Below are 55090 nucleotides of genomic sequence, written 5' to 3'. Positions count from 1 at the left end.
TCAAAAACACCGCCTCAAGCAGAGATGATTAATACAGCACGTCTCTTAACTTCTGATACGTCGTACGGAGTACACTCCACACTTCCGCCTTTTCGCTAACGAAGCGCAACGAGAAAACCTTGACTGGACCCGAAACACCGTACGGCAAACCTGCAACCACACGGTCTTTTACCGATTCAACCAATTCGACGACTCGGAAGGAACCGTGAAACAACGAGTCACCAAAATCCGAGACGAACTCCCCGAACTCAAACAATGGTGGACAGATTTGCAAGGCGTGTACTCGAAAGTCTTGCAGACACACGTAGAGCGCATCGCCCGAAACATCGAAAACCTCGGGAAACTCAAAGCGAAAGGCTACAAAATTGGCTCGTTGAACTGAAAGAACCCGAGAGAATTCCGCAGTTTCACGTACAACCAATCAGGCTTCAGACACGATCATAAGAGTGACTCGGATTGACGTGGATTACTGTACCTCTCGAAAATAGGATGGATCCCAACCTGTTTACACCGCGACGTACTTGAAGACACTGAAATCAAAGAGGTGACGCTGAAGAAAGAAGCGAGTGGTGCGTGGTGCGCGTCGTTCTGCATCGAAGTGGAAGACCCCGAAGACCCACCCGTCGAATCACTATCTGTGGACGACTGTGTGGGTATCGACCTCGGGGTTCTCAACTATATCCATAATCCGACCGGCCTCGTCGTCGACCAACTCGACTTGTTCGAAGACCGAGGACGACTCGAACGTGAGCAACGAGCATTGTCTCGTAAAGAGTACGAGTCGAACAACTGGGACAAGCACCGCCAGCGAATAGCAAAAGTCCACGCTCGGATGAATCAAAAGAAGTGGGACTTCAAGAACAAACTCGCATACTACTACACAACCCACTACAAGGCGGTGTTCCTCGAAGACCTGAACGTGAAAGGGATGCTCGAAAGCCCGCAGAGCGCTCGAAACAAGGCCGAAGTCGGGTCGGGTGGCGAGACTTCATTTCTATTATGCAACACCACGGGAAGAAGAACGGGTGTTACGTGGTCACGGTCAAACCAGAGAATACAACATTGGATTGCGCGTTGTGTAGAACGAGTGTGTACAAACCGTTGTGGGTTCGAGAATACTCGTGTCCGACGTGCGGGTGCGGGTTTGAAGCGGACAGAGATTACAACGCGGCTTTGAACGTCTTGTCACGAGGACTACAGAAACGAGGAGTGGTTCACCCCGAAGAAACGCCTGTGAAGACTGCAACCGCTGTGTCGACTGACGGAGGTTCATCCGCCGTGGTCGATGCAAGTTGCGTCGTTGAATCAGGAAGCTCCGCCCTCAAGGAAGCCGCGTCAGCGGCTGAGTAGGGTGGGGTAGTTCACAGTTGTCATCACTTACACTCAGGATTAGGATTTATTCGGATTAACATGGCGAATATCAGTATTTGTTGGCTGTTCTAGTCATCTAAAGATATCATGTATCGGTTCAGTAGTGGAAGGATATGGTACAATGATGACAAACCCGGTCTGGTGATCTGAATATCTCCGTCAGAATCACTCTGTGGCTGATGTATCAAACTGTACTGAATCAAGTTTCGTCCGTGCAATTTCAAGCGCATCTATATCATCATTCACGGCACCCTCGTGTAACTTTCGAGCTACTGTTAGGAATATCTCGCTTGTCTCGACGGGAATGTCTCCTTGTAATGCCTCACTGCGAGTAAGGTATGTTCTAAACCGCTCACGCAACTGGCTGACAGATAGTTCAGAATCTCGTGTTGCTGTGGTTCCTTCCGTAGATACACTCATTATTGATGATTCCTCACTAAGCCATTTACCGAAATCTTGGTGAAATCTGGAGAGAATTTCAGTATATGCAAGTCCGCGCGCAGCTGTCATTGAGGTTGGGACTGAATCTGGAGTTGGTCGATAGCCGTCATCCGTACCGGCAAGTAGTTTGGTCACATACAGCCGTGTCTCATTTGTCGGACGACGACGGCGGTCAAGTACATCAACTGCATGTAGTAGCTCAGCCGCTGAAAGCAGCGTCTCGTCCGGAGCCTGCAACGTTCCACCATTGAGAAATCCGCGCTGACGAATGTAGTCACGAAGGGTTGTGGTGAGGTCATCTGTGATCGTAGTAATATCAGTCTCTGAATCGAGTGCTTGTTGATGATTCGATAGATCTAATTCAACAGCACTGTCTGTATGCGTTTCTCTCTGTCCACGACCTACACTTTTGAGACTCCCACACGCCGGGCAGGCAACCTGTCCTGTGTCAAAGTATGACCACTCTTGACCACATTCACTGCATTGGCGCTGACCCCGAATCTCCATGTTTGAATTTTCGACTTCCAACAAACAAAAGCGCGTCGTGAAAATATGTAGTATTACTTATATACTGATGTCGGATGTATGCATCCATTCTGGCATACCACAATGCGAATTTTGAGCTTTTTACGAGCGGACACGGCGAATGCCACGGGGCTTGACCTCAAGTCGGTTCACAACTCCACTGCAGAGATAATATCAAAACACGGAGTGTAAGATCTTCGACCGTCGAGAATGGTACCATCAGATCCAACATCATTTATTTTATTTTCCGTATTCGTAGAGGCAATTATACCATATATACGAACAGGCGACAGTATTAAATCTCTACCACTAAGTTTTGCACATGACGCTTCGCTTTGGAGGGCCGAAGCGTCAGCGGGGACCAATTTAGAGCGGTGAGCGCCCGCGTAATTTGCGCGGGTCGCTTCCCGCTTTTACCGATGACATAATCTTCCAGATGTCACTGCCGCTGTTTATGTTAATGACTGCAGAAATATATGAGAGAATACCTGTGCTTTTGTATGTAATATAGATCCGATGAGCTACCTTCCGGCCCAATGTCGGTGGTCAGAATATATCTTCTATACGTTTCGCCACCACAGTTTTACTCGAATCCACTACATTATATATACAACAGATATGATTGAGGTATAGATGTGGAATTCGCAAAACACTATCATAAATGTTAGTATACTGATGTTTGATGCAGAAAATATAAGAACGTTGAAGTAAGTGCTATCTGTTATTTGATATAATAAAAACAAGTATAAATGCTAAGCCTCAGCATTTGTCTATACCAAACAGTAGCGCTCCGTTATTCAAGTTCATTCGACATGTTTATTTTATTGCATACTAACATAACAATAGTTCGACGATGTATGACTTGACAGGATTTCAGCGTGATTTATTATATGTGATCGCTGGTTTGGAGAAACCACACGGACTTGCAATAAAAGACGAACTTGAAAGTTATTATGAAAAAGAAATTCATCACGGGCGTCTATATCCAAATCTTGATACACTTGTCGACAAAGGGCTGATTGATAAAGGAGAACTTGATCGACGAACGAACTACTACACGCTTACCCGACGGGGGCAACGAGAAATTGATGCGAGGGCAGATTGGGAGGGGTCATACATCGAAATCTCATTTGACGGATTCGAATAGCTAGCGTATATATTCGTCAACTACTGACTTTGTTTAAATCATTTGATATATAACTGAGGATACAGATTATCCAAACAATATCAACATTAATCCTTGCTTCCATCAGCACCAGAGGTCTCATTTTCTTCCCCGTCAACATTGCTAACTGAGGTATCTTTTTTACCACCATGACCATCGCCGGCAACGGCATCATCTGGGATAAATAATTGTTGTTGACGAACAGCAACACTCGGATCAACGCTGTATGGACGTATTTGCTCACGTGAAATGAGTGTTGGAAGGACATACAGCGCGAAGTTCACTACCAATACGAGAATAATCGGCGCAAGAAAAACGCCATACCATCCAAACAGAAGCGGACCAAATGTGTATGCAACCATCACTGCACCAACGTGGAGTCGTCGTCCTGAGACATATGGTCGAAGCACAAGATCGGGGATTGTATCAACAATAATGAGTGAAACACCGACGAACATCGCGGCAAACCAGAGTGTCTGCGGATCTGTAATATACGATGTCACGGCTAAATACACAGCTACTGGAACATAGACAAGTTTCATTCCAACAACAGGAATAAGACTCGCAACGCCTGCAACAAGACCTAACAGCGCTGCTGCTGGAATCGCGATATCTGTCGGTGCAATGATATTTAAAATTGAGTAGGTTAACACACCAATTGTCCCTGTTATTACTGCATTAAGGATGTTACCAAAGAAGATACTTGTAAAATCATTATCAACCGCGTCAAGATACGTTTCAAGAACTCCACGTTCATCGCCAAAGCGACTTCGAACCCATCGTGAAAGTTGGTGATCATCTCGCAGAAGATAGAATGCAAGCGCAATCATCACAAACAGGTGGACAAGCCCAACGCCAATGACTGAGAGAGCGTTTCCTGCTGACCCAAGCGAACTGAGCACACGCTGGAGTTGATCAGGTGTTAATTGAGTGAGTTCAACCTGGACAAGTCGCTCAAGATCAGTGATCTGTGCCAGTTGTTGGGAGGTAATTGGCGAGTCAGCCATCTGAATAAGGGTCTGATTTGTGAGTCTAACCAGCTCATCCGCTGCAATTGCTGCTGTATACAATACCAATAATAATGCTGGAAGCGCAAGCAGTAATAACGCAACAGCAGCTGCCAGACTTGGTGGACCGATTCGTCGGTTAATTCGTTGATAAAGCGGACGCGTCGCATAGTAGAAAAATAGTCCAAAGACGATTGTTCCAATAAACGAATAGACAACAAATATCAAAGCACCAGCGAGTGCGAGTCCCATAACCCACCACGCGAGTTGTGTCCGGTCTATTGATCGAGACGACATATCAAAAGAGGGATCGCATACGTCAAAAGCCTATGGTGAATTTGGCGAATATTCGACAGGTGATTGCTAATAAGCTAGATATCACTATGCCTGCAGGAACGCTTTTTATTGCAGGCAGTTCTAACAATGCGTCAATGGACGTAGACGATCACGCTGAGGAACTTGCCTCCACCCTCGGTGTTGACAAAGCGGAGGTCAAATCAGATTTAGAAAACCTCGTTGCATACAGCGTTCCTGTTGACGAGGCCAAGCAAAGTATTCGCCGGAAGTATGGAAATGACACCGATAGTGGTGCCATGCCATCAGCAAAAGATATCGAGGCAGTCGAAACAGGTGATGGGAACGTGACTGTCACTGTTCGTGTCATTACGGTTGGTTGTCGGACAATCCAGTATCAAGGTGAGGAGCAGGCAATTCGTGAAGGAGTTCTCGCTGATGAGACAGGTACGATCCCATATACTGCGTGGCAGGACTTCGGGTTTGAATCAGGAGATTCAATTACAATCGGTAACGCTGGTGTCCGTGAGTGGGATGGACAGCCGGAATTAAATATTGGACAATCTTCAACAGTCGCTGTTGAGACTGATTCTGTATCGGTTGTGGAGCATGATCTACCCTGCTCAATTGGTGGTTATACGTCGCTTCTTGAGTTAGCACCTGGTAACCGAGGACGCGTTGTTGAGGTCGAAATTATTGAACTTGAAAAGCGTGTGATCAATGGACGCAATGGAGAGACAACAATTCACTCTGGGGTAATCGCTGATGAATCTGGACGATTACCGTTCACTGATTGGGAGGCGCGGTCAACTCTCTCAGCTGGTGAGACGTTCCGGTTTGATGATGTCTACATACGCGAATTCCGTGGCGCTCCACAAGTTAACCTTTCAAGCTTTACAACTGTCGAAGCGCTGTCAAAAACAGTTGAAGTCAATCAAGATGCCCAGCGAGTAGCAATCGGCGAAGCAGTTGATTCGGGTGGCGTTTTTGATGCTGAAGTTACCGGAACCGTTCTTGAGGTTCGTGAGGGCTCGGGACTGATTGAGCGATGCCCGGAGTGTAATCGTGCACTCCAGAGTGGTCAATGTCGCGAACATGGTAGCGTTGAGGGTGAAGATGATATGCGAGTCAAAGCGATTATCGACGATGGCACAGGTGCCGTCACGGCGATTCTTGATCGCGAACTAACTGAGTCTATCTACGGCGGGAGTATGGACGAAGCAATGACAGTCGCACGCGATGCAATGGATAAGTCAGTCATTGCTGAGGAGATTCGTTCAACTATTGTTGGTCGAGAGTATCGCATCCGCGGGAATATCTCTGTTGATGAGTATGGTGCAAATCTTGAGACGGCTGAATTTGAACGGACGAGTGATGATCCGGCAACACGTGCCAAATCGGTACTTGAAGAGGTGACATCATGAGTACTGCTCAGAATAGCCGTGAGATTGCATATCGACTCCTCGCAACTGAATTTGAGGATGCAACATTATCATACTCATCAGGTGATGATGAACGGGCGCCGAACTATGTAGTGACCCCAACTGGCGGGCGAATTAACCGGTTGTTTGCTGTTGGAGCGTTAACTGCCGTTGAATCTGTCACTGATAACCTTCGGCGCGGGCGAATCGCTGATCCGACAGGTGTGTTTGTCACATACGCAGGTCAGTATCAACCAGCGGCGGCTAATTTTCTCGAGCAGGCAACACCACCAATGTTTGTTGCACTAACCGGGAAAGCTCGAACATATCAGCCAGAAGACTCAGACGAGGTGTTGACATCTGCCAGACCGGAGGGTCTCACAGCAGTTGACACTGACACACGTGATCGATGGGTAGTGGGTGCCGCGGAAGCGACACTTCGCCGCATTGCAATGATGGATGCCGCACAGTCATTATCACTCCGCGGTAATGCACTACAGGATGAACTTGAATCTCGCGGCGTTGATGAAGCACGCGCTGAGGGAACAGCACTTGCAATCGAACATTACGGAACAACTGAATTCTATCTTGAATCACTCCGCAGAGTTGCAATCCAAGTGCTAGAGCTTGTTGCCGGTGATCGCGAGACAGTTGAGACGACTGAGCCTGGTCCAAGCGAGACCGGAGACACAAACTTAGGCGCACTTCCATCAATAGCAATCGATACAACTCCAGCTCCAACCGGTACAACTGCAGGTATTCAGGATACTGAAATTGATGCTAGTGCGTCCGTTGATGACGATAATATAGCTGCAGACACAACGAGTAGTGCAGAGCCATCTCCGTCTCAAGAACTCGATGTTGACACTGATATTGTGCAGCCAGCTGCCGATGGTGAGTCTAAACCCGAGTCAATAGATGAGCCAGATGAGTATGGTACACCAGATCCAATCAGTGCTGAAGATGACGCCGAAAGTGGTGTCGCTACAGCAAATACCGGTCATGAAACTGAGGGTGATGGTTCACTTTCTGATTTCCCTGAGGACTCAGGGCTCGATGATGAGATGGTAGACACAGTTGATGATCTCGCAGATGAGACAGACTCAATTGAAACACAGCTTGACGATGAAATTCAACGAGAAGTTGATGAGTCAGATATCTCAATAAATACAAACGATGTATCTGAATCTGAGTCTGAACCTAACTCTACATCTACTCCTGATATTACATCCGCTGGAGAAGGGGTTGCATCGGGTGATAGTGATGACTCATCAACTATTGGGTCTGCGGATGCTGAAGGAGATATGACAGCAGACCCAACAGAAATGTATGAATTCGATGATGATGAGCGGGCTGAGATTGAAGACGAATTTGGGACTGAATTCTCGACAGGTAATGAAATCGACGCCCCCGGCAGTGCTGATATCGATGTTCCGACAGCACCTGATATGGACCCGAGTGATGAAAAGACGTCTGTCGATGTCAGTGCCGACGCGACTGATACAGACGCGAGTGGCGTTGACTCATTAGACGCATCAACTGAATCCAACATAGATGCCGATACCAATAGGAATACCAATACTGATACTGGTATTGATGACCCAACAGATGACATATCAGCTGAGAATACCGTTACGTCCGGTAGTCTTGGTGACTTTGAGACCGATTTCGATTCCGATTCTGACCCTGCTGCGTCCACTGACAGAAACCTCTCCGAAGCTGAAACGGAGAGTAATGTGAATGACAATGCCACTACAGGAGACACGACCGACTCAAATGAAACACAGGATGTTGATCTGGAGCAAGCAGCAGTGTCGATGATGAGTGAACTTGATGATGGTGATGGTGCGACTCGTGACGCGGTTATTGGTGCGGTTGTCGATAGACATAATGTCAGCCCCAATGCAGTCGAAAGCGCAATTCAGTCTGCACTCATGAGTGGGCGTTGTTATGAGTCCGGTGAAGATGCGCTAAAAGCAATCTGAGTTCTCTGACGCTAGGGTCATCAGTGCCTGCAATACATTATTCCAAATTGGAAGGTAATACCCCTTCCCCAGGGAGTAATAAAAGCGAACGAGTAGGGAGGGGATACGCCCGACACTACAGAGTACAGTACGAGGCTATGTTTGTCGAGGACTTAGATGTGAAATCGATATTGGAACAGTCTCACAACGCTCGGAACAAGCAGGATTCGGCTTGGAGTCAGTGCATCCAGGCACTCGAATAGAAGGCTGACCTGAACGGCTGTTATGTCGAAAGATTTACGCCAGTAGACACGACGAAAGCGCGTTCCGAGTGTGGTTTGACATCCGATAAACCTGTCTGGGTTAGAGAGCATTGTTGTCCATCGTGTGGTTTTGAGTTGGGCAGGACAGGACAGGGATTGGAATGCCTCGACCAATGTGTTGGAGTTGTGAGGATGAGGATGAGGATGAGGACGAGGACAAGAAGGAGAGCGATTAGGGCTGCTGGGGCAGTCCAAAGTAAAACGTCTGAAATAGACTGGTCTCCCTACGGATACGGAGAAGATTCATTATAAATCAGTACCTGCAAGGACCGTCGTTGAAACAGGAAACCCGAGTGAGAATAAGGAAAGCCACATCTTCAAGGAACGAATCGTGAAAGCGGTGAGTGAGTAGGGTGGGGTAGTTCACAGTAATTAATCGACTTTGTGCTTCGTTATCCGTGTAAGTGAAACATATATTCCCCTACAAATAATACATTGAGCAATAACTACTGCCATGAGACAACCCGATCAATTAGGTTTAATACACGCACGGTGGCAGTCTTGTTCCCCACCTCATAGAAGTGAATTTACACGTACACGCTTAGTGACTATCTCGCCGATATGATATTCATTTGATATATGTCCGCAGATACAAACGCCGATGTAAGCACAACTGCTGAGTCACTTGTTGAGCCACTTCCATCGGTTCCGGCCGCATTAGCACACATTGGCACGGAGACGGCGCTTGTGATTGCTGATTATCATGCTGGTATTGAGATTGGACTTCGATATGAGCGTGGGGTCGAACTTGATAGTAACGCCGAAGACAGACGTCATCGCCTTCTGAACCTACTCACAGGACATCCTGTCGATCGACTCATTATTCTTGGTGATGCCGGTCATCGAATTGGTAATCCAGATGATAAAGAAACGCAGGAGCTTACTTCTGTATTTGAGGCTGTATTGAACCATGCCCCAATCACAGTAGTTCGTGGCAACCACGATGCAGGGATTGAATCAGTCGCAACAGCTGTCGAGACAGACAGTGCCCAGACCGGAAATACAATCGATGTAACTGAGGCATCAGGCATTAACTTCGGTGATATTGGATTTGTTCACGGACATAGTTGGCCTGATGAGACAGTGCTCGATTGTGATATCCTCTGTGTTGGTCATGAACACCCTCAACTCAGGGTTGCAGATCATGTTGGTGGGAGTCAGCAAACTCGAGCATGGCTTCGAGGACCCCTTGATTGGACGCCGTTTCAGAACAAACTGGAAATTAAAACTACATTCGAGTCACCTGATGACACACAAACAATCAGCCAAGATCCGCCCGATGTAATTGTCTTTCCCGCTTTCAATGAGCGCTCTGGTGGTACAAAAGTCAACACCAACGAGGGATTCCTTTCACCATTCCTTCCAGCAGCATTTCAGAAAAATCACACTGACGCATACTTGCTCGATGGAACACGTCTTGGTCCATATCAGTCCGTGTGACCAGTGATATTCTTCTAATATAGCACACCTCAGCATCGCTCGCTGTTACAGCAGAATCTAATTATCTATCCTCAGAAGTTCCATCTGTATCAGTAATAAACAATTCTCGAATAGCATCTCTGTCGATAGTTCCGGAAACGGTACGTGAAAGAGTATCGGTGACTCGAATCATTTTCGGGATTTTGAATCCAGTAAGATGGTTGCGTGCATGTGATCGAAGAGCATCTTTATTTATACTTTCTCCGGTCATTGGCGTGACGGCAGCCACAACACGCTCACCCCACTCAGTGTCTGAAATACCGACTACAGCAGCCGAAGCAACGTCAGGGTGTGATTCAAGAACCGTTGCTACCTCGCCAGGGTCGACATTTTCACCTCCAGTGACGATTCGATCATCAAGCCGATTTATCACTGTGAGTCGTCCATCTGTGTCGAGTACGCCAATATCGCCGGTATGGAATCCATACTCTCCCTTGACCATCGACTCTGGACTAGCATATCCTGGTGTTACAGTTGGTCCCTCAACAACAATCTCACCAGGATTGCCCGCGGATTGCGGATTACCAGATTCATCAACAATGGTTACATCAGTCCAGAGCAACGGTGTACCAACCATCTGCGGATTATCAAACGCTGTTTGTGGACGAGCAGTCGCGACCTGTGAAGCGGTCTCTGTCAATCCATACGTTGGATAAACTGGAATTGATTCACCCTGACAGCGATTGATCAGTGTTGTTGAAGCCGGTGCGCCGCCAAGGAGAACAGTCTGGAGCCTTTCTGGAAATGAAGAGGTATTATTTGCATTGAGCATTCGACGAAGCATCGTTGGTACAAGCGACACAGCGGTAATACTGTGCTCATGGAGATCGGTTACTGCCTGTTCTGTATCGAATTCACCACGTAGTACGACTGTCATTCCGTATAATGGACCTCGAAGAATTGGTGCAATACCACCCATGTGATGTAGTGGAAGTGTAACAAGCCATCGTTCATTTGGGTCGATTCCAAGGCGGAATGCTGAGGAAACTGCACTCCATAGAATATTGCCTGCAGTCAACTTGACAGCTTTCGGCGATCCAGTTGTTCCAGAGGTAAAAAGAACCAATTGTGTCCGTTGTGGATTCCAGGCGACTGTATTGACTTCGGCTGACGTCACAGTCTCAACCGAATCAACCGAATCAATTGTTGAATTATCAACTGAAATAACAGATATATCATCATCTACAGCCGCTGTCGCCTCAAAAACTGTCCTTTCGGTACAGTGTTCACAAACGATGGTCTGCACTGTCACACGAGTGAGCCGTGTCTCTATTTCTGTTGCTGTGAGACGATGACCAAGGGGGACTGCTGTTGCACCTATCCGTGCTGCAGCATAAAATGTGAGCGCTGATTCAATCTGAGGAGAAAGGATAATTCCAACTCGATCGCTTTGACTCACACCAAATTTGCTCAGCCGTCCAGCAAGTTGCTCAACGGCCTGATCAAGTGCTGAAAAGGTATACTCATCACCTGTTTCTGCGTCGATAAGTGCACATGCAGTTGGGGAGGTTTCCGCGCGTTGTGAAAGCCACTGCCGCATCATTATTACTCACTCAGTCGTCGATATTGAGCGCGTTGACTACTCATCGTTACTACTGTTATTACATCTATATATAAAAGACAAGAAATCTATCATTCATAAATAATATAACTTACTACAATACATTAATGTTGAACATACTCACGGTTTTGTTATCTCAAACGCTTCAGCCTCAGCCTCAATCTCATCAGTGAGTCAGCTACCCATGGCTGAAGCCGTGGGCTTCCGCGCTGCTACCGCTGTGATAGCAGTATGATTCGTTTCTATCACCATGTCCGATTGCGGTCGCCACGTTTTTGCTATCAGCAACCGTCAGCTTAGATAATCATGTTTGGTGGAGGCGGAATGAATCCCCGGAAGATGAAACAGATGATGAAACAAATGGGTATCGACGTTACTGAACTTGACGTCGAAGAAGTCCGGATACAAATGGCAGAGGAAGATCTCGTATTTGATGATGCACAGGTAACGCGAATGGACGCACAGGGTCAACAGACGTATCAGATTGTTGGCGAACCCGAAACCCAGGAGCATACCGACACACAACAGCAAATAACCGATGACACTGGCGGTGATACCAGTGGTGATGATACCGGAGGTATCCCAGAGGCAGATATTGAGATTGTCGCAGAACGTGCTGGTGTTAATACAGATGATGCGCGTGCTGCTCTTGAATCGACTGATGGCGACCTTGCAGCCGCGATTGCTCAATTGGAGTGACTACCTCCAGTTCGTATCTCCTCGTTAACAACGAACACGACCGCGAATATCTCCGTGCCGCAGGCGAGGAACTCCAGACAGATCTCGGTGTGCTTGAGGTGCCAGTAGATGTTGACCCAGGAGATGTCATTGAGACACATCTTGATGTACCATTCACCGTTCGTCAGCTCCGCGGTCCAGATTTATTTAATCATTTTGAACGCACCGGCGCACCGATGATTCCGCGCGATATTGGACTCTTGATCGGTCAGACCGGTGTTGCGCATGGTGATCGTGTGCTTGATGCTGGGACGGGAACAGGTGTCCTTGCAGCGTATCTTGGTCGACTTGGCGTTGATGTCACTAGTTATGAAATTGACTCAGAGTTTGCTGACGTTGCACGTGAAAATATGTCACTTGCTGGCGTAGCAGATCAGGTGGAGATTCGCACTGGTGATCTCACAGCAGCGCTCGACACTGTTGGCGATGAGGAGCCATTTGATGTATTGACACTTGATACAGCTGATGCCCCGACAATCATTGAAGCGGCACAGACACTTCTGGCGCCTGGGGGGTATATTGCGGTGTATGTACCGTTCGTTGAACATACCCGCGAAGCTGTTGAAGCAGCTCGTAAAGCCGGAGTCACAGCAATTGAAACGTATGAAACTATCCAACGTGAGATGGATTTTGATGAACGTGGGTCACGACCATCGACTGCTGGTGTTGGTCATACGGGCTATATGACTATTGGACGAACTGAATAGATAAATATCGTATACGGCATATTGTACGCGCAATACAGGAGTTGTTGGTAGACTTCTATCAGTACTTACCAATCGGATAATTCGGGTAATTGAAAATCACTCAACAGACCGGATAATGTCAAATAGCTCATTTCGACCTTGCTCGCGATTAAATTGGACGTGACTCGGGACAGATAGTGGGTACGCCCCTCCAGCGATAATGATATCCTGTGATTGTGCCCACGTTACAACATACGCTTCAACAGGAGTCTGAGTGGTATTAGCCGTAGGGGCGACAGTGGCGCGGTATTGCTGTATCGGCACCGTCTCTTCACCGCGATCAAACCGACGCGTGTCACTTTTGCGAATTGAGGAAAACCCCCGTCGTTCAAGAATATCAACAAATCGGGAGCCTGCACGATTACGAACGAGTTTGAGAATTGAATCCGACACTGAGTCTGATCGAGAAAGTTGAACCCGACTCGCAAAGACAAAACGCCATGTTGTCGTTGTCTCTGAGCCAGCGTCCTCACCAGTGTTGATTGCAGCACTCAGCTCCGTATCAGTGAATATACACGTATGTGCCTGAACGGTCACGATAGCATTATCAAACGGCGTTGTTATTTTATCAGTCTGTAACTGCCATCGATCGCTAAGACTGACTGTTGGCGGGGGGACGTCCACCGGCACGGCTGAATAATCGGACTGTAGGCAAATATGAGTTGTCAGTATGAGCTAAACAACTACGATAGATCATATACCGAATACACTGATGAATCAATGGTCATCCTCGCGCCATTTATGATCGCACTCTGTGCAGGTGAAAAATCGTGTCTCAGACTCATCAGCTGCGCGGATTTGTTTCATCTCGTATCTCGCTGTGTCGTTATCACACTCTGGACAGATAACAGTCGTCGTTGGTCCAATCTCAGCATCATCAACATCCGACATGTCGACGGCTCCACTTTCTTCTTGACTTTCCGTGGAGGTCATCGTCGCTGTTTCAGCCTCATCAGCTAGCTCCTCGAATCCGCAGTCACCACAAATCCAGGTGTCGTCCTGTTTTTTCATCATCGATCCGCACTCATCACAGAATTTCATTATAGACCCAGTCAGCATCCTCATGGGTTTAAACTCTTAGCTTCTCCAGCGCACACAAGCTGCGGGACGTGAGACGTCATTGTATATTCAAAGCCACTGCAGTCGCTATTATCAAATATACCTATAGTGACGATGAGATGTTGGCTTCCTCAGTATCTATCTCATGTGCTCTGTCGGTGATTTCGTTATTATTCGAAGTCCGGGTCGCGATCTTCGAGAAACGCTGACATTCCTTCGCGTTGGTCTGGCGTTCCAAACAGTCCACTCCATGTTCGAGCCTCAAACTCAAGCCCTGTCGACTGTGGGGCATTATGTGCAGTATTGATCGCCTCTTTTGCGGCACGCATTGCAGTCGCCGGCTTGGCAGCCAGTTCCGCTGTAAGCTCTGAGACATGGTCTGTAAGATCATCGTGTGCAACGACTTCACCAACGAGACCACGCTCGTATGCATCAGTTGCATCAATTCGTTCACCGAAGTAGATCATCCGACGGGCTACCTCATCACCGACAAGTGCCGGAAGACGCTGTGTGCCACCCCATCCAGGTATGATGCCAAGGTCGATTTCTGTCTGCCCGAAGACCGCCCGTTCGGAGGCGACTCGAAGATCACACGCAAGTGCCAATTCACATCCGCCGCCGAATGCGTATCCATTGATTGCGGCAATAACTGGGGCTGGGAACGATTCAATCATATTCGCAATACGATGTCCCTGTTCGGTGTACTGCTGAGCGGCTTTTGTTCCAAACGATTGCATTCGTTCGATATCAGCACCAGCGACGAACGCCTTCTCACCCGCACCAGTAATTACGAGACATCGCGCATCATCATCAGCAGCCGACCGAAGATGCGTCTCAAGTGAATCAAGTGCAACCTCATTTAGTGCGTTCATCTGCTCTGGGCGATTGATCGTAATAGTCGCGACATCCTCATCCCATTCGAGTGTAACAGGTTCAGCAGCCATATCAAGACTCTCGTCTGGGTCCCTTCTAATAGTTGTTATACTTACAATCAATTACTCGATTTAGAGAGATAACCCAGAGTGTATTGAGGCTTGACCCCGGGATAGCTCACCGTGTGGTTTCTTTGTGTTGACTTCTGGATGTAAATAACATATCTCACTGGATAATGCCCATACGATTACCATCCACGAACGCTCCCTGCCATCGGTGACAAATGCCGATCTCGGCATGCTGTATCGCTCGTTTTTATATAATCGCGCGTATAACCGCTGATATGTCCCTCTCAAAACAAGCTCAGAAGCGACTGGCAGATGTTGTTCAATTACAACCAACAAAGAATAAAGAACTACAGGAATGTTGGGGAATTGACTCCGGGAGTGAAATTCACCAATATCTGGAATCAGAGCTTAGTGAGTATTATTATCGTGATGATAACAGTCTTATCCGCGCGACTGAAGAGGCAGCAGAACTTGTCGATGTTGCCCCTGGCGTCGAGGGGGGCGATGATGATGGTGGCATTCCATCGATTATTCGCATTCCAGAACTCCATGCACGCATATTCACCGTACTTGCCGGACCTGAAGAGCGATCACAGAGCGTTGTGTCCGTTCTCAACGACCTCAGAGAGCAATTCGACATTGACCCATCCGTCGAAGATGTGAGAGAAGCATTACAAAGCCTCCGCCAGAAGGACGTTGTCACGGTTGTATACCGGACTGTCCCAACATTTCAACTAGCAACTACACGTGATGCAATCGATGTCGAACAGACACATCGGTCAAACACAGACGGGTCGAATATCAATTCAGATCGTGAAGAGACAGAGGTGAATACAAACACAGTCTCACATTCACATTCACAGTCAAATTCGAGCGCCAATACAACAGATGGTGAAGACGCTTCCACGATGAAACAGATTGAGACGGAATTTGAGGATATCAACTGAAACACGGCTTGGGGATGGGGATGGTTCTGCTATTTGATCGAGATATAATCACTCACGAAAATACATACGAACTATTCTGGCTGGCTGTTGTCGTCGCTCGTTTCAGTATCTGTCGCCTGAATATCACTCAAAACAATAGATGACTGTTGATTAAATTCCAGCCGTGATATTTCCCGTTCTCGCATGCGTTCACGACGCGTTGTAAGTAGCTTCTTGATTCGAGCCCCAGGACCACCAGTAATTGGCCACTCACGCATTCGCCAACTTGGAGGCTCTGGCTCAAAATCTGAGCAATCGCCAGCACATTCTGTGGCAGTCTGTGATCGTTGTTTTGCAGCGCAGTATGGAATCATGACGTCACCAAATCGCTGAAGTTCGAAGTGTCGACAGTCTGGACGCATTGTCTCGTGATATGAGCGCCATCCTGCCCCATATGCACGCTCAGCAAGCACCAGTTGTCGTCGATATTTCTCGGCGTCAATCGATTTATTCATATCAGACATAGCGGTTGTTGTATCGGTAGGCCGTAAATTAGATGTTGAATCCTGTGTTGTGTTTATATTGATATTAGGTGTCTTTGAGTTTGTTCCTGCTTCTGGATGCTCTGATGATGACGTTGTTTGCTCTTTTTGTTGAATTTTCTTCTGATCTGATAAACTCTGAGTAGTGACTGCGTTCAATCCTGTCGGATGCCATATCACCGACGCCTCAGCCCATTGATTATGATGAGCATCAGGATCAAACTCGAAAGTGAGTATTCCAACCTCAGCCGGGAGATCCTTGAGCAATATAGGCTCAACCTGGCTGTTTGTTGCTGCCGTTGCAACCCAGACTTCATCGGCAAGCGCTGTTTCAACATCCCTTTGTAGTTGATCGCCGAGTGCTCGAGCTGCACTTGCATCAAGATCCGGCTTATTCTCGATTGCGATGATGCGTCGAAGCCACCGTGGATAGGCTGCAACTCGTTTTATTTCGATCCGATTTCCTTGTCGACGGGTGTTTAGGATGCCCCGGTCTGCAGCTCGATGTACTGCTTCTCGAACATATCGCCAGGGGAAATCAGGCTGAGGAATCGCCTCGCGGTACCATGTCCATGTCTCCGGTGCCCATCGGACAACACGCAGGAGATCTGAATCGAGGGTCTCTGAACCAAACTGCTTTCGTGCCTCAAGTCCCACCGGATCACACTCAAGAACAATCGTATCCCACCGTCGGTGCTGGGTTCCGCGCTGTCGTGAAATGACAATCGCGGAGTTATCGCTATCAGTATTACTGTCATGTGGCGGCCATTCCTGCTCAGCCCACCGACAGACGAGTAACTCGAATCCGAACTCAGCGTTGCCAGGATATTCATACATATTTTTATGATTTAAACAAGATTTGGATTAGCTCTTTTAGCTTTCACCGCTAGAGGATAAATTCAGTACTCAACACAGGATGCAGTAGATAGATATCATGTCGTCCTATCTAGTCCAATTGAGTGCACAGACCGATAATCAACTCAAAATCACGGACACCACTGTCACAGTATTGGCGATATCATACATTATACATATGTGAGCGGAAAGTAAGTCACGCGCATTAACATAGAAATTATGAAAAGTTATGGGAGATATGTCGGTCGTTCACGATTAGCATTTTTTGCAGCTAGTTCATCCAGATACGTGTGTGCCCGTTCAAAAATTTCTCGTGGTCCATCCTGTGTGATCGTATTTAGTGCCTGTTGATAATCGCGCCATTGAAGATCACGATGTTCATTTGACAGCTCTGCACTCGCCTCAAATGAATGCGCAATGAAAAGATGGACTGTCTTGTGAATCGTTCTACCGTTTGCTTCGAACATATAATCATATTCTTCACGAAAGCCATCAACAAGACGAAAGTCTTCAATGCCGGCTTCCTCTTCAATCTCTCTGATTGCTGTTTGCTGGAGTTCCTCTTCTCCTTCGACCCCGCCTTTTGGAAATTCCCAATCACCTGGTCGGCTTTTAAGGAGTAAATACTCCCGTTCACCGCGAGTGTCGCGGAAGAGGATAGCTCCAGCGCTTACCGCTTCCACTGTCATTACCTGAATACATTAGACATGACGTTAAGAGAGTATCGGACATCAGAATGTAGAAAATAATTCATCTGTACCCCCATTCGCCTATGTATAAAAATAGATATTGTAGATAGTTCATAGAAATCTGTCTCAGGATCTTCAGAGATGATATTATTAATAGTTAATCGATGCGATTATTAATGTATGCCATAGGCGTATGCCTATAATTATTTTACAGGTCCTATGAGTTAGGATAAGGGCGGATTTGTATTCATCAACTCAATAATATCAGTTCTGTCTGTGATAGAGTTGAACCGTAATATCGCACCCACTATCCACTGGTAAACTGTCGTGCGTCGCCAAGATAGATGGCAAATGCACGCCGGACAGCCTCGCGAGTACCAACCGAGACGGTCATCAAAAAGCCAGTAAACACAATTGTTGTTATCACAGCCGCTATAATCGCAGTCACGCCTGGAGTGCTTCCAAGTTCAGTAAGAAGTTCTATTGTCGCTGTTGTGACGAGTGCTGCGATTATTGTTCCGACAGTTAATTTTACTGCCAGTGGACGGTCAAGTGGAACTCCACCAAGCACAGGTCGTGCATAATAGACAACGTAAACAAAGATCACGAGATTCATGACTGCATAGCCAATGGCTCCGGCTGCAGCGCCCATCTGTGCCCCTAAAAATGCTGTAATTGGGACGCTAATAATAAGTCCATATAGTTTTGTTCGAAAGCTCACACTCGGATAACCAAGCCCCTCCATTGCATGTGATGATAGCGTCCAAAATCCTCGGAATATATTGATACCTCCAACAATCAATGCTGTCGTCGAAAAGGAACTAACAGCCGTCCCACCAAATACAATAGCAGCAATCAAATCGTGTCCAGCAAGTAGATACCCAAGGACGACAAACGTGACCCCTGTACCACCAGTTACAGCCCCATCTAGGTATGCAAATGCAGACTCACCAGCAGAAGCATCCCCGCTCACCTTCGTGAGCAGCGGTGATGCAAGTCGCCAAGAAATCGTCGCCCCAAAGTCTGCGAATCGATCGGCGGTCTCATAAATCCCAACAGCTGCCGGCGTTGCGACTACACCAAGCACATAAACAGGCATATTATAACTGAATCGGTCAAACACCTGATCAGGAATACTCCATTTTGCAAACTCCCATGCACGAGTCACTCACGACGCGTTGGAACTGCTGGGGCTGTCCGAACAGCCATGATAACAATACCTGTAACGAACAGTCGAGTCCCGACAACAACGATAATGAGATCTGCCGGTGTTGTGAACACTCCGTCAAATACAAGTAGAATAACCAACTGGAGTGTCCCCTTCGTTGCCGTAATCCACGTTCCAGCACTTGGATAGCCAATCGCAGCAACAAGGCTTTGTGCAATCATTAACGACGTTGTGGAGATTGCAAGCAGAGTGACCGGTGTTACCAATGATGGAGCAAATACTGTCGATTCAATCAACAATCGCCGAAGTGGTGCAATAATGAATCCGCCGAGCGTTATACCGAGATAGCCGAGTGCAAATATAATCGTGAGACCGAAGTACGCACTAACAGACTCACCCTGCTCGCTTCCAATTTTTTGAAGCGTTTGACTGACTCCCTTTATAGGTCGTAGTATGAGTGCAACCCCAATCGCAATAAAAAAATACGTTCCAGCGACGGATGGCGTCGTCACAGCAGCGTAGACAATCCCACTAAGTGCATATACTGTGGTTGAAAATAACGCTCCACCTGTCGTTCGGATTGATGAATCAAGTAAGTTGATCTCGCTGCCGTCCCGGTGGCTTACCATCTACGCTAATAAATAGCCGATAGAACAAAAACTGACCGTGTTTATTACTAACTCAATTCTGAAGGCAGATCTGCAACTCAGTTAGACCACTACGGGACCCCGACATATCAGTGAAATAACTATACACATCCAAGCATATATATTCACACATCTCTCATCATCAATAAGTTAATTTATGCGTGTGAGTGCACTGACAACTGAACAGTTAGGTTATCTGTTCATCTATAATATGACTGCTATTAGGCATGGATTCACGCAAATTAATAAATTACCCTTCTACTATATATCTGCGTATGCAAATTTTATATCATTAATATGCTCACACACACACAGAAATTGGTCGATATTCGGATCATATCTGCTTTCTGAGGTACTTTTCGTTTATTCAATATTGTCTGCTCGGCTGTATCATAATGATAGACATACACGGTACCGGACGTATCGTTTTTTTATTTTGAACACAACCATCGCAGCTATTTTTAATACTCAACTTCACAGAGAGAAATTCACAGCCAAATGAACCAATATCACACACACACACAAAATGCTCATGTCATCATTTGTGACGCTATCGTTCATTCCGGCGGTGACCACACAAAATCGATTATTTCTCAGTGGGAATCAAAATTAATCCAATTGTCTCCTTCAGCAGGTAAATATGGTACATGATGAAGACATGGCATCCAAAGCTGCCGAGTTTTGGACCCGTCGCCATGATATCACTCCTCCAAATTATGATAGTGATACAAAAAGACGACTCGTGTTGCTTGCTGATGCCAGTAAGACACTTTCCTGTTCAGCGTACAACCAAGTTATTGACACACTTACTGATTTCTCATGTTTTGACCCCGTTCCGTGTGAAATACTTCATTTAACCGTGAAACTCTTTGATGATCCGGTTGAATTAGTGACGACAGATGGTAACCCAACTGAGCGAATTGATGAGATCATTTCACAGGAGCTACAACGGACAGATCCGTTTGAGATTGAGCTAACTCAATTTAATATTTTTCCTGATGTCGTGTACTCTGAGATTGATGATGGTGGGGAATTAGCCGATATCAACCGTAGACTCTGTACATACGCAGAAACAACCACACTGGATCGTGATGGCGAGGAATTTATTCCACATTTAACATTTGGATATCTGAATGATATGACGGAATATAATGAGCTTATTGAGTATCTTGAATCTAATCGAGAACTCAACCTTCCCACACTGAGTATCGATGAATTTAGATTGGTTGTTCGTGAGGTAGGCAAACATCCGCCTGTTTCTGACTGTCTCAAAATATATGAATTATAGTGGATTATGCTAAAGTGACTTAGTGTGCTCAGTCAACGGTATTTTCGCCATGATTCGGCAGTGTATTTCTGAAGGATTGGAGTTTGTTATAATATTGTGATTTCATCTATAAGTTACACTGTATACATGTCTGATATAATATACTATGAACATATGCCCACGCAGTCCTCATGACAGTCGATACATATTTTCATTATGAAGATAAATTAATGACACAGTTAATAACACAAAATGTTAGATTAATTTTCGGTGATCCATGCTTCGTCGGAGTCATTTGAATCTTATCGGAGCTGCAACGGCTATGCCACCAACGCTTCCATCGTCCGAGTCAACGGAAATGTTTGCGCAGACAGAATCTGCAAAATCTGAATTGAATATTGATAGGATACTCTCAATAGAGACAACAGAGCAAGATATTGACTGGATGAAACGAACCTTGGACAATTCGCTTCCACAATACTGGGAACAACCAGATCGTGGGATATATTATATTGGTCCAGATAGAGAATATCGCGTTCCAAAATCATATGAGGTGGTGAAATTGCACGCAAATCTGTTCCACCGACAACTCAATCAAGTGTATGAACACAACCGATATGACTGTGATAATTTCGCATTTGACCTTCGAGATTCATTTACCAGGATGGATCCATTCATAAACTCGGTTGGAGTGATGGTTGACCCTGAAAATAATCATGCGTATAATGTGATTGTAATCAATGATAACCCACAACGAAGATATGGAACTACATACATGTGGGAACCACAATCAGCCACTGAAGTGGATTATCAGACCAATTGAGGGGTCCTTATCCTATAATCAATGCGATACACAAATACAAACAGATATTGATACAGAAACTTCCATTTTATTCATAACCCGATGAGGTCGTCAAGTTCAACCTCAGAAACGTAACCTCCGCAGACAGCGCATTCATCGATATCATTGGGTGCAGATCCACCCTCCATATGTAGGTTTCCACACTCGACACATGCTCCGAACTCTGCGTCTATCATCATTATGCAGTATATCCAAAGAAAAGTATAATATTTACGCTACATCAGAATAACTCAATATTTCTAACCATATCGTATTATAATACGGTAAACACAGCAAGGTTAGTGAATTAGCTCCAATATTTTTGATATCGGACGTGATCACATGTCATCTATGACGATATCCGTGATGATAATCAACAGAACAGAACAGTATGGGGTCGGAGGGATTTGAACCCCCGATCGACTGATATCTCCGGTTCGCGCCTCGGTACCCCAGAGGGTCGTCACTGCGATCAATGATCAGTTGATCGCTCGGTATATCAGTCTGGAGTATCGTCACCGGGCGGTCTGCCTCTGGAGTCAGTCGCCATACCGGGCTTGGCCACGACCCCCCATTCCGCAATCATGCATAAACCGATGCTGCCTAAAGTGGTTACGATTATCGGTAAAGAGAATACGTCAGCGATTATCGGTCCGTATCAGACCATGAGCACTCTTGACACTTATATGCGGTAACGAACTCAGTAACGCTCGGCATATATCCAACAGAAATAACATTTTCATCACATTCTGGACACGAGTGATCGGCGTCCTCGATTGGCTCTGCTTCAAGTGGCCGTTCGCCCTCAACAAGCTCTGCAAGGCGCTCTGGGGTCACCATTCGACCTTCGACGACACGATTGCTCATATGAGAGTAGATGATATCAAACGATGTAAGTCCGTCGTGTCCCCTAAAAATTGATCTATATCGACTCTGTTATCTCTGCAGCTGGCATAACAACACTCGTCGGAGTGTGACCTCTGTGTGTGTGTATTTACCAGAAAATAGAGGAGAAAGCCCCGTCGTTTAGGGCGGAAATGAATCCTTCCATGCTCATATTTTCACCATATTCAGCATGAACTACGCTAGAGTAATTCTGGGGTGGGCTAAATCTATCGTTGGCGAGTCCATACGAGTCAAATCCAGCTTATAGCCATGGCGCATGTGAGTCACTATCGTCTGGAAATCCATATCCAGCCTCTCCGGAGTCCGAATCAGTATCTGATGTGTGAGAGTCACTCTCGGCACCGTCGACTGATGCTGCGACATTACTGTTGCCGCCAACGTTTGGGGTTGTATCAGATGTCGATGCCGGTGGTGAAGTCCCCATCTTAGAAACAGGGTCATCGATTTGATTACTGCCGACTGCATGACCAGCAGCTGCCACGGAGTTCCCCACACCTGGACTATCAGGATCATATGCGAAGACTGCAGTCACACAAAGAACACCAAGGGCGACCGGTGCCTCCGTCGGGAGCAATCCGAGTATATCAAGTGCAAGCATTCCAAGTGCAACAGAACTCCCAAACCGAAAGCGATCAAGATCGACAATACCCCGAAGCCGTGGCGCGAAGAGTGCAACAAGCAGGGCAAACCCAACCCCAACACCTGCGGCAGCGACTGCTTGTGTGACCACCGTAATATTTGGATCAAGAATAATCGATGCGTTGTTGAGATTAACACTGGCAACCAATCCAAGAGCAATGATAATACCTGAGGATGGGAGATATTCACCAATCTTTGCAGAGGCGGTTTTTGCAGCGACAGCAAGAATGACTAATCCAGCAAATCGATGGAACACAGCGAAGTCAAGTACTGATTTTAATGTCTCAGCGAACAGCGCCTCAACCCCGGCAATTGGAAGTAATATTGCGCCTAGGATCAGTACTGAGCGGACTTGTTCTTTGCGAGTTCCATCCATTTCTGCAAGGATGACAGCAACAGTTGCTGATCCACCAAATATCAATAAACCTGCTTCAAGAATGCCAAGTGGGCTATCGAGTGCACCAGCGATAATCAGTGCTGGAAAGATCCCATCGATGAGTGGGAGTGCCATAACGGTCGCCAATAGCCGGGTCGCACTTCCTACCTGCTGTTCAAGACGAAGTGCAACCGGATGTCGTGAGACACTCATTCGAAATTAGTGACCGTCACCATCGGTCAACCGGCGATATCGGCGGTCGACCGGATGTGGACCTTCTGAAACAAGAACAGATCCAACATCGGACGATCGCCCGCGCACTCCATACCCATCGCGAACAGATACTGTAGTTAGTGTTGATAACAGCATCCGATTTGTTCGCTTGAGTGTGTCCCACATCTGTGTAAATGTTGTAGTAAATGCCTCACCAAAGTCGTCACTTGACTGGCTGGCGATACACGATGCAGCAGGACACATGGAGTCCATATGCAATATAAAATGATTGATCAATTTAACCTTTGTGTGGGATGTAACGACACGGTGTCTGAATCGATGTTGGTCCGGCGGTACGAGTGTCAAATATCCCTTGATCAACCGTGAATAGCAGACTATATATTCGTACGATTGACGCCGTATGCCAGCAATACACACGGATATAGGCTCTCGCAATGTTTTTGTCGGTTCCCTGCTGACCGTTTACATGGCGAATAACGTTTCTGGGAGGGGGCGGTTTTCTGAGAAGTTACAGGTTCCTGAGGCACTCACATTTGATGATGTGCTCTTACGACCCATGGAAAGTCGCGTTGAGCCCGATGCTGCAGATGTGTCGACTCGTGTCTCACGAAATGTTGAATTGAACATTCCGATTGTTTCTGCGGCGATGGATACTGTAACAGAGTCTGGAACAGCAATTGGAATGTCTCGTGAGGGAGGATTGGGTGTTCTGCATCGAAATATGGACACAACAGAAATGATTGCTGAGATTGAGCGGGTCAAACGTGCTGATGAGTTAGTTATTCGTCGTGAAAACGTTGTAACTGCAAGTCCAACACAAACTGTCCGTGAAGTTGATGCGATGATGGAACATGAGGGCGTTTCGGGTGCACCGGTCGTTGATGATGATGATACCGTATTAGGAATTATCTCTGGCACAGATATTCGCCCATATCTTGAGGTTGGTGACTCAGACGCTGTTAGTGAGGCGATGACCGATGAGGTTGTGACGGCATCACTCACGGTTGATGCTCGCGATGCACTTGAATTAATGTATGATCATAAAATTGAGCGCGTCCCACTCGTCGATAAGTCAAATTGTCTTGTTGGTCTTATCACGATGCAGGGGATTCTTCAGCGACGTCAACATGAGGATGCTATCCGGGATGATGATGGACGTCTTCGCGTTGGTGCTGCTGTTGGTCCATTTGAGACCGACCGTGCAGTAGCTGCTGATGAGGCTGGAGCTGATATTCTATTTATTGATTGTGCACATGCACACAATCTCAATGTGCTCGACAGTGCCCGTGAAATCAAAACGAGTGTAGGAGCCGATGTTGTTGTTGGCAACATCGGAACGCGGGAGGCAGCTGAGGCTGCAGTTGATTTTGCTGATGGACTCAAAGTTGGAATTGGACCAGGGTCAATCTGTACAACTCGTGTTGTTTCTGGAGCGGGGATGCCACAGATTACAGCCATTTCTGAAGTGGCAGATGTTGCTGCCCCAGAGGGCGTTCCTGTGATTGCTGATGGTGGAATCCGATATTCTGGTGATGCAATCAAAGCGATTGCCGCTGGTGCGGACGCAGTAATGCTTGGGTCATACTTTGCAGGGACCGATGAAGCTCCAGGGCGCGTTATCACGATGAACGGTAAGAAATACAAACAATATCGTGGGATGGGTTCCGTTGGTGCAATGAAGTCAGGCGGTGGCGATCGGTATCTAAAAGAGGCTGATGAGAATGAAGAGTTTGTTCCTGAAGGGGTAGAAGCGGCGACACCGTATAAGGGGACACTCGCATCAGAGTTGTATCAACTCGTTGGTGGCATGCGATCTGGAATGGGGTACGTTGGGGCTGAGACACTCCCTGGATTCAAAGAACGGGCTGAATTTGTCCGAGTTTCAGCTGCTGGTCAGACTGAGGGCCATCCACATGATGTCATGATAACTGATGAAGCGCCGAATTACAGTCCAAAAGGAAATTAGACCAAACGAATCAAAACTGTCGATGACAGTTCTCCCGATGGCGATGATGATAGTGTTAATATCACAGATATTGTATTCATGAATTCCACCATCGTACCAACAGGTGTTAGCGACTGGCAGTTATACCATTTGTATGTCGACGCATCCGGGATTTCACTCACTCACAACCGAAACGGATACGTCAATATCAGTTGAAGGGTCGCTCCCGTCATGGCTTACTGGAACGCTCATTCGAAATGGTCCAGGGGCATTCTCATTCTCTGAGGGGAGTTCAGTTGATCACTGGTTCGATGGTCTCGCAATGCTCACGCGATTTACGTTTGATCCAACGAAGGGCGCAGATGATATAGTCCACTATCAAAATCGGTTCCTTCGAACGGATGCGTATGAGGCTGCTCGTGAAGGGGAATTCACCGGTGGGTTTGCGACCGGTGAAACAACACTGCGATCACGTCTTGCTGGATTTCTCACAGCAACATATGATAATACAAATATCATCGTTGAGCGGGTTGATGATACATTCCTCGCGCTCACTGAGTCTCCACGAAGCGTCTCAGTTAATCCGACAACGCTCGAGACCAGTGGTCAAATTGAGTATGATGGCACAGCGCCAACTGGGCAACTACGATGTGCGCATTTCCGACGTGACCCGGCAACAGGGACACTGTTGACTGTCGATACGTCATTTGGTCGCAGAAGTGAATATCATATCTATACGATCGATAGCACTGATTCACATACTCATATTGGCAGTGTTCCGACTGAGAAACCGGCATATATGCATAGTTTCGGTCTTACGCCGCGATATGTTATTCTGACAGAGTTTCCACTCCGTCTTGACCCACTTCAGTTTCTTCGTCCAGGTCGCCAGGACCCGTTTATTGAACAGTTTGAATGGGAGCCTGACCGTGGGACACGAATTGTTGTTGTGGATCGCATGACGGGTGACATTGTTGCTGACCCCGTTGTTGATCCTGTGTTTGGATTCCATCATGTCAATGCATTCGAACGAGATGGCGGTCGAAAAGTGGTATTCGATCTTGAGACGGTTCCTGATGATACCTCGATTGATTCATTATATCTTGATACACTACGCGAGGGTAAACTGGGAACGCTTGCTGGTCGACTTGAGCGGTTTGTAGTTGACCTTGGGTCACCTGCAGGTGATCGATATGGTAGTACTACTGCAACAGTCAGCCAGCAAATGTTATATGACGATGGAACTGCGCTGCCGACGACGTCACCAGCACAGTGGTGTCAGCCACATCGCTATATCTATGCAATGAGCATGGAACAACCGGTGACAGAGTGGGCTCAAGCGATACTGAAATTTGATACGGAAACAACAAATTCAATCGAATATGGACAGGGTGCTGATTATTTTACTGAGCCAATTTTTGTCCCCAACCCAGTGGGTGAGTCACGCGATGATGGAGTTGTCCTTACAGTTGGGCTTGACACTGATCAAGACCGATCACGATTATTTGTGTTGTCTGGTGACACACTCAACGAGCACGCCCGGGTCACGCTTCCACACGCAATACCGTTTGACTTTCATGGACGGTATTTTCCGAACGTCCATGTTGCGTAATTTTCCTGAGCAGTCTTAGCCATATGGTGTGACATCTACCCACTTCTAAAGAGGTAGGCTTCCTGTCTCACCAGCCACTTTGTTAAGACTGTTAGACTCATTCTTCGAACCAGAACGAGTCGATGAAACTGGGTTGGAAGCCTTAGTTTTACGATCTACCACCGCTTCTCGTGGTTGGAATTCATGAGAGCGGTCAGACAGGTAGGTCGAAGGAAGTGCCACGCTCCCGTTACCGCTATCCCCAGCTAGGCGTGCTAATGGCGGAATTACGCTTATCGATTTCTGACGAATACTCTCTGCTCCATTCAGATCACCGTGAATAATTGTCTCGCACGACGAACATTTCCACAGCCCACGTTGAATCCTGTCCGAATTGTTATTTAACCCTATACCTGGTAATGATACCTACAAGAGTCCGTTGAAACTAGACATATGACTATCAGTTATATGTACTGATTATAAATCATAAAGAACGGCAAGTGAACCGCTTCGGGGTCAAGCCCTATTGGATTCGCTGTGATCGCTGGTAAATGTAAGTCGTTCACAGTGCGATGGTACTATGATACAAGATGACGAAATCGAATCACGTGCAACCGATCGCTCATCGCGGCTGTCCATATCAGTATCCTGAAAATACCCTCATAGCGCTTCAAAACGCTGGAAACAGAGCCGGTGCGGTTGAATTCGATGTCCGTCGCTGTGAAACGGGTGAAGCTGTTGTTATACATGATGAGGGACTTAACCGTGTCACCAGTCGCGAAGGACTCGTTTCAGATACCTCAGTTACCGAATTACAACAAACACATGTGGAGGATTCTAACGCACATGTGCCAACATTACAGGAAGTTTTTGAGACAGTACCCGAAGATGTTACATTACATATTGAACTGAAAGAATCATCTGTAATTGATGATGTTGTGACGTATTCCGACCATTTTGATCATAATATTATTATCTCATCATTTGATCCGACTGCACTCACTGTAGCTGTTTCAAAGGGGCTCACAGACGTTGCATTATTGTGTGCAACCGACCCGGAGAGTGCTATCAAACGTGCTGTCGAAATTGGGTGTACAGCAGTTCATCCCTCAGCATCTCTCTGTATTGAAACCGACATCGTCGCAGCAGCTCATGAACAAGAATTGATTGTCAACGCATGGACCGTCGACGACACTGAGACACTTGTTGCATTATCTAGAATTGATGGCAATAACTGTTCTACGGCAGTCGACGGTATTATTATTGATGATTGCTCATTGATTGAGCAATGTCAAACGCTTGAATGATTCAATCCGAGAGTTTAGACACCTATGCGGGCTCAAATCGATAGGTGAGTATTTCACTCGTTGGATCCCACTCAAAACTACCACCGTGAACACGCTGCATCCGCTCTCGATATGCTGTTAGTGACTCTGATCCTTCTCGTTGAGCGTCTGCATCCGTCAAATCACCAAGCGTTTGCTCATCGACACTTGCAATGATGAACATATCTTCAGCAATTGAAAACCTATCACCCTTTGAAGCATATTGATCTGTTGCCCCCCGGCTAAGTTGTGTGATATCCCCGCTATGAACAGCATTCTTTACCTGCTCATTCGGCAATAACGTATCTGGATCAATCTTCGTCATCAATGATTTATTGCAATGAATATTAAAAAAACATACGACACCCATCATATTTTGAATTAATAGTGGATTATACACCACTGGTATGTACATCAGTAATTCGAATTTTCGAATATGATGTCCACTCGGATCGATATTTACTAGCTGTTTTTAAGATCGACCGCAATCAATAGTGTGTGAAAAACCAGTGTCACTCAGGCAAAAGAGAGTAATCAGCATGTTCATAATAAATAATCAACCAATCTCAGTAGAGTGCTGTTGCTGTGTATGAATGACCTCATTTTATTACTCTGTACTTAATTAGATATAATTACAAGGATAATGCCAGGGCTGTCCACTCAATTTGAATCACCTATCTTCTCACTCCCAGTTACAGTATACGATAAACTTCTCATTGCAATCCCGACTGTTGTATTTCTTACATATATTACGTGTGTGCTTGTACTTACCTTGTCTCAGATAGTCTCAATGGGCGTTGCCTCGCTTGCTGGAGGGATCATTGTCGGAGATGCATTGTTCATCAGTCATCCTGGATTGGATTCATCATGACACAACAGAATATCAGGCCTTTCATCTACAGTTGTGTCAACAGCACTCACCAATAGACGTCGTATTATGCCCGGGTCGATATATCTCGAAATTACTATCTATAATAATACTCATTGAGTTACTCTGTTCCTCACTTTTCCTGATGCAATTCACCGATTAAAAACTAATAGAGAGGTGTCCTGTGAGTTGTAAGAACTCTGTAACAGGTATATTTGGATAATACTGATTTACTTCCATTATATTATCAATCACGCACAGTATCGTTCACTCGGGTATTATCTGAATCATCTGGTCAGTTCGGGGTATCAGAACTGGTAGTGAGTTCACTCGCAGCCACTGAAAGTTCCTTAGGGGTATTGATATTTCTAAACGTCTGATGTGTTGTGTGTGAACTGATTGTTGGCTCAGAAATGGTAAGAATATCGAGATACTCGAACGGAGCAATCAGTTGTCGTGCATCATCATTGAGCGCGCGACGACATGCAGCGTACGTAGGGTTCGTTGTATACACTGCATGCGTTGGCTGGTACCACTCATTCAATCGTGGGACAACAGCATCAGCGTATCCTTCAGTAATACGATCGAAAAGATACTCAATAAAATCAGGATCGATAAACGGCATATCACAGCCAACGGCGATACTATGTGTCGCGTCCGTTATCTCAAGTCCACGAGCTAATCCCGCCATTGGACCACGGTCTGGAGTCTGATCAATTGCAAATCGCAATTCAGTGTTACTCTCGGCTAGTGCTGCAGTAATAGAATCACGCTGTGATTGACGACAATTAATGACAACTTCATCAACGACACCTGCGATTCGATCAACAACTCGTCTAATCAGTGGCGTCCCAGCGAGCGTCACGACTGCTTTATCCTGATCGCCGAAGCGTGTCGATCGACCGCCGGCAAGGACGACACCTCCTCGCATACGGGAATACTATGATTCAGGGCTAAAGAACACGTCGTTGCTGGATATTCAACTATATGATATAAGCGAACTCGCATTCAATACACTTAGATCGAAGTCTGCTTACTCCGTGAAAATAATAATAATACCTTCGATGTTCATGCTATTATACTATATTCAAAACGCTCGGCTTCGACGACAGTGACCGGTAAACATGAATAGTCATTACACTCCCGTATTTAATGATAGTGGAGTCACAAAGCGACGAAACAACGGCTCTGACTCGAATTACTCACAATACGTCAAGAACAACAATCGAGAGATATAGTTGTCCAACACCAGCAGCGACGAGCAGACCTGCAGCTATCTGCTCAATTTGTCCCGTATAATGCCCGAATCGCTTCCAAACGGTCATACCAGATTCTGCAAGAAGTGTCACACCAATAAGTGGAAGCGCAACTCCGGCAGCATATGTCAGAAGGACGATCACTGTGTTTCTCGGCGAGAGTGAAACCGCCTGTGTGACCACGCCAAGGAACAATGGAATAACACACCCAGCAGCAGCAACTGCATACACTGCCCCAAAGATACCGAATCCAAGTAGTGAGTCCGGTCGACGCGTGAGGGGAATTGTTGCCGGTGTCCACTCAATCCATAACAACATTCCCAGCCCGATGAGTGCAGCCCCAACAAACGGCTCGAATAACGGTAATGCAGTGGTGAGACGACGACCAACAACCGTAGTGAGTCCTGCAACAATCCCAAGCATGACAACTGCACCACTCGCGGCTATGATCCCTGAAAGCAGTCCTGATGATGTTTCAGATTGATTAATATAATACCCAATATACCCAGGCAATAGCGGGAATGCACACGGTGCAAAAAACGTTGCAATTCCAGCACCCGCAGCGAATCCAATTGTGCCAGCAACTTTTAGATCGAATCCTAGGAGTGCAATTTCGTTCATTATACTAATCAGTAAATACAGCTATGATCTCCACAGATTCACACAGAATGATATGACCGAGTCAATTGCCACTGAGTGGTGTGAATATATACACAAGAGATAGTGGTGGAACATGTGATCAAAAAGCTCGTAAGGACAGAGCTATGCTCATTTAAATCATATTCAACCATCTTCAGTTTCACTTCCACTTCCACTCAGTACAGCATCTAGCTCATGTTGAAGTGTCTGTACTGATGTCACACCAGCGTCCTTCCATTGGATTTCTCCTGATGCATTGGTGATAACAAGATATGGAAGTCCCCGTGCACCGAGGATACTCATCAGTCTCGCTTCTGAGTCGAGACCAACGCTCCATTCGCCATCATGCTTACTCCACCATGATTTGATATCAGCACGGCTAAGTGTCCCACCGATCCGCTCGTTAGTGACCGAAACGAACGTGACCTGATCATTATATTGTTCATACACTGTTGAGAGTGCATCCATCTGCGTCTGGCATGGTGTACACCATGTTGCAAACAGGTCAATCACTGTTGGCGTCCCCATCGCTGGAACTCGCATTGTTCGCTCACTGGACTCCCCTTTATTGAGTGTCGATAACTGAATCGGAAGGGTTGTCGGGTAGCCTATTGACTCATTTGATTCTCCGGTAGTGTCTGACCGTGTTACAGATGGAGTCGGCAATCCACGCTGTAATACCAACACACTCCCACCAGTGAGCGTAATTCCACCGGCAGCCTTCAAAATTGTACGCCGTTTCATCGATTTCGGAGTGTTTTGAGATCGGTGATGATTCGCGTGACATCTGGTGTCTGTGTTCGATAAGCGCGTTCAATATAACCGTCAGCATTTATCAAATAGGTGAGTGCAGAGTGAGCAAACATATACATATCCATATCTTCTGGTTGTGTTCGCTCAAACGTGACGCCAAATTCTTTATCAACGACTGCCTTTGCCCGTTCAGGTGATCCCGGACGGAGGAACTGCCAGTTAGCGTCATCAACGACAATATTCATCATTTTGCTGTACTCCCGAAGGCGAGTAGCATTATCTCGTTGTGGGTCGAATGTCGTCGGAAGGAACCGTATCTGGTCAGTGTAGTCATTTTCAATTGCATCCGCCTGGATATTGCGTATTGTTTGGATTAATATCGGACAAACAGTTTGACAGTGACTATAAAAAAATGTCACAATCGACGGTGTCTCAATATCTCTGACTGTCACTGTGCGTGACGCAATCGAAGCAGGTAATGTTACATCTGGAACACGCTGTCCCCATGCTGGGTACGGTAATTCTTCGCTTGTGTACTCGCGGTCAGGTTCGGAGAGAGTGACATTCGGGTTACCATCATCAAGGCTCAGTGTCGACCCAAGACATCCAGCCGTCGCGAAAGCCCCGACACCGGCAACGCCGTGAAGATAATTCCGTCTGTCCATGCCAGTAGTATTGTGTCATCGGAGCAATAAACATCGCGATTTGAGCGCTGATAACGAACGAAACGTTGTTATGGTATAGCCTAACTGTGCACCCTAGTATACCAAACATTGCAATATGAGTGACGAGCGCTGGTCTAGGGTGAAAGAGTATTCTCACGTCAGAATATGGAGCGTCTAATACTCCTGGATACGACTGAATCATATGCCGGATTCAACCGCTAACTGTCGTAACGTAAGAGTAATTTGAGGACCGTTGGTGATGATTATTCACTTTTCATGATGTAACTTCCCTGGAAAGTCTTTTTCACCAGCTTCGACCGGAATATCAAGCCAATTTTCTGCAGGAACAAGTGGGCATTCGTACGCTGGATTGTATGCACATGTTGGATTATATGCACGATTTAGATCAAGCGTCCATGCTCCGTTGTCAGTGTGGTCCTCCGCTGGCTCAAGGTCGACATATCGTCCTGCACCATATGTCTCGGATCCGCTTGTTGTATCGCGAAATGGGACCCATAGCCGATCAGTACTATCTGTGGGTTCATATGCCGCAATGGAGATTGCAGTTTTGTCGACTGTAAGGTTAAACTCTCCAACACGGCGATATGTCTGCTCTCCATCAGCAGTTGTCTCAACGGTAATGATTTCTGGGTCATCATCACGCGCAAGCGGGATATTAAACCGATAGTCCGGATTGATTGGATAGTACTCTAAACCAGGGAATGATTCACCTCTGAAATTCGGTGGCATCGGCGATCGGTCGCTACTGCGGAAATACTGCTCTTTGTTCGCTCGAGTTTTTTGTATCTCTTCCTGCCAGTCATCAGGTGTTGTGCTCATAGGATATCTGTCCTCAGTTATTGTTATATATTATATTGAATAACTTTTCTGTGGTCTTCCGAGGTTATTGCACTCAAACCAGAGAGCGTATTCCACATCTGGCAATGACAGTGGATACAACAGATCGCTCGTTGAATGAATTATACTATCTACTTGCCTATATGACAGTTGAGTTTCAGGTTTGGTTTCGGTTCATTATCTCTCCGAGGTGTGCTCGTTAGACTCAATATCAGAAGATGTAGATGCTGACTCCTCGGCGCATGCCTGACCACCATCTGCTATCGGGTCATCAAGACGGGTGATCTCAGTGCCAAGCGTATCAAGGTCAAATCGCGTCGTAGTGAGCCGAGAAATAACTATCGTAACAGCGATTGAAGTAAGAAATGATCCGCCAAACGCTGTGAGATACAACGGGTCAGCACTCGGGAGCACTGGACCGACAAGTGGGATTGCAGTAATAAACCCGCGAAGGTCCGGAAAGTACGCGAGCCCGACAGTAAGTCCAGAGAGACTCCCGATAAGTGCACCAACGCCAGTAAGTCGCTCACTGTAGAGCCCATACACAAGTGGGAACGCAAGCGCTGTCCCAAGAAGATCGGCAAGGAAAAATAATCGAAGCACACTCTGTGCCCGGACACTCACATAGACAGCTGCAAATGCAATACAGAGGGTAAATCCGCGTGCGATCCACTGAAGTTGACGATCAGTGCTTTCTGTGTATATCTGCGCAAGATCAACCGTGATGAGACTTGAAAGTGCATTAAACAGTGTGTCAACAGAACTCATTACAAGTGATAATGCAAGAAGCACCACCACGACAATAACCCACTCTGGGACTGCTGTCTGAAGTAACACGAAAAATGCCACATCAGCGTTGTATGCTGTACTTGCTGGGTCAGTCACGATATCTGTGTGCCCAGTCGCAACGACACCAAGAAATGCAGCAATGAAAACAATAACTCCATTCAAAATCGTTGCGCGGCGGAATGCAGTTGTAACGCTTTCACTATCTGTTCCTGCATAGATCCGCTGCCACCATGTTTGATTAAGCAACTCTGCTCCAAGAATCGCAAACGCAAGTGCAAGCCCAAACTGGAATCCTGCTGCCGCCGTCGGGTTGAGAAGCGTTGGGTCTGTGGCTGTGATATTCCCGATAACTGACGTCGGTCCCCCAAGTGCGAGTACCGTTGCTGCGAATGCAACAGCTAACAATGGAATGACAATAACTGCTTGCACCGTATCAGTGAATATACTTGCTCGAAGCCCACCATAGCCGGTATATAATAACACAAACCCACCAACGAGTGTTGCCGTCTGCCATTGTGGGACATCGGCGACGAACGCAAGCGCCCCCGCAATACCGGTCAACTCCGCAGCAACGAACACAAACATATACAGACCGCTTACGATGACGACAAACCCATACATCGCTGTTCCGTAGCGTGCGCGTGCATACTCAGTGAGTGAGTGTCCTGATGGAATGAGATCTCGGATACGCGGACCCAATCGAGAATAAACATACATTGGCACAGCCTCGCCAACTGCGTACCCAATGACTGCTGCTACACCGAAGCCCGCTCCTGCCTCTGGTGCTGCAAAAAGAATCCACACACCCATTACCGATGCAACAAGTGTCGCTGTTGTCCGATTAGCTCCTGCTTGATTACGCGCGGTGATGAGGTCTTCAATTGATCCAACCCGACCCTGGCTATACCACATACCAGCAATCGTGAATCCAATGAGTGTCATCACCGTCAATCCAAGCACAAGAGTCGTGCTCACCATGGCATCCAGCCTCCAGCTTTGCTAATAATCGTGGGTCGACGCTTTGAGGTTATACTAACATTCCACGGATATATCAGATGCATCTTTTAGACCGTCCACTCTTCGCGCTGCCATGCAGCATCCCAAAAGCGATATTCATACTGTGCTGAGGTCTCAAATATATCGCGATAGCGCTCAATATCTGTCTCGCTTGCTTCAGCAGTCACCTCATCGGTGAGGGTCAGACACCACTCTGTGAGTTGATTAAACTCTTCACCGGTGTACATCTCAATCCACGCCGCGTACCGCTCATCTGCGGGCAACCCATCAGCAGCAAGACGTGTGGCGACGTCATTGAATCCCCACATACAGGGTAGCAATGCCACAATGAGGTCTGAAAATGAACCGAGTGCTGCGGTTCGAAGGAGAAAATCAGTGTATGCCTGCGTGGTCGGCGATAGTGGTGTCGTTTCGAGTTCAGTCTCAGTAATTCCAAACTCTGCTGCATATGATCGATGAAGGCTCATTTCTTCTTCGACCGTTGCAGTGAGTAAATCTGTGAATGTCTTCATTCGATCAAATGTTGGCGCTTTAGCCGCTCCAAGCGCGAAGAGTCTGCTATACTCAATCAAATATTGATAGTCCTGTCGGACCCAATATTTAAATCGATCTGTTTGAAGAGTTCCGTCACCGATGCCGGAAACCATTGGATGTTCAACAATCGCTGTCCAAATTTCGTCCGCTCGGGGACGTATCTCATCTGTGAATGTCATATATTCAGTCTATATCAACGGAGCATTAAAATTATTATGCGATTTTACAACCAAATAATAATCTTCAGTCACATACTCTCGTCTACTGATTATGCTAACGAGGACTGTATATATTCTGGGTGTGGAAGTAGATACAATACAGAGATCCACGGGATTAAGATGTGTTAGCTAGGTTCTCTTCCTCAATGAGCGACCCGAAATAACGGTGAGCGAGTAGGGTGAGGTAGCTCACATTCACGATGTCCATAGGGATCATTCAACGAATCCCACAGGCACGAGTGTGGATAATCAGCTATCATTTTGTGTGGAATCTCAAAAGCAGTGATATTCTATTCATCGATAATCCACAGTCGTATTTATTATTCCAGCTGTTAGTCTCGACAATGACATCGACACCGTCACCAACACTGCATCATATCGGAATTACTGTTGATGTGCTTGAGGAAATGGTTGATTTTTACACTGAAACGCTCAATCTTGATATTCTCACACGATTCAACGTTGGTGATGAGGCGTTTGCAACTGCTGTCGATGTGCCCAATGCACACGCTGAGTTTGTCCATCTCGATACTGGTGATGGTCGACTTGAACTCGTCTCATATACCCCATCAAATACACAGCATACTTCAGTTGGGTTGAACACCTCTGGGACAGTGCATATCGGAGTTACTGTTGAGGATATCGACGCAGTGTACGCGTCGCTTCCAGATGATGTCAAGACGGTGAGTTCTCCCCAGACGACCGATACAGGAACACGGGTTTGTTTTTTGCGTGATCCTGAATCAAATCTTGTCGAATTATTATCGATATAATCAATAGGACTCGTTCGAACTCTCATGACATCCTGCGAATAATTACCTGTTTTTCTGTCGATCCGAGCGTGTTTTTATCCGACGACGCTATTCAAAGCGTCGAGTTGTATTCACTGACAAGCCCCACCCTCAAGGAGCAAACCGCGTCAGCGGTGAGCGAGTAGGGTGGGGTAGTTGACTGATTGAGTAAGGATTAATTACGTGTGATGTCTTTGCTCGTAATATATTTCAGAATTAATAAATATATGAGTAATTATCGTTGCACTAACATAAAAATATAGAGCTGATGGATATACGCTATCTACCGTTTTGTCCATTCTCATGCTGTTTGCAGGCAATTCACATGGATGCATTCGTCGCACTGGGACTCCATATTTCGGCTATATAATTCGTGATAAATACCGGATATAAAGGCATGAATTAGTACTGATAAAGCCTCATACCTAGATATAACATCTGTATATATAGATGAAACAAAACATCCCACAACAGCGACAACGCAGTGCCGAAGACGAACGTGAATTCTACTTGCCTGGAATTGCTGTGTCAGCAGCAATTGATCGACTTGAGTCAACCATTGGATCCCGCCTTGGTGCTCGACAGCCAATCCGACTCCCGGTGAGTAGAGAGCGTCTTACCCAGACGATTGAACAACACCGCGCCGACTGAGCATATCGGTCAACGAATATATGCTGTAATTCTCTGACGTGCTGCGGGATATTCTCCCGGTGAGCTGATTCACATATCAGTTTTATTTTCGAAGTGATTTCACCTGCAGCCGTTGTTGATACCAACTTACCCGATGAAATGATTTTTAATAGTTCTGTGAGCCGACATACTGGTTTCATCAAAGTATCACCAATGACAAGTGCCTATTCGAATTTATATTATTTTCCAAGGAGGGGCTCACCTCACAGTTAGCCGGTAATCAAATGATGAAGTAAAGAACGTGTTTGTTCATATCAGATGCGAATCAACCGATGGGATACGACTCGAGTATAATATTATCAAACCATCTGAGAAGGAGCCACTATAGCTAATTACGACGTTTGACAGCAGGTATCTGTATTACGGCTCAATTACAGCACGGAAGCGTGCTTCATTTTCGATCATCCGGCTGTAAGCTGTTGTGACCTCATCAAGTGAGTATCTCTCGACTTCAGGGGTGATCTCACGAAGAGCACTAAATTCAAGCGTATCCTGTGAATCGCGTGCATCTCCAGATGCCCATCCCTCAACACTACTTCTGGCTCCAACGAGATCCTGCCCACTGGCTTCGATTGGTTCACCTGGAATACCCACAACAACAACAGATCCGTCAGATCCGAGCCCACTAACGACACTGCTAATTGCATCGCTAGCAGGTGCGGTTGCAAGGATGACCGAAGCACCACCAAGTTCATTCAGCCGCTCTGCTGGGTCGACTGATGTTGCATCAATGAAATGATCAGCACCAAGTTCCTTTGCAAGTGGTTCCTTATCTGCACTTCGTGACAAAGCGACCGTTTCAAAGCCTGCTGCATGTGCATATTGAATACCAAGATGACCAAGACCACCAATCCCTTGTACAGCAACTAGGTCACCTGGACGAGCTTCCGTATTTCTGAGGGCATTATATGTTGTCACACCAGCACACAAGAGGGGGGCTGCCTCAACAGCACTCAACTCATCGGGGACTGCGGCCACTGCCTCCGCTGGGACAGTCATGTATTCGGCGTATCCCCCATCATAGGATAATCCAGTTATTTGTGCGTCGACACATTGTTGAAAATCACCGCGCCGGCATGCATCACAATTGAAACAGTGACCACCATGCCACCCAACACCGACACGGTCATTATTTTCCCACATATCGACATCTGTTCCGACAGCATCAATCCGTCCTGCGACTTCGTGACCTGGAACACGTGGGTATTCAACGCCCGGATAAGTTCCCTCCTTAGCAAATACGTCACTATGACAGATTCCACACGCGTCGACAGCAATGCGGACCTCATCTGACCCAGGCTCTGGAACTGGGCGATCAACAAGATTAAATTCTGCTCCCGGTTCAGAAACAACAGCAGCCTGCATATTCTCAGGCATACTGGTTATCTGATAGCGGGATATGATAAGGTGTCGATGTCGCCTATTCGTCAACGATAGCGTCTGAAATGAGAGATGTGACTCGTGAATGTGCATTATTAGGAAGTTCAACGAGTGGCAATCTCACACGTGCCGAATCGATGATTCCACGATATGCGAGTCCTGCTTTTGTCACTGGTGCAAATCCATACCATATTCAACACAGAAGTCGAATAACGGTGCAAGGGCTGATTGCTCAATCTCAAGTGCAGTTTGTGTGTCGCCTCGAAATGCTGTATTTCGGATAGTATCAAATCGTTCTGGAAGCACATTTGCGAGCGCATTAATCCCGCCGGCTGTTCCAGCATGAACACCACTCACATAGTGTCGGTCATATCCCTCAAATGCATGAAATGAAGAATCAGTCTTTGATAACACTTCAAGAATATAATCGAAATCACCACCTGAGTCCTTCAAACCAATAATATCATCATGTTCAGCCAGTGTAGCAACCGTCTGAGGCTCGATTTGCTGTCCGGTGCATGCTGGGATATTATTCGTTGCATCGACTGCTGTATCAATAACTGCACGATATTCCATTGTCGTGAGACTCGCAAATTCACCGGTTGTGCCACATGGAATAATTCCATCAATTCCGGCATCGCTCACAAATTCGATGACCGAACGCAGTCCGGCATGATCAACATTAGTGTCATTATCATCACCACTGGTAAATGGTGTCACAATCGGACATAGTACACTGCGAGTGTAACTTCCAGACATTATTGTCCACACTGTATGGGCAGTGGTATTGTTCTGTCGGCGAGTGTGAGAATTAACTGCGAACAAACGACTACATCATGAGATTCTAAATGGATATGATGAAGACAGTCAGTACCCGCACGGCTGAAGCCGTAGGCTCCCGCGCTGCTACCACTGTGATTTGATATCGGTAACTCCAACTATATCACTCAGGTAGTGTATATAATATTCATCTCTGTATCGAGTCAGACAGTGGCTCACAGTTCACTCTAATTCACGTTTTATTTCACGTAATTGATCGGATACATCATCGCTGTTTGAGGTAGTCGTGGATTCCTGAACATCCTCGGTTTCGAGCATTAATTCCAGTCGCCGCTCAAACTCAGCTTCATCAATTTTCCCATTAGCGTATCGTTGCCGAAGCGTCGTGAGAGGGTCCTCGTCATCCGTCGTTTCATTCACTGAAGACTCAACATCGCCAGCTTCGATAAGTGGGAAGTCCTCACCAAGCAGTCCAATCAGTGGTATCAGGATGAAAAATCCAAGAATGAACGTGATTGATACAATAGTACCCAATCCGAGAACCGCGAATAATGAGGAGAGCCCAAAGGATAGAATGGCAATGAGTCCAGCCAATCGTTTTTTACTGAATGTGGGGAGGGACTGACCCATAGGTTAGTTCATGTGTGCAAAATTAAAAATGCCATTAGTCGTAATCACCTCAAGAAATAATCTGACTATATGATGAAAATTGAGCCTGACATGTTTATAGAGATTCAAGGAGAATCCCTGCGTCTGTCGGCGCAGGACAGGATAGGACAGGCTAGGCTGAATCCATTATCAGCACAGTGAAGAAACTAGATAACGTATGTCCTAACAAGGTCAGGTCGGAACGAAGCGATTCCGACCGACCTTCGGAGGCGGTTTCTCCGCCAGTAATGAGACAGTATCCGAAACGCTCACCGATGGATCACGCAGGCGAGAAGCCTGTGCCTGTGTCTGTGTCCGTGTCAGTGAGGTGAGTTGAGTACACAACGATACGATACCTCTACGTCTGAGTCTCCCAACGTGTCACTAACTCGCTGTTGGCAAACCAAACATAACAGCAGTGAATCAGTGACACTGAGAATAGGAGTAACGGTAGTTTGGCACTGCCAGTCAGCCAGCCACTGAACTTGAACTGATCACGATGGCTGGGTGAGATGCGTTCCCGTAAAGTGACAGCAACCATGGTTGGAAACCTGCCACTCTCAACGCTCGGGATTCCTCCCGCCTTCAGTTCAGGCGGAGGAGGATGTCAAACCGATACCGTAGCGGATCTAATCGTTTCGGTCTTGAAATAAGGATCTTCCAATCGACTGCGATAATAAAAAAGCGATCTTTGATGGACTCACCGGGATTTGAACCCGGGGCCTCTCCCATGCCAAGGGAGTGATCTACCCCTGATCTACGAGCCCACATGCTAAATATAGCTAGCCTAATTACGATATTAAGCCCTTCGACTCATACATTAGTATTTTCCACAGGTATCGGTCGCAATGTTTTTAATATACTCAACCGCTAACTATGTTGGGAACAGCACGGCCGCAAGTCTGACTCGCCGTATTTTGACGGCTTGGGATTGCGGAAGTGTGATACTAGAGTCAATACTCGTCTCTTATTTCACCGCTTTTCTGCGGTCTGTGCGGTTCCAATCATATATTGACTACATTAGACTAATACAACAATGGCACGAATGCATACCCGCCGCCGTGGTTCGTCCGGCTCGGACAAACCGGTGGCAGATGACCCCCCAGAATGGAGTGACGTTGGTGCTGAGGCAATTGAAGAACGTGTTGTCGAACTTGCAGAACAAGGACATGAACCAAGTCAAATTGGTATGAAGCTCCGTGATGAAGGCGTCAAAGGAACTCCAATTCCAGACATCAAACTCGCAACTGATAAGAAAGTAACGACGATTCTTGAAGAACATAACGCAAAGCCGGAGCTCCCCGAAGATCTTCGGAATCTCATGGAACGCGCAATCCGACTCAGACGGCATGTCAACGAGAACGGACAGGATATGCAGAATAAGCGCGCACTCCAAAACACTGAATCTAAAATCCGTCGTCTCGCCTCGTACTACCGTGGTAGCGAACTTGATGAGGACTTCACATATAGCTTTGAGGTTGCTGTCGAGTTACTTGACGCAGAAGAGGAATAAACCGAACACAAAAGCCGCGATACAGAACATATAGACCGATCATACGACGGTGTCGTGATGATTGCTTAGACAATCTCCATATATGTTCATAGTAAAATAACAGAGGTATACAGTAATCATACGCGTACAATCACCGTGCTAGGACCTCACCATACTACCAACCGACTCAGCTCAACTCACTACATACGACGATGACAATATCGACACGCTCTGAGATGCCGACAACAGATGTCTCTGCTGAGAGCGTTGCAGCGACGCTTATGGATACGGCATTTGTTCATGTCATATGTCGGAGCGACGGTGATGCTATTGCAGCAGCAGGGCTACTCGCACGTACGCTTCGTCGAGAGAATATTCCATTTCAAATCCGTGCCGACCAGTTTGGACGGGCTGACCCAACGGCTGATGATCAGGATGAGGATCTCTGTATCGCACTTGGACTGTCGCACTCGGCAGCAGATATCAATATCAATCCATTTGAACAATCGGTGACGCGCAGCGTTTATGCCGTCATCAAATCACTCAATACACCACAACAGGTATCCCAGTCCAGTTTCGATACTGTGAGCGACGCGAGCGGAGATAATAATGATGTGTATATTCCACCAACTGACACTCTGCTCGCACTTGCCGGTATTGTTGCGAGTGGTGCGTCACTCAATATTGAATCAGTAGTTGGCACACAGGAGCAGACTCAGACACAGTCGGAAATAAAGAATGACACCGAGTTTGCTGCATCATTACTTGAAACACTGACAACAACAGACATGATCTCTGTTAATCAACAGCCAGGAGTCGGAATTCCTGTGAATAATATTGTTGATGGGCTTGCTCACTCAACGCTGATTCATGCATCATTCAGTGGCGATGTCGATGCTACTCGGACAATGATGACTGAAATTGATACCGATGCTGACATATGTTTTGAGGCTAGCGATGATAGTGATAATACGGGCGGATCCGCCGAAGCAGCATTGTTGAAACATCTATCAGCCGAGGATCAGCGGGTGATTGCCTCTGCAGTCACCATCGATATTGTCAAAACATCAATAGCGTCGACTGAAACTGCAGTATCGATTGAGCAGGCTCTTCATCCACAGTATCTATCGGAAGCTCCGATGACGACAGTCGAAGGATACGCAGACGTTCTTCGTTCGGCTTCGCGCGAGCGTCCAGGTGCTGCTATTGCACTCGCAATCAATCAGGATGTGAATGATGCAGCAGTCACTGCCTGGCGTGAGCATGCACAAACTGTTCATGCCATACTACAAACCGCGCATACTGGGCGATATGATGGAGTCTATGTTCTCCGGTGTCACAATCAAGATGACACACAAAGCCCGACTACAAATTCAGATCCAAGTTCAAATGCAGATGCAAATGTAAATGATAATGATGGTGACCCGACTGATACTATTGAGTCTGGAACGACAGCAGCAACAGAGTCAGAGTCAGTGTCAGTGTCAGTAGATGATATTCCAACTCCAAGCCCAGGACAATTACTAACAGCTGTGGAACTTGCTGCTAGATATCAAGCGCCTGAACCTCTTGTGCTCGGATTATGCGATGAGTTCGTTGGGGTTGCTGTGCAATCGACAGTGAACTCGCAGTCGGGATCGATTAATACTGATGCAGTTGCACTCGCAGAGACGCTTAGAACAAATGCCGGTGCAGATACAACCGATGCCTCTGTGAGTGATGACGTTGTCAGTCACATGAACGCATCAACATCGTCACCGGAATCTAATGATACTGACAATGATCATAATGGTGAAATAAATCAAATGCAACACGGGTGGATTGGAGATTCGAATCAAGCACTTGTGCGCGTCGATCCAACTATTCCCCCGGCAGAGATCATCGCTATAGTTCGTGAATTCACCCGAGAGGAATTATGAGGACGAACATATGAGAGATAATGATACAGGCGAGAATCAAGGAGAGAAAACTGATACTTATACAGCTAATGCAGATTGCGAACACAAAGACGATAACAACGAAATAAAGTACCGAGCGGATGACCAACAAAATATAACAGACGACGATGGCGCGAGCATGGATGTGACCCAAGGACAAGACCCAACGTTAGATTCAGATCTAGACTCGGAGTCGTTGTCAACGCCATCATCCACGTCTATGTCTATCGATACAGAGTCGCATGCTAATGCAGATCCGATGAAGGTATCACGGACTGCACAACTTGAGACAACGCACACTGATATTGAGGTTGTTGCAGCAGCACTACGACCAGATAATACCGCATCAATGTCAATGACTGTTGATAAGAGTGCAGAAACCCTTCAGACGACAATAACCCGCGAGACGACTGGTGGGGTTCAATCAACAGTTGATGACACGATAGTCAATCTGACGGTGGCAGACGCCATCATCACCGCAGTTGAACAGTGCCGTACAGATCGTACGAAGTCGAAGTCACAGTCACAGTCATAAACACAAACACATGAGTGAACGATCAGTTTCAAAACAGAAGAGTAGCGACCGATGGTATAGCATAATTGCTCCAGAGCAATTTGACCGAAGTGAACTTGGATCAACCTTTGCAGACGATCCTGAGAAAATACACGGGAGAACTGTTGAAGTAACACTTGGTGATATCACCGGCGACCAGGGTGAGAATAATACGAAGCTCAAGTTCAAAATAAATGATGTTACGAGCGATGCAGCATACACTGAATTTATTAAACACGAGCTTGCACGTGATTACTTACGAAGTCTCATTCGACGAGGCGCGTCGAAGATTGATGCTGCAATCACCGTCCGCACAACAGACGATTACCGTGTGCAATTACAGCCGGTTGCATTCACGACAAAGAAAGCTGACCGGAGTCAGGAACAGGCAATTCGACGCGTTATGATTGATCTTGTTGAAGATGCCGCCGATGAACGTACTTTTGCAGATCTAATCGATGGCGCAATTGAAGGTCGACTATCTTCCGCAATATACGGTGAGGCGAAAACAATCTATCCACTTCGCCGCGTTGAAGTGCAGAAGCTAACGCTTGAAGCTCGTCCTGAAGAGGTTGCCGCTGAGGAGGCTGCTGCGGTTGATGTCGGCGAAACAGACGTCGCAGTCGAATAATATTATCGAGCATCAATCACTATTGAGGTGCGATATCTGCTAATAGAAGTAAAATCAGATAGCCAATAGTTGATATATTGCGATATCATATGCCAATAGTGATTTAATCAGCAATTAAACTGAGACGCATGACGGATCCGGACGGAGCGGATATACGATATAAAGAAACTCAGTTCAATCAGTATTCTATAATTTAGAATATCATATCCGGCGGTTCAATCACCCAGTAGACTCGACGATGACAGTCCCAATCATGCCCTGCTGTTCATGTGGGATACAGAGGTATTCATACGTCCCTGGTATATCAAAGGTATATTCCCAGGTTTCACCTCCATCAATTAGCCCACCCAGATCATTCCGAAATGCCTCACGAGCAGCATCCTCAGTCTCATATCCACCAGTTGCAAAAAATGATGCTTCATCAGGGATCCCTGATTCATATGCCGTAACTGTGTGACCACGGGAACTGGTGTTCTGCCACACAACACTTTCACCGACTGTAACTGTAATCTCCTGTGGTGTATATGCGATTGCTGTCATTCCGATATCGTATGCATCACCGCTTTCAGACATAGAGCTACCGAGACACCCAGCCATACCCGTTGTGATAACAGCACTGGCACTAGCACCGAGTGATGCGAGAACCTGCCGACGTGAGGGACCATCTACGTCATTCACTATTTTATTATTCATGCATACTTATGAAAGCGCGAAGGGTATATCACTTATTAGTAAGAATATTTAATGACGATTGTTAAGATCCTAAATAATGACTTCGTCTATCGATTAGCGTTTTATTACCTTTCGGGCAGTGCATGTTAGCAATTGTAATTATCGTCAGTAACTACAATCGAAATATGCGAATGTAAAGAGGTAAATTGGTCCTCTGAATTGCTGAGAGTATGAAACCACGGTTCGTCGGTCGGGTTGGACTTGCCGACGTCGTGACTATCGCCAATGCCGCCGTTGGATTTCTTGCTACAGTAGCCGCAACAGTAAACATCACACTTGCCGCACGGCTCATCTTACTTGCAGCGATTGCCGATGCGCTTGATGGAGTTGTTGCTCGTCGTCGTGGAGGGACAGCTGTCGGTGAGTATCTTGACTCACTCGCAGATGTTGCCTCATTCGGCGTTGCACCAGCGTCAGTAGCTGCGGTAGCAATTCTCGACGTATGGAGTCAATCGGACTGGTGGGGGCTCGCTCTTGCCGGCACAGCTCTATTTGTCGCCGCTGCAGTAACACGACTGGGTTTGTATACAGCCTACGATAGTGCAAGTGCTGAGACTGAGGGCGTCCAAACAACATTAGCAGCAACAGTTCTTGCTGCCGGCGTGCTTGCTGGATTCACGAATCCAGTTATTCTTTCTTTGCTTGTAATAATTCTGACAGCGCTTATGCTCGCGCCAATTACGTACCCTGATCTTCATGCCCAGGATGCCATTGTGATGGGGGCTGTTCAACTAGCAGCTATTGGATTGAGCGGACCGTTTGGACATCGCATTGCCGGCACGCTCGGAGAAGGATTCGCCTTCGGATTGCTGTTTTTATCACTCGCTTATCTCGTATTGGGACCGCGATTTTACTGGCGGCGTGAATGATAGATACAACTGATTGAGGTGGGATCAAAGTCGGTAGTATCAGCTATTGACTCCCAAGGTGAATATTATCGAGTGATACAGGGCGTATAAGTTCTTTCTCCGAGCTCTAAACGATATTTGAATGACTCGTCCTGTGTCTGGTTATACTAGGGTGAGATAATCGCAGATTAAACTTAATTCTCAAGTCAAATATGACTGTAAATTACATCCCCATATCCGCAGCAGGTTCGGGGATTGGAAGCTCATGGACATTCACACTAAGCAATTCTGCGGCGTGATCAAGTGCCATATCAAATCCATAATATCGCTCCAGTTCATCGCCGTTTGCGTCAGGTCGTACCTTCAACATTGCATATCCCTCTATATTCTGTGCAACTGCAGCTGTTTGTCCGCCAGTCTCTGCTTCAAACTCAAGCACACGTTCGGTCTCGGTTTCACGATATCGTGCCACGATGCCATCGGCTTCTGTCTCATTCGCAACCATATCAGGTGTTTAGATACCGAGATAGTCGTATCTACCGGTCGTGTCACGAGCAGTGTAGTCAATTAATATTTATATAGTTGATAAATAATCACTGTATGTACAACTATTATGTTTATATCTATACTAGTAACGACTATTTCTAACATACGCTCTATGTTGCTGACGGATTACTTTCTAGAGTTGAACGAATAAAATTATATTCAGTATTATGATACCTATACGCCACACAGCATCGATAATACATTCAGTTATTTCATTGGTTGAGGTAATACACACTGAGAGATACCAAGTTACCGTTCCCTCCCGCGAACCTTTTTAATCCTTACTTCATATTGGCATACTACCCCGAATGTCTCAGCAGGATGACCACCCGAGAGTCGACCAGGCTGATTTAAATTGGTGCCATAGGTCGGTGCAGGGCGTCTCACGGACTTTCGCGCTTACCGTCGACGTTCTTGAGGAACCGATGTCGTCGTATATTTGTCTTGGCTACCTTGTTTGTCGGATTGCGGATACAATTGAGGATGCCTCACATATCTCATCAGAAACACAAGCAGAGTTACTTGAGATGTATGATGCTGCGCTTGATCCTGAAAGTGAAACAGACGCTGTTGCCTTTGCGTCTGCTGTAAAGCCGCATCTTCCGGCCGGTGAATTGAATGATGACTGGGCCGTTGTTCGTGATGCGCCCCGTGTTCTTCGTACGTTTGAAGCGCTTCCTGACGAGGTTCAAACAGCTATCATTCCACCGGCAAGAGAGCTTGTCCAGGGAATGACCACCTTCGTCGATCGATATTCCAATGATGGCGGACTCCGCATTCAGACGCGTGAGGAACTTGAAGAATACTGCTATTATGCGGCAGGAACAGTTGGAAATCTCATCACAAATCTTCTCACACGAGATGGAATCGCCTCAGAACGACGACAACGGCTATATGAAACAGCAGAGGAGTTTGGATTATTACTGCAGTTGGTGAATGTCTCAAAAGATGTCTATGATGACTATACCGATGAGGATAATATCTATCTTCCAGCTGAGTGGCTTGATGATGAGGATGTCCCACAGGGTGAACTCGTTGATCCCGAACATGAGGCTGGCGCCGCGACTGTCGTTCGGCGGACAGCGTCACTTGCTGGTTCGTTTCTTGATGATGCTCAAACGTATCTTGAAACAATCCCACTTCAAGATGGGAATACGCTTGAAGCATGGGCAATTCCATTTTTATTAGCCGTTGGTACCCTTCGTGAACTCCTGTCACGCCCTGAGGATGCTCTCTCTGAGACAGATGTGAAGGTTTCTCGCGAAGAAGTATTTGCGGTTGTCGAAGAAATGTCAGGAACGACTGATCGTGAGGTGCTCAAACAGCTTCGTACACGGATTGCTGAAGAACCGTATCACCGACGTCCAACAAGTGCTGATTGATATTGATCGTGAGACTGTCTCATGATCAATCTGTGTTTCTGTTATTATAGCAGATGAGTCAGTGGTCTCGCACCGTGTATCAGATCGTATAGATACGGCTTTGAGTGGGTTTTTAATCATTGAATCGCAAGGGAGTCTATATGGGTACCGAAGAAGCACAGGATGATCATGGGCATCATCTCCCTGCAGTTGAGGACTGGCCTCGGGGGTTTGGCGAAGCGAGTTGGTGGCCATTCGTCACTGCAGCTGGGGCGGCGAGTGTATATGTGGCAGCAGCATTATACATTTTAGGGCAGAGTGGCAGTGGACTTGTTGGACCGATGGTAGGTCCTGCAACAATGGTTGTTGCTGTTGGTATCTTTCTTGCTGGTCTATACGGCTGGGTATATCATGCCTTTGTCAGTCATTTCTGGTCACGGGAATCAAGCGGGCAAAGCGCAAATAAACTCCGCTGGGGGATGTTAGCATTTCTTGGATCTGAACTCGCAACATTCGGAGCATTATTTGGATACTACTTTTATATACGCGCTGGTAACTGGAGTTCGATTTTTGTTGGCATTCCGACTCTCACAGGATCACTTGTATTGATTAATACGACGTTATTGATTGCATCATCTGTAACCCTTCATTATGCACATGTTGCAATTCGAAATGATAAGCGAAAGAAATTCATTGGCGGTCTTTTAGGAACGCTTTTGCTTGGAGTCGTGTTCATTGGTGGACAAGTATATGAATACTATGAGTTTATTATCCATGAGGGGTTCACACTCACCTCAGGCATCTTCGCATCAGCATTCTTCGGATTAACAGGGTTGCATGGAATTCACGTGAGTCTTGGAGCGGTGTTGATCGGAGTTGTAACACTCCGTGGGTTGCTTGGACAGTACTCCGCTGATCGGCACGTATCCGTTAGTACTGCGTCTATGTACTGGCACTTTGTTGATGTTGTCTGGATTTTCCTTGTCGTCGTCCTGTATCTTGGCGCTGAGGTCTGAACGTAGATTAGTTATCTAATATCAATTATTTGCGATGGTACATACTAACTGTTAAATCTTAGACTCGCTTGTTGATCATAATCATAGTGCGGGTCTCCAAGGTAATCACAGTCATTCTCTCAACAGGATTTCTCCGTCAATAAAAACACAACATGCACACATTGACCGAAACTTGAGTCACAACATTACATTTAGTGTCCTCTTCAGGTTGATGCCAGTTCGTTAAATCTCCTAATCCCAGCATCAGTGCCAACAACAACGACTGTGTCTGTCTCTTGAATTACAAAATCCGGACCAATGTTGGTTTGCAGTTCATCATCACGCTCTACGGCAACAACCGTACTTCCTGTTTGCGCCCGGACATCCGCCTCAATAAGCGATCGTCCAGCAAGTCCTGGAGCGTCGGTACGAACAACCTCAATCTGTGATTGTGCGACAATGACATCCTGCTCGGTCAGACTTGATGCCAGAATACGACCACTGACGGTCGATAACGCGAGGACATATTCAGCTCCGGCATGATAGAGCTTGGGAACGCTCTCAGCATCATTTGCCCGGACGATAATCTCCGTTTGAGGAGACACTTGTGAGATGACAAGCGTTGCAAAGATAGCTGTCGTGTCATCATCAATCGCAAGGAGAACACTCTCAGCGTTTTCAATTTCCGCCTCGTGTAATGTCTCAGCATTCGTCACGTCCCCGACCACATCGACACTGCCAGTGTCGGATTGATCTCGGTCAATAATAACATGCGTGAGATTTGCAGACTCAAGTGTCTCACCAGCACATCGACCAACTTCACCATATCCAGCAACAATGACGCGCCCACGTCGATGTCGTCGTGTCTGTGACTGTGCAAGCACACGGAGTCGTTCGAGCTGATCTTCAGTTCCGGTGACGACTAACACAGAATGTTCATCAAGTTCAGCTTCTGGTGATGGTGGTGAGACGAATTCACCACGAAACCAAATTCCAATTATATTAACACCAGTTCGTTGACCAACCTCGCTGTTGATGATCTTCTTTCCGACAAGCGTGCTATCAGGATGAATAAGCACTTCCGCAATCTCAAAGTCATCACCAATCGGAATTGCCTCGTTAAATTTTGATGCGATTGGTGATGCAGCCTTTTGTGCAAGAGTCTTGCCTAGCAACTGCCTTGGGGAAACGACCTGGTCAGCACCAGCGTACTCGTGATAATCGGTTACCTGCGGATCCTCGGCAAAGCTCACAATTCGAAGCTCACTCGTCAATTCACGTGCTGCGAGGATCACACTTGCATTCCGACGGTCATCTCCATCAGCAACGAGGGCACGAGCTGTCGATACATTTGCACTTGCCAATGTATCAACTGACTCAGGGTCACCATGTATCACCTCATACCCTTGCTGAGTAAGTTCGACTGCTCGATTCCGATCAGGTTCAATCACAACATGTGAGACACTTTGTGATTGTAGCTCATTGACAAGGACTGCCCCGCGGTCGGTAAACGCAGAGACAACAACATGATCTTCAAGTGTCGTTGTTGTTGGCGGACTCCGCTCAAGTGCTCGTTCAACGAGTGGAACAACAAATAACGGCAGCGTAGTGAAGATGAATGCAACCCCAGTCAATTGCATAAATATCGAAAGCGCAAGCACAGGTGTTGAACTCCATTGATCAGCGTCCTCACCATACCCTGTAGTAGTGAATGTCTCGACAACGACATGAAGTGCCTCAATCCAACTCACAGAAATGCCCTCAAACGTTGCCATTGACCATTGATACAGTGCAGTAAAAAGTATAATAGAACCAGATGCAGTAAGAATATATAGCCCAAGTCGCCGTCTCGTAGGTGAAATTGGCTGTTGGGTGTTAGGCGCCATGTTAATCCGACGATGAGGAAGGTAAAAAAATCGCCGAAGCAAGACGATAGCAGCGCTATATTACCAATTACCCTCAATTGATCATAATCGTCACACTACACTTTCTATCGAGAACGTGTCAATTGAGTCATACCAGCAATGAATTTCATACTCTGAGATACTTCCATATCTGTAAACGACCACAGGTCGGGTGACCCGTGGAACTCTCGCTGAAATATTTAGATTCATTGATTATTGACCAGTGGGGTGTGAACTTGTGCGCAAACTGAACAGACAAGAAACGATTAAGCCCAATCCCCACATACCATCGTACTGATGAGTAAATACACCGAAGAGGAACGACAAATCGTCGCGTACTTGCGCGATAGCGTCGCTGCGGGAGAACGATATTTCCGTGCGAAAAATATCGCCGACGCAATTGACCTCTCGGCGAAACAAGTCGGAGCACGACTACCCCAGTTGGCGGAGAAATCCGATGATGTTGATATCGAGAAATGGGGTCGGGCAAGATCAACAACATGGCGCATAACTCGTGGATAGTATTCAGTCGAGTAATTTTTTCAGTCTGTTAATATCTTATCCTTGCCGCACTATCAGTTATTGACGATATTAATCTAGTAGTTTCTGATATGCCCATTTATGTAATACAGTAGATGATTTTATGTAAATTCAAGGGCGTAGCCCCTTCCTCAGGGAGCGAGCGAAGTGAGCGAGTATGGAGGGAAAGGGACACGCCCGAAAACACAAACTATAGATAACCTGATGATACGCGATATAGCGCGGATGCAAATGGCTCGAAAGAGCATAGGAAATCCCAATTCAGAACTGTTCAGCTCTGTGGAGGGAGTAGAGTAGAGCGGGCTGTGGACGCCACACCACGCCTCACGACGAATAAGCCTCTCTGAGCCTGCATTTGCATCTGCATCTGCATCTGGGCAGACATTGACGGAAACGTCGGCTTCGCTGGAAGCCCCGTCGGTAAGGAGCGAACGGCGACGAGCCGTGAGTGAGTAGGTCGGGAGAGTTCACATCGGTTATAAATTTTGGCTACACGAATCAAAAATCAAAGCAAACAATGATTCTCTCCCAGATTGGTCTCAAAGAATCACCCTGACGCACATTTTGATTCGATAAGTTCTGATGACGTAGTATTTTTATCACCGCCATGTATAATCGCGGTATGACAGTACGGGTCAGGCGTGTCTTCGAATTCACGGTATCGCCTTCAGATGTGTGGGAGTTTATTGCTGACCCATCGAAACGGGCGGACGCGATTAGTGTTGTAGATACGTATGAGGTTGATAACTCACTCAATACTAATGATGATAACGTACCAACATCAGCTACATGGGAGGTGGCGCTGCCGATTCCACTCATTGACTCGACAGCAACAGTTGACACGGAAGATGTTGAAAGAGATCCGCCAACGCATGTCAAGTTTGTTGGAAAATCATCAATGATGAATGTTACCGGTGAGCACACAATTGAACGCAATGAGACGGGGGATATTACTCGGTTAATCAATGAATTTGTCGTTGATGGTCGTGTTCCAGGTGTTGAACGCTATTTTAAGCGCAATCTAGACGATGAACTTGATAATCTTGAGTCGGCGCTCCGACAGAGTTTCAAATAATCTACACATAAACGAGGCAAGTGCTTCGGGGTCAGTAGTCAGGGCTTTGATACTGTACTGATGTGACCTCGAGACCGAGAGGGTGAAGCCGATATACACAGTGATGACGCTACATGAGTTATAAAGGGTACAGCCAGAAAATCTCATAGACATATTACCGACCTTCATCTACTGCTGGCTGCAGCAGTCTGGAAATGTGGCCCCTCTCGACACCCGCCAGTGGCAGTGCGACGGGGACAGAGGTTTCACCGGGCATGGTCACGGTGGAGTGGCAGTGACCGACTCCGACTCCCACGGACGCTGCGGTGCGGTGCGGTGTGTTCTGGTGTTACTTCCAGCCGATTCCTCACTGAAAAGGGAAACATCGGGAGGACTGAAATTCCCTTGCTGGGGTAGTGCGGTCGACACAGGGAGGGGGGCTTGCCCCCGAGGTACTTCACAAGCAGTCACTCGGTGGGTTTATCCGGATACACATTCTTTGGTTATATGCCGACACAAGACGCTTTTCTCGTCGAGTCGGCAAATCTAACAACCGCACACCGCATCACATTCACACCGCAGTGTTTCGGGGTCCGCTGCGGTTACCACTCGCCTCCGCTCTTCACTGCGTCGCCTTCGCCTCCACCCTTTCACCTTCCGGTTCCACTCTGGGTTCTCACCCACACCTCTCTTTGAACTTGAGATAATGACTACTATTACTTAGGCCAGGGTGTGCAATAGTGATGACTCCCACCGATCTCATGAGTACATCACATATATTACACTTAGTGATATATTATCAACTAACGAATCAGAAATACTGCGGTCGTTATGCTGCTGGATTTGACTCAGCAGATGCAGCTCGGGTTCCAATTTCACCTTTGAGGACAGCGGAATCAAAGTCATGATCCGGGCGAATATTGACAAAATCAAGGAAGCGTGCTGCTACTAGAAGTTCTGAGAGTGTGTACGACGAAAGAGCTGCATCGATAGTCGATTTGGCACCGAGATGCGGTTCAAGTGCTCCTAATGCGCAAGCAATATCATATGCCATCGCATCAGCAACGCTCTCTTCATTTACATTCGTGACATCAATGAAATATACATCACTCTCATACAGAAGAATATTTTCTGAACGGAGGTCGCCGTGATACAGTCCGTCTTCATGCATCTGTCGTAGCATCCTGAAAATAACTGGTGCAATATCAGTCTCTGTCTGTCGGTCAACCGCATCAAGCGTCTGGAAATCCGGAAGATACTCAGAGACGAGAATGCCCAGATTATCCACCTCAAACGTTTCAATTGGCTTAGGAGTATTTAATCCAAGGTCACGCATTCGTTTGGCAGCTGTGAACTCGTGCTCTGCCATCTCTAGTGGTGTTGTAAAATGCTCAAAAAACCCCTCGCCTTCGGTTCCAGCAGAGAATGCCCCAAGATTTCGACCAGCGGTTAAAAGTGCGTGAACAACAGAATTTTGTTTTGAGATAACTTTAACGAACCACTTCTCATCAACAATCATAGGTGTCGAGAGCCAATTATCAGCTTCAAGAAATTCAATATGAAGTGGTCCAGTGGAATGATCGTATCGGTTAGTGAGCTCGCGAGCGACCGCCTCTAGTCGCGAC

General features: G+C 46.6%; 52 protein-coding genes, 2 tRNA genes and 2 pseudogenes. 25 read left to right on the top strand and 31 right to left on the bottom strand.

Annotated features, from left to right (window positions below):
* Window positions 1–55 precede the first annotated feature (55 nt).
* Window positions 56–1350: pseudogene (locus tag J07HQW2_RS03940) on the top strand (RNA-guided endonuclease InsQ/TnpB family protein).
* Between the two features lie 186 nt (window positions 1351–1536).
* Here the strand turns inward: J07HQW2_RS03940 and J07HQW2_RS03935 are convergent.
* The gene (locus tag J07HQW2_RS03935) at window positions 1537–2319 is read right to left on the bottom strand and encodes a DUF7117 family protein (protein ID WP_021054059.1); all 783 of its coding nucleotides are present in this window, start codon (window positions 2317–2319) and stop codon (window positions 1537–1539) included.
* An 871-nt stretch (window positions 2320–3190) separates the two neighbouring features.
* On the opposite strand from J07HQW2_RS03935, the gene J07HQW2_RS03930 reads away from it, so the two are divergent.
* Complete coding sequence (locus tag J07HQW2_RS03930) at window positions 3191–3484, top strand: PadR family transcriptional regulator (RefSeq protein ID WP_021054057.1); 294 nt, start codon at window positions 3191–3193, stop codon at window positions 3482–3484.
* Window positions 3485–3570: 86 nt separating this feature from the next.
* On the opposite strand, the gene J07HQW2_RS03925 is transcribed toward J07HQW2_RS03930, so the two are convergent.
* Window positions 3571–4806, bottom strand: coding sequence for an AI-2E family transporter (locus J07HQW2_RS03925; RefSeq protein WP_021054056.1), 1236 nt, complete (start codon window positions 4804–4806; stop codon window positions 3571–3573).
* 134 nt (window positions 4807–4940) lie between these two features.
* Here J07HQW2_RS03925 and J07HQW2_RS03920 point away from each other — a divergent pair, with 134 nt between their 5' ends.
* The 3 genes from J07HQW2_RS03920 (at window position 4941) to J07HQW2_RS03910 (ending at window position 9951) form a co-directional block, all read left to right on the top strand.
* Window positions 4941–6227: a Single-stranded DNA binding protein gene (locus J07HQW2_RS03920; RefSeq protein ID WP_048075462.1), complete on the top strand. Its 1287-nt coding sequence runs from the start codon at window positions 4941–4943 to the stop codon at window positions 6225–6227.
* Entirely contained in the window at window positions 6224–8209 is a 1986-nt protein-coding gene (locus J07HQW2_RS03915; RefSeq protein WP_021054054.1) for a hypothetical protein, read from the top strand. The genes J07HQW2_RS03920 and J07HQW2_RS03915 overlap by 4 nt, the downstream gene beginning before the upstream one ends.
* 881 nt (window positions 8210–9090) lie before the next feature.
* On the top strand, window positions 9091–9951 hold the full coding sequence (locus tag J07HQW2_RS03910) for a metallophosphoesterase (protein ID WP_021054053.1): 861 nt from the start codon (window positions 9091–9093) through the stop codon (window positions 9949–9951).
* A gap of 61 nt (window positions 9952–10012) precedes the next feature.
* Here J07HQW2_RS03910 and menE read toward each other — a convergent pair whose 3' ends face one another.
* A complete protein-coding gene (gene menE, locus J07HQW2_RS03905) occupies window positions 10013–11533 on the bottom strand; it encodes an o-succinylbenzoate--CoA ligase (protein ID WP_303703953.1) in 1521 nt (506 codons plus the stop codon).
* Between the two features lie 324 nt (window positions 11534–11857).
* On the opposite strand from menE, the gene J07HQW2_RS03900 reads away from it, so the two are divergent.
* Entirely contained in the window at window positions 11858–12250 is a 393-nt protein-coding gene (locus J07HQW2_RS03900; RefSeq protein WP_021054051.1) for a nascent polypeptide-associated complex protein, read from the top strand.
* Window positions 12247–12996 carry a methyltransferase domain-containing protein gene (locus J07HQW2_RS03895; protein WP_021054050.1) on the top strand — a complete coding sequence of 250 codons (750 nt, stop codon included), beginning with the start codon at window positions 12247–12249 and terminating at the stop codon, window positions 12994–12996. The genes J07HQW2_RS03900 and J07HQW2_RS03895 overlap by 4 nt, the downstream gene beginning before the upstream one ends.
* A 96-nt stretch (window positions 12997–13092) precedes the next feature.
* On the opposite strand, the gene J07HQW2_RS03890 is transcribed toward J07HQW2_RS03895, so the two are convergent.
* From J07HQW2_RS03890 to J07HQW2_RS03880, 3 genes are all read right to left on the bottom strand, one after another.
* A complete protein-coding gene (locus J07HQW2_RS03890; protein ID WP_021054049.1) occupies window positions 13093–13665 on the bottom strand; it encodes a DUF6517 family protein in 573 nt (190 codons plus the stop codon).
* A gap of 87 nt (window positions 13666–13752) precedes the next feature.
* A complete protein-coding gene (locus tag J07HQW2_RS03885; protein WP_048075135.1) occupies window positions 13753–14076 on the bottom strand; it encodes a transcription factor S in 324 nt (107 codons plus the stop codon).
* A 188-nt stretch (window positions 14077–14264) separates the two neighbouring features.
* Window positions 14265–15038, bottom strand: a complete 774-nt coding sequence (locus tag J07HQW2_RS03880) for an enoyl-CoA hydratase/isomerase family protein (RefSeq protein WP_021054047.1) — start codon at window positions 15036–15038, stop codon at window positions 14265–14267.
* Between the two features lie 272 nt (window positions 15039–15310).
* Here J07HQW2_RS03880 and J07HQW2_RS03875 point away from each other — a divergent pair.
* Window positions 15311–15802, top strand: a pseudogene (locus J07HQW2_RS03875) (DUF5797 family protein); the annotation flags it as partial.
* Window positions 15803–16053: 251 nt separating this feature from the next.
* Here J07HQW2_RS03875 and J07HQW2_RS03870 read toward each other — a convergent pair.
* From J07HQW2_RS03870 to J07HQW2_RS17615, 4 genes are all read right to left on the bottom strand, one after another.
* Window positions 16054–17340 carry a DUF5787 family protein gene (locus J07HQW2_RS03870; protein ID WP_021054045.1) on the bottom strand — a complete coding sequence of 429 codons (1287 nt, stop codon included), beginning with the start codon at window positions 17338–17340 and terminating at the stop codon, window positions 16054–16056.
* A gap of 245 nt (window positions 17341–17585) precedes the next feature.
* Entirely contained in the window at window positions 17586–18047 is a 462-nt protein-coding gene (locus J07HQW2_RS03865) for a bis(5'-nucleosyl)-tetraphosphatase (RefSeq protein ID WP_021054044.1), read from the bottom strand.
* A gap of 307 nt (window positions 18048–18354) precedes the next feature.
* Entirely contained in the window at window positions 18355–19215 is an 861-nt protein-coding gene (locus J07HQW2_RS17620) for a hypothetical protein (protein WP_021054043.1), read from the bottom strand.
* Window positions 19212–19844: a hypothetical protein gene (locus J07HQW2_RS17615; protein WP_021054042.1), complete on the bottom strand. Its 633-nt coding sequence runs from the start codon at window positions 19842–19844 to the stop codon at window positions 19212–19214. The genes J07HQW2_RS17620 and J07HQW2_RS17615 overlap by 4 nt, the downstream gene beginning before the upstream one ends.
* 658 nt (window positions 19845–20502) lie before the next feature.
* Here J07HQW2_RS17615 and J07HQW2_RS03855 point away from each other — a divergent pair.
* Together J07HQW2_RS03855 and J07HQW2_RS03850 are read left to right on the top strand one after the other, a co-directional pair.
* On the top strand, window positions 20503–21150 hold the full coding sequence (locus tag J07HQW2_RS03855) for a 2'-5' RNA ligase family protein (RefSeq protein WP_021054039.1): 648 nt from the start codon (window positions 20503–20505) through the stop codon (window positions 21148–21150).
* Window positions 21151–21406: 256 nt separating this feature from the next.
* Entirely contained in the window at window positions 21407–21952 is a 546-nt protein-coding gene (locus tag J07HQW2_RS03850; protein WP_021054037.1) for a hypothetical protein, read from the top strand.
* A gap of 71 nt (window positions 21953–22023) precedes the next feature.
* Here J07HQW2_RS03850 and J07HQW2_RS17610 read toward each other — a convergent pair whose 3' ends face one another.
* From J07HQW2_RS17610 to J07HQW2_RS03835, 5 genes are all read right to left on the bottom strand, one after another.
* Window positions 22024–22170: a hypothetical protein gene (locus J07HQW2_RS17610; RefSeq protein WP_303703952.1), complete on the bottom strand. Its 147-nt coding sequence runs from the start codon at window positions 22168–22170 to the stop codon at window positions 22024–22026.
* A gap of 192 nt (window positions 22171–22362) precedes the next feature.
* Window positions 22363–22541, bottom strand: a tRNA-Trp gene (locus tag J07HQW2_RS17605).
* A gap of 74 nt (window positions 22542–22615) precedes the next feature.
* Window positions 22616–22837, bottom strand: a complete 222-nt coding sequence (locus J07HQW2_RS03845) for a DUF5795 family protein (RefSeq protein WP_021054035.1) — start codon at window positions 22835–22837, stop codon at window positions 22616–22618.
* Window positions 22838–23117: 280 nt separating this feature from the next.
* The gene (locus tag J07HQW2_RS03840) at window positions 23118–24104 is read right to left on the bottom strand and encodes a DUF5794 domain-containing protein (protein ID WP_021054034.1); all 987 of its coding nucleotides are present in this window, start codon (window positions 24102–24104) and stop codon (window positions 23118–23120) included.
* Between the two features lie 6 nt (window positions 24105–24110).
* Window positions 24111–24377, bottom strand: a complete 267-nt coding sequence (locus J07HQW2_RS03835) for a DUF8099 family protein (RefSeq protein WP_021054033.1) — start codon at window positions 24375–24377, stop codon at window positions 24111–24113.
* 214 nt (window positions 24378–24591) lie between these two features.
* Between J07HQW2_RS03835 and guaB the strand changes: the two genes are divergently transcribed.
* The 3 genes from guaB (at window position 24592) to J07HQW2_RS03820 (ending at window position 28968) form a co-directional block, all read left to right on the top strand.
* On the top strand, window positions 24592–26091 hold the full coding sequence (gene guaB / locus J07HQW2_RS03830) for an IMP dehydrogenase (RefSeq protein WP_021054032.1): 1500 nt from the start codon (window positions 24592–24594) through the stop codon (window positions 26089–26091).
* Between the two features lie 133 nt (window positions 26092–26224).
* The gene (locus J07HQW2_RS03825) at window positions 26225–27682 is read left to right on the top strand and encodes a carotenoid oxygenase family protein (protein ID WP_021054031.1); all 1458 of its coding nucleotides are present in this window, start codon (window positions 26225–26227) and stop codon (window positions 27680–27682) included.
* 587 nt (window positions 27683–28269) lie between these two features.
* A complete protein-coding gene (locus J07HQW2_RS03820; RefSeq protein ID WP_303703951.1) occupies window positions 28270–28968 on the top strand; it encodes a glycerophosphodiester phosphodiesterase in 699 nt (232 codons plus the stop codon).
* 22 nt (window positions 28969–28990) lie between these two features.
* Here the strand turns inward: J07HQW2_RS03820 and J07HQW2_RS03815 are convergent, their stop codons facing one another.
* Entirely contained in the window at window positions 28991–29311 is a 321-nt protein-coding gene (locus J07HQW2_RS03815; RefSeq protein WP_021054029.1) for an ASCH domain-containing protein, read from the bottom strand.
* Between the two features lie 318 nt (window positions 29312–29629).
* Here J07HQW2_RS03815 and J07HQW2_RS03810 point away from each other — a divergent pair, with 318 nt between their 5' ends.
* A complete protein-coding gene (locus J07HQW2_RS03810; RefSeq protein WP_021054028.1) occupies window positions 29630–29857 on the top strand; it encodes a DUF8015 family protein in 228 nt (75 codons plus the stop codon).
* Window positions 29858–30149: 292 nt separating this feature from the next.
* On the opposite strand, the gene J07HQW2_RS03805 is transcribed toward J07HQW2_RS03810, so the two are convergent.
* From J07HQW2_RS03805 to tenA, 7 genes are all read right to left on the bottom strand, one after another.
* Window positions 30150–30785, bottom strand: coding sequence for a molybdenum cofactor guanylyltransferase (locus tag J07HQW2_RS03805; protein WP_021054027.1), 636 nt, complete (start codon window positions 30783–30785; stop codon window positions 30150–30152).
* Between the two features lie 271 nt (window positions 30786–31056).
* Entirely contained in the window at window positions 31057–31731 is a 675-nt protein-coding gene (locus tag J07HQW2_RS03800; RefSeq protein WP_021054026.1) for a cytochrome c biogenesis CcdA family protein, read from the bottom strand.
* Window positions 31732–31893: 162 nt separating this feature from the next.
* The gene (locus tag J07HQW2_RS03795) at window positions 31894–32493 is read right to left on the bottom strand and encodes a TlpA family protein disulfide reductase (protein WP_021054025.1); all 600 of its coding nucleotides are present in this window, start codon (window positions 32491–32493) and stop codon (window positions 31894–31896) included.
* Window positions 32490–33167 (bottom strand): SCO family protein, encoded by a 678-nt coding sequence (locus J07HQW2_RS03790; protein WP_021054024.1) that lies wholly within the window; start codon window positions 33165–33167, stop codon window positions 32490–32492. The genes J07HQW2_RS03795 and J07HQW2_RS03790 overlap by 4 nt, the downstream gene beginning before the upstream one ends.
* 267 nt (window positions 33168–33434) lie before the next feature.
* The gene (locus J07HQW2_RS03785) at window positions 33435–34007 is read right to left on the bottom strand and encodes a DUF1684 domain-containing protein (protein WP_021054023.1); all 573 of its coding nucleotides are present in this window, start codon (window positions 34005–34007) and stop codon (window positions 33435–33437) included.
* Window positions 34008–34202: 195 nt separating this feature from the next.
* Entirely contained in the window at window positions 34203–35792 is a 1590-nt protein-coding gene (locus J07HQW2_RS03780; RefSeq protein WP_021054022.1) for a sodium:solute symporter family transporter, read from the bottom strand.
* 86 nt (window positions 35793–35878) lie between these two features.
* Window positions 35879–36544 carry a thiaminase II gene (tenA, locus tag J07HQW2_RS03775; RefSeq protein ID WP_021054021.1) on the bottom strand — a complete coding sequence of 222 codons (666 nt, stop codon included), beginning with the start codon at window positions 36542–36544 and terminating at the stop codon, window positions 35879–35881.
* Window positions 36545–36927: 383 nt separating this feature from the next.
* On the opposite strand from tenA, the gene J07HQW2_RS03770 reads away from it, so the two are divergent.
* Complete coding sequence (locus tag J07HQW2_RS03770) at window positions 36928–37356, top strand: VOC family protein (protein WP_048075460.1); 429 nt, start codon at window positions 36928–36930, stop codon at window positions 37354–37356.
* Window positions 37357–37824: 468 nt separating this feature from the next.
* Window positions 37825–38025, top strand: coding sequence for a hypothetical protein (locus tag J07HQW2_RS03765; protein WP_021054019.1), 201 nt, complete (start codon window positions 37825–37827; stop codon window positions 38023–38025).
* A gap of 399 nt (window positions 38026–38424) precedes the next feature.
* Here the strand turns inward: J07HQW2_RS03765 and J07HQW2_RS03760 are convergent, their stop codons facing one another.
* From J07HQW2_RS03760 to J07HQW2_RS03745, 4 genes are all read right to left on the bottom strand, one after another.
* Window positions 38425–39429 carry an alcohol dehydrogenase gene (locus tag J07HQW2_RS03760; RefSeq protein ID WP_048075459.1) on the bottom strand — a complete coding sequence of 335 codons (1005 nt, stop codon included), beginning with the start codon at window positions 39427–39429 and terminating at the stop codon, window positions 38425–38427.
* A 183-nt stretch (window positions 39430–39612) separates the two neighbouring features.
* Window positions 39613–40203, bottom strand: coding sequence for a dihydrodipicolinate synthase family protein (locus J07HQW2_RS03755; RefSeq protein ID WP_021054017.1), 591 nt, complete (start codon window positions 40201–40203; stop codon window positions 39613–39615).
* 243 nt (window positions 40204–40446) lie between these two features.
* Entirely contained in the window at window positions 40447–40854 is a 408-nt protein-coding gene (locus J07HQW2_RS03750; RefSeq protein ID WP_021054016.1) for an SHOCT domain-containing protein, read from the bottom strand.
* A 713-nt stretch (window positions 40855–41567) separates the two neighbouring features.
* Window positions 41568–41639, bottom strand: a tRNA-Ala gene (locus tag J07HQW2_RS03745).
* A 269-nt stretch (window positions 41640–41908) separates the two neighbouring features.
* Here J07HQW2_RS03745 and J07HQW2_RS03740 point away from each other — a divergent pair.
* The 4 genes from J07HQW2_RS03740 (at window position 41909) to J07HQW2_RS03725 (ending at window position 45485) form a co-directional block, all read left to right on the top strand.
* Entirely contained in the window at window positions 41909–42385 is a 477-nt protein-coding gene (locus J07HQW2_RS03740; protein ID WP_021054015.1) for a 30S ribosomal protein S15, read from the top strand.
* A 191-nt stretch (window positions 42386–42576) separates the two neighbouring features.
* Complete coding sequence (locus J07HQW2_RS03735) at window positions 42577–44283, top strand: hypothetical protein (protein WP_021054014.1); 1707 nt, start codon at window positions 42577–42579, stop codon at window positions 44281–44283.
* Window positions 44284–44293: 10 nt separating this feature from the next.
* Window positions 44294–44836: a KEOPS complex subunit Pcc1 gene (locus J07HQW2_RS17600; RefSeq protein WP_021054013.1), complete on the top strand. Its 543-nt coding sequence runs from the start codon at window positions 44294–44296 to the stop codon at window positions 44834–44836.
* A gap of 10 nt (window positions 44837–44846) precedes the next feature.
* Entirely contained in the window at window positions 44847–45485 is a 639-nt protein-coding gene (locus tag J07HQW2_RS03725; protein WP_021054012.1) for a 30S ribosomal protein S3ae, read from the top strand.
* A 219-nt stretch (window positions 45486–45704) separates the two neighbouring features.
* Here the strand turns inward: J07HQW2_RS03725 and J07HQW2_RS03720 are convergent, their stop codons facing one another.
* Complete coding sequence (locus tag J07HQW2_RS03720) at window positions 45705–46178, bottom strand: cupredoxin domain-containing protein (RefSeq protein ID WP_021054011.1); 474 nt, start codon at window positions 46176–46178, stop codon at window positions 45705–45707.
* A gap of 209 nt (window positions 46179–46387) precedes the next feature.
* On the opposite strand from J07HQW2_RS03720, the gene J07HQW2_RS03715 reads away from it, so the two are divergent.
* The gene (locus J07HQW2_RS03715; RefSeq protein ID WP_021054010.1) at window positions 46388–47086 is read left to right on the top strand and encodes a protein sorting system archaetidylserine synthase; all 699 of its coding nucleotides are present in this window, start codon (window positions 46388–46390) and stop codon (window positions 47084–47086) included.
* Window positions 47087–47288: 202 nt separating this feature from the next.
* Here the strand turns inward: J07HQW2_RS03715 and J07HQW2_RS03710 are convergent, their stop codons facing one another.
* Window positions 47289–47570: a DUF7111 family protein gene (locus J07HQW2_RS03710; protein ID WP_021054009.1), complete on the bottom strand. Its 282-nt coding sequence runs from the start codon at window positions 47568–47570 to the stop codon at window positions 47289–47291.
* A gap of 349 nt (window positions 47571–47919) precedes the next feature.
* On the opposite strand from J07HQW2_RS03710, the gene J07HQW2_RS03705 reads away from it, so the two are divergent.
* Together J07HQW2_RS03705 and J07HQW2_RS03700 are read left to right on the top strand one after the other, a co-directional pair.
* Window positions 47920–48993: a phytoene/squalene synthase family protein gene (locus J07HQW2_RS03705; RefSeq protein WP_021054008.1), complete on the top strand. Its 1074-nt coding sequence runs from the start codon at window positions 47920–47922 to the stop codon at window positions 48991–48993.
* A gap of 140 nt (window positions 48994–49133) precedes the next feature.
* Window positions 49134–49988 carry a cytochrome c oxidase subunit 3 gene (locus J07HQW2_RS03700; protein WP_021054007.1) on the top strand — a complete coding sequence of 285 codons (855 nt, stop codon included), beginning with the start codon at window positions 49134–49136 and terminating at the stop codon, window positions 49986–49988.
* Window positions 49989–50191: 203 nt separating this feature from the next.
* On the opposite strand, the gene J07HQW2_RS03695 is transcribed toward J07HQW2_RS03700, so the two are convergent.
* Complete coding sequence (locus tag J07HQW2_RS03695; protein WP_021054006.1) at window positions 50192–51853, bottom strand: potassium channel family protein; 1662 nt, start codon at window positions 51851–51853, stop codon at window positions 50192–50194.
* A 315-nt stretch (window positions 51854–52168) separates the two neighbouring features.
* Here J07HQW2_RS03695 and J07HQW2_RS03690 point away from each other — a divergent pair, with 315 nt between their 5' ends.
* A complete protein-coding gene (locus J07HQW2_RS03690) occupies window positions 52169–52393 on the top strand; it encodes a DUF7123 family protein (RefSeq protein ID WP_021054005.1) in 225 nt (74 codons plus the stop codon).
* A gap of 640 nt (window positions 52394–53033) precedes the next feature.
* On the top strand, window positions 53034–53486 hold the full coding sequence (locus tag J07HQW2_RS03685; RefSeq protein WP_021054004.1) for an SRPBCC family protein: 453 nt from the start codon (window positions 53034–53036) through the stop codon (window positions 53484–53486).
* Window positions 53487–54294: 808 nt separating this feature from the next.
* Here J07HQW2_RS03685 and J07HQW2_RS03680 read toward each other — a convergent pair.
* Window positions 54295–55090: RIO1 family regulatory kinase/ATPase domain-containing protein (locus J07HQW2_RS03680; RefSeq protein ID WP_048075134.1), on the bottom strand; the 796-nt coding region annotated here is incomplete at its 5' end.

The organism is Haloquadratum walsbyi J07HQW2, assembly GCF_000415985.1.
Taxonomy (GTDB): Archaea; Halobacteriota; Halobacteria; order Halobacteriales; family Haloferacaceae; genus Haloquadratum; species Haloquadratum walsbyi_B.
Note: the sequence above shows the minus strand (reverse complement) of the source record. Positions and strands in the feature narration are given on the sequence as shown.

Bases quoted from the DNA above. Each gene is read 5' to 3' on its own strand.
- J07HQW2_RS03900 (WP_021054051.1), top strand. From the start codon at position 11,858: ATGTTTGGTGGAGGCGGAATGAATCCCCGGAAGATGAAACAGATGATG.
- J07HQW2_RS03920 (WP_048075462.1), top strand. From the start codon at position 4,941: ATGGACGTAGACGATCACGCTGAGGAACTTGCCTCCACCCTCGGTGTT.
- J07HQW2_RS03685 (WP_021054004.1), top strand. From the start codon at position 53,034: ATGACAGTACGGGTCAGGCGTGTCTTCGAATTCACGGTATCGCCTTCA.
- J07HQW2_RS03850 (WP_021054037.1), top strand. From the start codon at position 21,407: ATGCTTCGTCGGAGTCATTTGAATCTTATCGGAGCTGCAACGGCTATG.
- J07HQW2_RS03705 (WP_021054008.1), top strand. From the start codon at position 47,920: ATGTCTCAGCAGGATGACCACCCGAGAGTCGACCAGGCTGATTTAAAT.
- guaB (WP_021054032.1), top strand. From the start codon at position 24,592: ATGGCGAATAACGTTTCTGGGAGGGGGCGGTTTTCTGAGAAGTTACAG.
- J07HQW2_RS03785 (WP_021054023.1), bottom strand. From the start codon at position 34,007: ATGAGCACAACACCTGATGACTGGCAGGAAGAGATACAAAAAACTCGA.
- J07HQW2_RS03770 (WP_048075460.1), top strand. From the start codon at position 36,928: ATGACATCGACACCGTCACCAACACTGCATCATATCGGAATTACTGTT.
- J07HQW2_RS17615 (WP_021054042.1), bottom strand. From the start codon at position 19,844: ATGGTAAGCCACCGGGACGGCAGCGAGATCAACTTACTTGATTCATCA.
- J07HQW2_RS03725 (WP_021054012.1), top strand. From the start codon at position 44,847: ATGAGTGAACGATCAGTTTCAAAACAGAAGAGTAGCGACCGATGGTAT.
- J07HQW2_RS03915 (WP_021054054.1), top strand. From the start codon at position 6,224: ATGAGTACTGCTCAGAATAGCCGTGAGATTGCATATCGACTCCTCGCA.
- J07HQW2_RS03840 (WP_021054034.1), bottom strand. From the start codon at position 24,104: ATGAGTGTCTCACGACATCCGGTTGCACTTCGTCTTGAACAGCAGGTA.
- J07HQW2_RS03790 (WP_021054024.1), bottom strand. From the start codon at position 33,167: ATGGACAGACGGAATTATCTTCACGGCGTTGCCGGTGTCGGGGCTTTC.
- J07HQW2_RS03695 (WP_021054006.1), bottom strand. From the start codon at position 51,853: ATGGCGCCTAACACCCAACAGCCAATTTCACCTACGAGACGGCGACTT.
- J07HQW2_RS03715 (WP_021054010.1), top strand. From the start codon at position 46,388: ATGAAACCACGGTTCGTCGGTCGGGTTGGACTTGCCGACGTCGTGACT.
- J07HQW2_RS03865 (WP_021054044.1), bottom strand. From the start codon at position 18,047: ATGACAGTGGAAGCGGTAAGCGCTGGAGCTATCCTCTTCCGCGACACT.
- J07HQW2_RS03700 (WP_021054007.1), top strand. From the start codon at position 49,134: ATGGGTACCGAAGAAGCACAGGATGATCATGGGCATCATCTCCCTGCA.
- J07HQW2_RS03800 (WP_021054026.1), bottom strand. From the start codon at position 31,731: ATGAACGAAATTGCACTCCTAGGATTCGATCTAAAAGTTGCTGGCACA.
- J07HQW2_RS03835 (WP_021054033.1), bottom strand. From the start codon at position 24,377: ATGGACTCCATGTGTCCTGCTGCATCGTGTATCGCCAGCCAGTCAAGT.
- J07HQW2_RS03880 (WP_021054047.1), bottom strand. From the start codon at position 15,038: ATGGCTGCTGAACCTGTTACACTCGAATGGGATGAGGATGTCGCGACT.
- tenA (WP_021054021.1), bottom strand. From the start codon at position 36,544: ATGACATTCACAGATGAGATACGTCCCCGAGCGGACGAAATTTGGACA.
- J07HQW2_RS03750 (WP_021054016.1), bottom strand. From the start codon at position 40,854: ATGGGTCAGTCCCTCCCCACATTCAGTAAAAAACGATTGGCTGGACTC.
- J07HQW2_RS03710 (WP_021054009.1), bottom strand. From the start codon at position 47,570: ATGGTTGCGAATGAGACAGAAGCCGATGGCATCGTGGCACGATATCGT.
- J07HQW2_RS03925 (WP_021054056.1), bottom strand. From the start codon at position 4,806: ATGTCGTCTCGATCAATAGACCGGACACAACTCGCGTGGTGGGTTATG.
- J07HQW2_RS03815 (WP_021054029.1), bottom strand. From the start codon at position 29,311: ATGACGAAGATTGATCCAGATACGTTATTGCCGAATGAGCAGGTAAAG.
- J07HQW2_RS03765 (WP_021054019.1), top strand. From the start codon at position 37,825: ATGAAACAAAACATCCCACAACAGCGACAACGCAGTGCCGAAGACGAA.
- menE (WP_303703953.1), bottom strand. From the start codon at position 11,533: ATGATGCGGCAGTGGCTTTCACAACGCGCGGAAACCTCCCCAACTGCA.
- J07HQW2_RS03910 (WP_021054053.1), top strand. From the start codon at position 9,091: ATGTCCGCAGATACAAACGCCGATGTAAGCACAACTGCTGAGTCACTT.
- J07HQW2_RS03805 (WP_021054027.1), bottom strand. From the start codon at position 30,785: ATGCGAGGAGGTGTCGTCCTTGCCGGCGGTCGATCGACACGCTTCGGC.
- J07HQW2_RS03870 (WP_021054045.1), bottom strand. From the start codon at position 17,340: ATGTATGAATATCCTGGCAACGCTGAGTTCGGATTCGAGTTACTCGTC.
- J07HQW2_RS03760 (WP_048075459.1), bottom strand. From the start codon at position 39,429: ATGCAGGCTGCTGTTGTTTCTGAACCGGGAGCAGAATTTAATCTTGTT.
- J07HQW2_RS03810 (WP_021054028.1), top strand. From the start codon at position 29,630: ATGCCAGGGCTGTCCACTCAATTTGAATCACCTATCTTCTCACTCCCA.
- J07HQW2_RS03690 (WP_021054005.1), top strand. From the start codon at position 52,169: ATGAGTAAATACACCGAAGAGGAACGACAAATCGTCGCGTACTTGCGC.
- J07HQW2_RS17600 (WP_021054013.1), top strand. From the start codon at position 44,294: ATGAGAGATAATGATACAGGCGAGAATCAAGGAGAGAAAACTGATACT.
- J07HQW2_RS03755 (WP_021054017.1), bottom strand. From the start codon at position 40,203: ATGTCTGGAAGTTACACTCGCAGTGTACTATGTCCGATTGTGACACCA.
- J07HQW2_RS17610 (WP_303703952.1), bottom strand. From the start codon at position 22,170: ATGATGATAGACGCAGAGTTCGGAGCATGTGTCGAGTGTGGAAACCTA.
- J07HQW2_RS03935 (WP_021054059.1), bottom strand. From the start codon at position 2,319: ATGGAGATTCGGGGTCAGCGCCAATGCAGTGAATGTGGTCAAGAGTGG.
- J07HQW2_RS03720 (WP_021054011.1), bottom strand. From the start codon at position 46,178: ATGAATAATAAAATAGTGAATGACGTAGATGGTCCCTCACGTCGGCAG.
- J07HQW2_RS03740 (WP_021054015.1), top strand. From the start codon at position 41,909: ATGGCACGAATGCATACCCGCCGCCGTGGTTCGTCCGGCTCGGACAAA.
- J07HQW2_RS03795 (WP_021054025.1), bottom strand. From the start codon at position 32,493: ATGAAACGGCGTACAATTTTGAAGGCTGCCGGTGGAATTACGCTCACT.
- J07HQW2_RS03825 (WP_021054031.1), top strand. From the start codon at position 26,225: ATGTCGACGCATCCGGGATTTCACTCACTCACAACCGAAACGGATACG.
- J07HQW2_RS03855 (WP_021054039.1), top strand. From the start codon at position 20,503: ATGGTACATGATGAAGACATGGCATCCAAAGCTGCCGAGTTTTGGACC.
- J07HQW2_RS03885 (WP_048075135.1), bottom strand. From the start codon at position 14,076: ATGAAATTCTGTGATGAGTGCGGATCGATGATGAAAAAACAGGACGAC.
- J07HQW2_RS03735 (WP_021054014.1), top strand. From the start codon at position 42,577: ATGACAATATCGACACGCTCTGAGATGCCGACAACAGATGTCTCTGCT.
- J07HQW2_RS03930 (WP_021054057.1), top strand. From the start codon at position 3,191: ATGTATGACTTGACAGGATTTCAGCGTGATTTATTATATGTGATCGCT.
- J07HQW2_RS03780 (WP_021054022.1), bottom strand. From the start codon at position 35,792: ATGGTGAGCACGACTCTTGTGCTTGGATTGACGGTGATGACACTCATT.
- J07HQW2_RS03845 (WP_021054035.1), bottom strand. From the start codon at position 22,837: ATGAGCAATCGTGTCGTCGAAGGTCGAATGGTGACCCCAGAGCGCCTT.